The organism is Streptomyces sp. NPDC055025 (assembly GCF_053608565.1).
Window position 1 is genome coordinate 1 of record NZ_JBSGVS010000069.1, and the last position, 47,894, is coordinate 47,894.

Genomic DNA, 47,894 nt, shown 5'->3' on the forward strand with positions numbered 1-47,894 from the left:
CGACAAGCTACCCGCACCACCTGGTAACGTACACCCTCCCCTACCGTAGGAGCGCGCCCCGATCCCAGGCGTAGGGGAGGTCACCCTACGAACTGCCCGGCCCCCGCTATCAAGCGGGGGCCGGGCCGTCGTACTCCATCACCTCAAGCACGTCAGCGCACCGGGGCGCTGCCGGGCGGCCGCTCAGCCGTGCTTGGCCCGCGACGCGGCGCGGCCGCGCTCCTTCTGGTCCAGGACGACCTTGCGGATGCGCACCGTCTCCGGGGTCACCTCGATGCATTCGTCGTCGCGGCAGAACTCCAGCGACTGCTCCAGCGAGAGCTTCCTCGGCGGCACCACATTCTCGGTGGAATCCGCGGAGGCGGCCCGCATATTGGTGAGCTTCTTCTCCTTGGTGATATTCACATCCATGTCGTCGGAGCGTGAGTTCTCACCGATGATCATTCCTTCGTAGACCTCGGTACCGGGCTCGGTGAAGATGACACCGCGCTCCTGGAGATTGATCATCGCGAAGGGGGTCACGGAACCGGAACGGTCCGCGACCAGCGAGCCGTTGTTACGGGTGCGCAGCTCGCCGAACCACGGCTCGTGGCCCTCGAAGATCGAGTGGGCGATACCCGTACCACGGGTCTGGGTGAGGAACTCCGTACGGAAGCCGATCAGACCGCGGGACGGCACGATCCACTCCATCCGGATCCAGCCCGAGCCATGGTTGGTCATGGTCTCCATACGGCCCTTGCGGGTCGCCATGAGCTGGGTGATCGCACCGAGGTGCTCCTCCGGGGAGTCGATCGTCATCCGCTCGATGGGCTCGTACGTCTTGCCGTCGACCTGCTTGGTGACCACCTCGGGCTTGCCGACGGTCAGCTCGAAGCCCTCCCGGCGCATCTGCTCGACCAGAATGGCCAGCGCCAGCTCACCGCGGCCCTGCACCTCCCAGGCGTCGGGGCGCTCGGTGTCCAGGACGCGCAGCGAGACGTTACCGATCAGCTCGCGGTCGAGACGGTCCTTGACCTGGCGGGCGGTGACCTTGTGGCCCTTGCCGCCCTTGCCGACCAGCGGCGAGGTGTTCGTGCCGATGGTCATCGAGATCGCGGGCTCGTCGACCGTGATCAGGGGCAGCGCGATCGGGTTCTCGGGGTCGGCGAGGGTCTCGCCGATCATGATGTCCGGGATACCGGCGATGGCGCAGATGTCACCGGGGCGCGCCCGCTCGGCCGCCTTGCGGGTGAGTGCCTCGGTCATCAGCAGCTCGGTGATACGGACATTGGACATGGAGCCGTCACGCTTGATCCAGGTGACGGTCTGGCCCTTCCTGAGCTCGCCCTGCTCGACCCGGCAGAGCGCGATACGGCCGAGGAAGTTGTCGGCGTCCAGGTTGGTGACATGGGCCTGGAGCGGCGCGGACTCGTCGTACTCGGGAGCCGGGACATGCGACAGGATCGTGTTGAAGAACGGCTCCAGGCTGTCGCTGTCGGCCGGGACGGTGCCGTCCTCGGGCTTGGTCAGCGAGGCGATACCGTCCCGCGCGCAGGCGTAGACGATCGGGAACTCGATCTGCTCCTCGGTCGCGTCCAGATCGAGGAAGAGGTCGTACGTCTCGTCGACGACCTCGGCGATCCGGGAGTCGGGGCGGTCCGTCTTGTTGATACAGAGGATGACCGGCATCTTCGCCTGGAGCGCCTTGCGGAGCACGAAGCGGGTCTGCGGGAGGGGGCCCTCCGAGGCGTCCACGAGCAGGACCACCGCGTCGACCATCGAGAGACCGCGCTCGACCTCGCCGCCGAAGTCGGCGTGGCCGGGGGTGTCGATGATGTTGATGGTGATCGGGTCGCCACCCGTCTTGGGGTGGTACTTCACGGCGGTGTTCTTGGCCAGGATCGTGATGCCCTTCTCACGCTCCAGGTCGTTCGAGTCCATCATCCGGTCGTCGAGCTGCTCGGCGGCGTGCGCGGCGAAGGCGCCGGCCTGCTTCAGCATGGCGTCGACCAGAGTGGTCTTGCCATGGTCGACGTGGGCGACGATGGCGACGTTGCGGATGTCGTGGCGCGTGGGCATGCTGGCTGGCGCTTCTCTCGATCGTGGGATGCGGCGTTCTTTCCTCGTACGCCCGCCGGGCTGACACGCCACGGCTTGTCCCATGGTACGGGGCCGAGGTGTCGGGGGCTTCCCGGCCCGATGGAAGCGGCTGATTCTGGGGTGTTCTGCGGGTGTGGAACTGCCCGGGTCAAGGACAGGAACGAGCTTGCCCGCCGGGCAGGCCGGCGGGCAAACGAATTGATCGGGTGGCGAGCCGCTCACACGGCGTTCATCTGGTGCTTTTCCGCCGCTTCATGCCTCGCTCACCGTTCCTTCGCTACTTCTTCTTCTGCTCCTTGCCACCGGAGCCCGACGTACCGGCGTTCGTGAATCCGATGTCCTGGTATCTGGGGGCCCCGAGACCAAAGGCTCCCGCGTTCACGACCTCCGGCTTGGCCGCGACCAGTTCCGGCCGCTGGAAGAGGGGGATGGAGCCGGCGGCGGCCCAGATCCGGGCGTCGGCCTGCTTCACCAGGGAGCGGCCGGCCTTCTCGTCGATCTCGGCCACGGCCCGGTTGAAGAGCTGGTCGATGTGGTCCGTACCGACGCGGGTGTAGTTCTGCTCCACCAGCAGGGAGCCGTCGCTGGCGGGCACCGGCTTGGCGAAGATCGGTCGGCCGTCGGTCGCCGGGTAGGCGGTGGCCGGCCAGGAGTAGAGGGCCAGGTCGTAGTCGCCGGAGGCGACATGGTCCTTGAAGTAGCCCTCGTCCGGCACCTTGGTGATCTCCGTCTTGACGCCGATGCGGTTCAGCATCCGCGCGATCCGCTGGCCGACCGTGCGCAGCGCCTCCGAGCCCTCGCCCGACGGCAGCACGAAGCGCAGGGTGAGGGCCTTCCCGTCCTTGCCGAGCGGACCGGTCATCGGGGCGGGGGAGCCCGAGACCGACGGGGCCGGGGCGGCCGTGCCGCGCGGGGCGTAGGCGCCCGTCACACCGCCCGGCTTCTTGTCCTGGTCCTGGGTGTCACGCACCACGGCGGCCTGGCGGAGCAGGGTCACGCCCTGGAAGGCGGCGGCGGGAGCGGGGGCGAGGACATGGGTCGCGGACTCGGGGCGGGGGGCCGTCTGGCCGGGCTTGTCGTCCTCGACGGCCGCGTCCTGCCGGTCGGCCCCGTCCTGGCCGGAGGGGTGTTCCTGGCCGGTCCGGTGATCCTCGGCGTCCCGGGCGAGCTTCCGAGGGTGTTCCTGGCCGGTCCGGTTCTCCTGGCCGGTCTGGTGATCCTCGGCGTCCCGGGCGGGCTTCCGCTCCTGGCCCGGCGTCTGCTCCTGGCCCGGCCTGGCCTTCCGACCGGACTTCTCGTCGCCGACGATGACCGAGCCCTCGTCGGAGGGAACGTCCTTGTCGTCCGCCTTCTCCCCCTTCTTCGCCTCCGCTTCCTCCTTCTTCGCCAGCTCCCGCTGCTTGGCGTCGTACTTCTTCTCGGCGGCCGACTTCTCCTTGGGCTTCTCCTCGGCCTCCTCCTCGTTCTCCTCCTCTTCCTCCTCGTCCTCGGGATTCGCGTTCTCGCCCTTGCTGCCCGCCTTGGCCGCGTCCTTCTTCTTGACGGCTCCGCCCGGCACCCAGCCCGCGTCGGCCAGCAGCGCCCGTGCCTCCTGGGTGTCCTGCTTGCCGAGCGCCGCGCTGCTGTCCGCGTACGCCTCCTGGCCGACCAGGGCCAGATGGCTGCCGAGCGGCCTCGCCGGCAGTCCGAGCGGCTTGAGCACGGTGTCGGCCAGTTCCTGGCGGTCGAGCGCGCGGGCGACGGCACGCCGTACCCGCTCATCGGCGAGCGGTCCGGTCTCCCCGTTCAGCGCGAGCTGGGTGTAGGCGGGCTCCAGCGACTTGCGTACGACGAATCCGTGGAGCGTCTTCTGCTCCTTGGCGTACCGGACGATCGCGGCGGCCGTCTGCTCGCGCGCGATCTGCGCGGCCTCGGCCTCCTCCTCGTCCGAGCCGTTGGCCAGCGCCCAGGAGCGGAGCGCGGAGGCGGGGGTGACCGCGACACCGGGGCCATGGGTGAGCTTCTGCTCGCCGGATCCACGGTCCCGGACCGCCAGGGCGATACGGTCCGCCGCGCTCTTGTCGATCTCGGCGAGATCGAGCTTGCCGTCCGCGAGCGCCGACGCGCGTTTGCTCCTGGGCACCGCGCGCAGCACGAGCGAGTCCAGCTTGGCGGGCTCTCCCCACCAGCGGGCACTGCGGACCAGGGTGACCTCCTTGCCCTTGCGGTCGACCTTCTTGACGCTGAAGGGCCCGGCCGTCGTCTTGAGACTGGATCTGGCCCCGTCGTTGAAGGAGTTGGGCGTGCCCGTCACATCCTTCGGATAAAGAGGGGTGAAGAGGGACCGCCAGTCCGCGTAGGGCTTGCCGAAGGTGACCCTGACCTCAAGGTCGTTCGCCCCGCGCTCGATCTTCTCGATCCGTTCGTAACCTGCGTTGCGCGCGGTCCAGTACGCGGAGTTCTTGCCGCTCAGGGCACGCCACTGGGCCACGAAGTCGGGTGCCCCGATCTCGCGGCCGTCGCTCCACACGGCCTGCTGATTGAGTTTGTAGAGCACGACCTGTTTGGGCTCGCGCTCGACGATCTTCGCGGATTCCAGGTAGTCCGGATTGCGCTGCGGGCGGCCTCGTTTGTCGAGCGTGAAGAGAGAGGGAAGTACGGCGGCGGCGATCCGGCCGGTGGAGCCGTCCGCGTCGGCCTGGAAGGCGTTGAGCGTCGAGGGCATGGTGTCGATCGCCCAGCGCAGGGAGCCGCCCGCGGTGACCTGGTCCCGTCCCGCGGCCGCGATGTCCGGGGCGGCGTCCGCGCTCGCGCCGTCGTCGTCCGAGGTGCACGCGGACAGGACGGGCAGGGCGAGCACACCGGTGGTGAGGAGCGCGAGGGAGCGGAGCGTTCGGGAGCATGTCCTCCCGCGTGGGGCGCCGACGTGGGACATGTCTAGTACCTCTTCGTCCTGTTTGTGGAATTTAGAGATCATCACACCTATTGCCCACTCACTGAAGTGGAAAGCCGACGAACCGGCCCGGTGACACGTCGCCTCGTGTCGCAAACGCCACTCGCACGGGCCAACCGCTCCGCCGCACGGGCGACCGGTCGGCGCTCTTGTGGAAGGCGGGTGTGACGCGCGACACTCTCAGGCGCATACAGAGGGCCGTCCGAGGGGCGACTTCCGGGGCCGGACAGGGCCTGGATCCCCGCATGCCACCCGCGACCGCGGAAGTGAGGGCAACTCATGTCCCTTCAGGAGGATTTGGCGGCGGTCAGGCGCTGCCTGGACGATCTGGTCCGTACGGTCGGACGGCTGGAACAGAGCCTGGCGCGAGCACACGAGAACGAGTCCCGATCCCCGTCGGCCGGCCGCGCCGACGACCTGGTGACCATCCCCGACACTCCGTACGACAGCGCGCTGTGGACGGACGCGGACGACGAGGGCCTGGGTGTGCGCGACCGGCGAGCGCCCTGATTCCCGAGGAGACCTCGTTGGCCACCGGTACCCAACCCCCACCAGCCAGTACGGGTGTGCGCGGCGCCTCGCGCGCCGCCATCACACCCCGCCATCTGCGGACGGACCGCTGGTGGCTGGCGCCCGCCGCGACCGCCGCCGGGCTGCTCGCCTTCATCGTGTACTCGACCTGGCGGGCCTTCGCGAACAGCGACTACTACGCCGCGCCCTACGTCTCACCGTTCTACTCGCCCTGTCTGGCGGAGAACTGCGCGCCGATGCGGAACGGCCCCAACTGGGAGATCTTCGGGAGCTGGTGGGGGCTCTCCCCCGCGCTGCTGATCCTGATCTTCCCGCTGGGTTTCCGGCTGACCTGCTACTACTACCGCAAGGCGTATTACCGGGGCTTCTGGGCCTCGCCGCCCGCCTGCGCCGTCGCCGAACCCCACGCGACCTACAGCGGTGAGACCCGCTTCCCGCTGATCCTCCAGAACATCCACCGGTACTTCTTCTACGCCGCCGTGCCGGTCGCGGGCATCCTCACGTACGACACCGTGCTCTCCTTCCGCGACGAGGAGTACGCCTGGGGTCATATGGGGCTCGGCTCGCTGATCTTCCTGGTCAATATCGGGCTGATCTGGGCGTACACGCTCTCGTGCCACTCCTGCCGGCACATCATCGGCGGCCGCCTCCGGCACTTCTCCAAACACCCGGTGCGCTACCGGCTCTGGGGCTGGGTGGGCAGGCTCAACAACCGCCATATGCAGCTCGCCTGGGCCTCGCTGATCAGCGTCGCCGTCTCCGACTTCTATGTCTATCTGCTCGCCACGGGGGCCTTCGACGATCCGCGCTTCTTCTAGGAACTCCGTGCCAAGAACTCCGCGCACGACTCCGCGCACGACTCCACGCCGGAACTCCGCGCACGACTCCGCACCGGAACTCCGCGCTGGAACTCCGCGCTTCTCTAGGAACAGGGAGACCCTTCGGACATGACGCAACTCGAACGCCGTCAGTGGGACGTCGTGGTGGTGGGCGCGGGTGGCGCGGGACTGCGGGCCGCCATCGAGGCGCGCGAGCGGGGCGCCCGTACCGCCGTCATCTGCAAGTCCCTCTTCGGCAAGGCCCATACGGTGATGGCCGAGGGCGGCATCGCCGCCTCCATGGGCAATGTGAACGCGGGCGACAACTGGCGGGTGCACTTCCGCGACACCCTGCGCGGCGGGAAGTTCCTCAACCAGTGGCGGATGGCGGAACTGCACGCGCGGGAGGCACCGGACCGGGTCTGGGAGCTGGAGACCTGGGGCGCGCTCTTCGACCGTACGGCCGACGGCAGGATCTCCCAGCGCAACTTCGGCGGGCACGAGTACCCCCGGCTCGCCCATGTCGGCGACCGGACGGGCCTGGAGCTGATCCGTACCCTCCAGCAGAAGATCGTCTCGCTCCAGCAGGAGGACTTCCGCGAGTACGGCGACTACGAGGCCCGTCTCAAGGTCTATCAGGAGTGCACGGTCACCAGGATCCTGAAGGACGTCGAGGGGGCGGGGGCCGGGGCCGGGGCGGGAGAGGCAGCCGGCGCCGGGGCGAAAAAGGGGGCCGGCGCCGAGGGCGGACAGGGTTCCGGGCCGGGTTCCGGGGCGGGTGAGGACGGCGGGCGGGTCGCGGGCGCGTTCTGCTACGAGCGGGAATCCGGGCGCTTCTTCGTACTGGAGGCCCCTTCGGTCGTTCTCGCCACGGGCGGTATCGGCAAGTCCTTCAAGGTGACCTCGAACTCCTGGGAGTACACCGGTGACGGGCACGCGCTCGCGCTGCTCGCCGGCGCTCCCCTGCTGAACATGGAGTTCGTGCAGTTCCATCCGACCGGAATGGTCTGGCCGCCGTCGGTGAAGGGCATCCTCGTCACCGAATCCGTGCGCGGTGACGGCGGGGTGCTGCGCAACTCCGAGGGCAAGCGGTTCATGTTCGACTACATCCCCGATGTCTTCAAGGAGAAGTACGCGGAGTCGGAGGCGGAGGGCGACCGCTGGTACGAGGATCCGGACCGCAACCGGCGCCCGCCCGAACTGCTCCCCCGCGACGAGGTGGCCCGCGCCATCAACTCCGAGGTCAAGGCGGGCCGCGGCTCACCGCACGGCGGTGTCTATCTCGATGTCTCCACCCGGATGCCCGCCGAGGTCATCCGCCGCCGGCTGCCGTCGATGTACCACCAGTTCAAGGAACTGGCGGATGTCGACATCACGGCGGAGGCGATGGAGGTCGGCCCCACCTGTCACTACGTGATGGGCGGGATCGCCGTCGACTCGGACACCGCCGCGGCCTCGGGCGTACGGGGGCTGTACGCGGCGGGCGAGGTCGCCGGCGGGATGCACGGCTCCAACCGGCTCGGCGGTAACTCCCTCTCCGATCTGCTGGTCTTCGGCCGGCGGGCGGGGCTGCACGCGGCCGAGTACGCCCTGGGGACCGACGCGGACGCGCGTGCGCGACCGGTGCTGGACGAGGGGCAGATCGACGCGGCGGCGGCCGAGGCGCTCCGGCCGTTCAGCGCCGCCGATGAGAACAGCGGTGGTGGGGGCGCGGGCGGGGCGGATGGTGGCGGTGGCGCTGGCGCTGGCGCTGGCGCGGGCGGGGCGGATGGTGACGGGGGCGCCGGGCCTGCGGAGAATCCGTACACGCTCCACCAGGTACTCCAGCAGACGATGAACGACCTGGTCGGCATCATCCGGCGCGAGGGCGAGATGGAACAGGCCCTGGAGAAACTGGCCGAGCTGCGGACACGCGCCGAGCGCGCCGTGGTCGAGGGCCACCGCCAGTTCAACCCCGGCTGGCACCTGGCGCTCGATCTGCGGAACATGCTGCTGGTCAGCGAGTGTGTGGCGCGGGCGGCCCTGGAGCGTACGGAGAGCCGCGGCGGCCACACCCGGGAGGACTGGCCCGGCATGGACCGCGACTGGCGCCGGATCAATCTGTACTGCCGGCTCACCGGAGCGACCGGCCCCGCCGAGGACCGGATCGCGCTCTCGCGCCGGACGACCGAGCCCATACGTCCCGATCTGCTCGCCCTTTTCGACAAGGAAGAGCTGGTCAAGTATCTCGCCGAAGAGGAGCTTCACGAGTGAGCGCGAGTACGGGTACGAGCGAGAGCGCAGGTACGAGCACGGCTGAGAAGGCGGGTACGCGTACGGGTACGAGCGCGGATACGAGCGGGAGCGCGTCGACGGCGTACGAGGCGAGGTTCCGGGTCTGGCGGGGCGACGCCGACGGCGGAGAGCTGACGGACTTCGCGGTCGAGGTGAACGAGGGAGAGGTCGTCCTCGACATCATCCACCGGCTCCAGGCCACCCAGGCGGCGGATCTGGCGGTGCGCTGGAACTGCAAGGCCGGCAAGTGCGGTTCGTGCAGCGCGGAGATCAACGGCCGGCCGCGGCTGATGTGCATGACGCGGATGTCGGTCTTCTCGCGCGAGGAGACGATCACCGTCACCCCGCTCAGGGCCTTCCCGGTGATCCGGGATCTGGTGACGGATGTGTCGTTCAACTACGCCAAAGCGCGGGAAGTGCCGTCGTTCGTACCGCCGCCGGGCGTCGCCGCCGGCGAGTACCGGATGCAGCAGATCGATGTGGACCGCTCACAGGAGTTCCGTAAGTGCATCGAGTGCTTCCTGTGCCAGGACACCTGCCATGTGGTGCGGGACCACGAGGAGAACAAGACCGCCTTCGCCGGACCGCGCTTTCTGATGCGGGTGGCCGAGCTGGACATGCATCCGCTGGACGCGGCCGGTGAGTCCGGGCTCGACCGGAAGAAGACGGCTCAGGACGAGCATGGACTGGGCTACTGCAACATCACCAAATGCTGTACGGAGGTGTGCCCCGAGCACATCAAGATCACGGACAACGCCCTGATCCCGTTGAAGGAGCGGGCGGTGGACCGGAAGTACGACCCGCTGGTGTGGCTGGGCAACAAGATCCGGCGCCGCGGCGAGTAGGACGACGGGTAGGACGGCGAGTGGGGCACGGACACACCGCGCACAGCGAGGCCTGGCGGGGACCCGGATCCGTCGGGACGGGTGCGGGCCCCTGCCAGGCCTCGCAGGGTGCCCGGGTGCGTGCTCGGGCGCGTGCCCGGGTGTGTGCTCGGGTCGGCGGTTCAGCCGTTCAGCTGCTCAGCTGAACGACTGCTCAGCCGCTAACCCGTTCAGCTGGTCACCCGTTCAGCCGAGCAGCTTCACGATGGCGTCGGTGGTGCCGGTCTCGCCGAGCGCCGGGAAGATCTTCTCGACGGAGTTGCGGTGGGCGCCCTCGTCCGTGTCGGTGACCGCGTCGGTGACCACGGTGACGTTGTATCCGCGCTCATGCGCGGCACGGGCCGTGGACTCGACGCCCTTGCTGGTGGCAACGCCCGTCACCACGACCTGAGTGACACCGAGACGGCGCAGCCGCATGTCGAGGTCGGTGCCGTAGAAGGCGCCCCAGGTCTGCTTGGTGACGACGATGTCGCTGTCCTGCTGCCCCAGTCCCGGTACGAGATCAGCCCAGGAGGCGTCGGCCGGGAGGCCACCCGTCGGACCGGCGGTACGGCCGGGCGCGCCGCCGGTGACATTGACGAGCACGACGGGCAGGCCCTTCGCCCGGAAAGCGGCGGCGAGTTCGGCGGAGCGGGCCACGACATCGTCGGTCGGGTGGACGGCGGGCCGGGAGACGATGCCCTTCTGGAGGTCGACGACGACCAGAGCGGTCCTGGGGTCGAGAGTGGTGGCGGTCATGGTGGTACTCCTTCAGATCTCTGTGTTCGGGAGATAGGCGTTCGGGAGATAGGCGTTCGGGAGATAGGCGTTCGGGAGATAGGTGTTCGGCGGATATGAGCTCGGGGGCAGTGGGCTCAGGAGCCGTCTGCTCCGCACGTCCGGAAGCCCCGACCGCGATCGCGCTGCGTGCTCCGTACCGGCTCCGCCCTGCGCTGCCCCCGGTCCGCCGCGGCCCGGCCCGGCCCGCGCGGTCGCTCCACCCGCTGTGACCAGCCGTCTCACTGGCTCCTCTCGACCAGCCGGCGCAGCAGTGCCGCCGCATCGGCCAGGGCGCGGCGCTCGGCGCTGTCGAGTTCCGCCGCGATCGCCTCGGAGAGCCAGCCCTGCTTGGCCGCACGGACCCCGGCGAGCGTGCCGCGGCCCGTGTCCGTGACCGAGACGACGGACTGCCGGCCGTCGTCGGGATCGGGTGTCCGCTCGATCAGGCCCTGTTCCTCCAGGGCGCCGAGCGTCAGCCGCATCGACTGGGGACGTACGTACTCCGCGCGTGCCAGCGCGGCCGTCGTGGACGGCCCCTCGCCGTCCAGCCGGGAGAGCACCGAACGCTGGGAAGGCGTGAGCCCGTTGTCGGGCGACGCCGTCCGCAGGCGCCGCATCAGTCTGCCGACGACGGCGGTGAGATCGGCGGCGACCTGCTCGGCGGTCGGTTCACCGGACCGCCCGGACTCCTCGTGCGTATGCCCACCCATGGGGCCACCCTAGGAGATAGACAGGTAACCTTGCAAGGCTACCTGTCCAGTCGGCGCCGGGGTCCGGCCGCCCGCCCCGGGGCCGCCTTGCTCCCCGGACAGCACGGCACCTAGGGTGAATGCGCTTTCATGGATGGAACGGAACAGACGAGAAGCGGACGGTTGGTCGGGTGAGTGCCCCCACGGTGTACGACGTCGCCGAGCGGTCCGGCGTCTCCATTGCGACGGTGTCACGGGTCTACCGGAACCCCGATTCCGTCCGCGCCCAGACCCGCGACCGGGTGCTCGCGGCGGCCCGTACGCTCGGCTACGTACCCAGCGGAAACGCACGCGGTCTGGCCAGCAGGACCACCGGGGTGCTCGGGCTCTGCTTCCCCGACTACGCGGATCCGGACGCCGAGACCGACGCCGAGGCGGACGACACGTACGACGACTCCGCCGTGATGCTCTACTCCGACCAGATCATCCGGGGCATGGAGCGGGCCGCGCGGCGGCACGGGTACGCGCTGCTGATCGCCGCGTCCCTGAAGGGCGGACCCGAGTCGCTGGTGGCGAAGGTCGCGGGGCGGGTCGACGGCTTCGCCGTACTGGCGCGGACCGTCCCCACCGAGGATCTTGAGGTGATCTCACGACGGCTGCCGGTGGTGATGCTGGCGGGGCCGCGCGAGATCGACCATCTCGACCATATCGAGGTGGCCAACTCCGACGGCGAACGGGAACTGGCCCGCCATCTCATCCGCGACCACGGGCTGCGCGAACTGGTCTTCATCGGCGGCGAGAGGGAGTCGCCGGACGCCGAGGCACGGTTCCGGGGGTTCCGGGAGGCGTGCGCGGAAGCGGGACTGCCGGTTCCCGACGAGCCGGAACTGCGCGCCGGGATGATGACCCAGGCCGAGGGCGAGCGGGCGGCGGAGGCGCTGCTGGAACGGGGCGACCGGCACGGCCGCCGGCCCCGGGCGATGCTCTTCGCCAACGACCAGATGGCGATCGGGGCCCTGCACGCCCTGGAGCGGCGCGGGGTGCGGGTGCCCGAGGACATCGCGGTGACGGGGTTCGACGGGATTCCGCTGAGCCGGATGGTGCGGCCGGCGCTGACGACCGTACGGCAGCCGATACGGCGGCTGGGCGAGGAGGCGGTGGAACTGCTCGTACAGCGGCTCGGCGACCGGGACCGCGAGCCGGTCTCACTGATGCTCCCGGTCTCGGTGGCCCGCCGCACGAGCTGCGGCTGCTAGGGCGGGTCCGTGGTCCGGACCTGAGCGCGGGCCTGGGCCGGGATCCGGGTCTGGGTCTGAAGCGGGGCCGGGGTGGAGGTCCGTGTCCGGGCCGGGGCCGTGTCCGGGCCGGGGCTGGGACCGGGACCGGGACGACGGTGGACGGGGCCCGCGCTACCAAGTGGATCGCCCTCAACGACGCGGGCCGGGCTCTGCTGGACGCCACGCGCCGGGAGGCCCACGAATGCCGAGGCATGGCCGGGGAAGCCGTACTCACAGTTGTCCCGCATGTTGCACGAGTGTGACCAAGGCACCCCTTGCGGTTTCCGGAAAAGCGGCGGCAGAGTGATGTATGCGCTTACAGGCAGCGCATACATCGGAGAGCTCAAGGAGGAGCCGTCCATGCACCGCACCGCCAGAACCGCCTCTGCCGCCACCGCGCTCGCGCTGGCCTTCGGAATCTCCGCGTGCGGCAACTCCGGTGGTGAAGGAGTCGCCGCCGACAAGAAGCAGACGCTCACCGTCTGGGCCATGGGCGCCGAGGGCGAGAAGCTCGCGGAGGTGGCCGAGGTGTACGAGAAGGCGAACCCGCACATCACCGTCAAGGTCACCCCCGTCGGCTGGGACGTCGCCCACCAGAAGCTGGTCTCGGCCGCCGCCGCGGGCAATCTGCCCGATGTGGCCCAGATGGGCAGCACGTATATAGGCGAGTTCGCCGACATCGGCGTGCTGGAGCCGGTGGACACCACCGTCTTCAAGAAGGACGCCTTCTTCCCCGCCGCCTGGAAGCAGGGCGAGGTCGGCGGTGAGGTGTACGGCGTCCCGTGGTACGTCGACACCCGTGTCCTCTACTACCGCACCGATCTGGCGAAGAAGGCGGGTATCGAGAAGGCGCCCGCCACCTGGCCCGAGCTACGGCAGCTCGCCACCGCCTACCAGGACAAGGCCGGCACCGAGTGGGGCATCTCCATCCAGCCCAGCGGCCTGGACACCGTACAGAGCTGGTACCCCTTCCTCTACTCGGCCGGCGGCGAGATCGTCACCGACGACGGCAGGGCCGTCGCCGACAGCCCGGCCGCCGTCCGCGCCCTGGCGGAGTACGGCTCGTACTTCGACGAGGGCCTGGCCAAGAAGAGCGTCGCGCCCGGCTATGACGTGCTGAAGGACTTCAACACCGGTGACGCGCCGATGTTCTTCTCCGGCCCCTGGATCATGACCCTGATCAACGACGGCTACCCCGATCTCAAGGACAAGTGGGGCGTCGCGAAGGTCCCCGCCGACAAGGACTCCGTCTCCATGGCGGGCGGCTCCAGTCTGGTCATCTCCGAGGACAGCGAACACAAGGCCGCCGCCCAGGAGTTCATCACCCATCTCACCGGCACCGAGGGCCAGCGGGACTGGTTCACGCGCTCCAGCGATCTGCCCGCCAACACCAGCGCCTGGGACTCCGGCCGGCTCGCCGAGGACCCCGCGCTCCAGATCTTCCGCGAGCAGATGGAGTCCTCCAAGGTCCCGCCGGTCCAGCCCCGGTGGAGCGAGATCAGCTCGAAGGCCGATGACGCCATCGCCTCGGTGACCCAAGGCAAGTCCTCGCCGCGGGAGGCCGCCGAGAAGGCACAGTCCGAGATCGAAGGGCTCGTGGAGCAACCGCGATGAGCACCTCGACCGAACCCGCCGCGGAAGCGGCCCCGGTGAAGGCCGGGCCGGGGGCCCGTCCTCCGGTCCGCCGGGCGGCCGGCGGCAAGCCCCGCCCGATGGGTGTGCAGAATCTGGCCGGGTGGCTCTTCTCCACCCCCTTCCTGGTGCTGTTCACCGTCTTCATGGCCTTCCCGATCGTCGCCACGCTCGCCATGAGCTTCACCGACTTCGGTCTGCGCGATGTGACCGATCCGTTCTCCGCGGAGTTCATCGGCTTCGAGAACTACACCGAGCTCTTCGGTGACGAGAAGTTCCTCAAGTCCCTCTTCAACACCGCGTACTTCGTAGTCGTCGGCGTGCCGCTCACCATCGGCGCGGGGCTCGCCGCCGCCGTCCTGCTGAACAGCGGTGTCGACCGGGCACGCACCTTCTTCCGGGTCGGCTTCTACGCCCCGGTGGTGACCAGCATCGTCGCCGTCGCCGTCGTCTGGCGCTTCGTCCTCGACCCGTCCGACGGACTGATCGCGGGTCTGGCCTCCGAAGTCGGGCTCACCGGCCCCGACTTCCTCGGCTCCGAGACGCTCGCCATGCCGTCGCTGATCCTCATGGCGGTCTGGCGCAATCTCGGCACGGTCATGGTGCTCTTCATCGCCGGTCTCCAGGCCGTCCCCGCCGATGTACGGGAGGCGGCCCGGCTGGACGGCGCCGGCGCCTGGCAGGAGTTCCGCCGGATCACCGTCCCGCTGCTGCGGCCCACCACGCTCTACGCCACGGTGATCACCACGATCGGCTATCTCAATGTCTTCGAGGAGCCGTTCGTGATGACCCAGGGCGGCCCCTCGGACAGCACGCTCACCGTGTCCCTGAACATGTACCGCCAGGGCTTCAACTTCTTCCATATGGGCTACGCGAGCGCCATGGCGTATGTGCTCTTCGTCGTGATCATGGGCATCACCGTGCTCCAGCTCCGTCTGCTGAAGGACAACACGAAATGAGCGCCGCACACACGCCGGCCCCGGCCCCGACCGCGCCCAGGGCCCCCGCGCCGGCCGGACGCGGCGCGCGCACCGAGAGGCTCAAGAAGCCCGGCGTCTACGCGCTGCTGTCGCTCGGACTGCTGGTCATGGCCGCGCCGTTCCTCTGGATGGCGCTCTCCGCCTTCAAGACCGACCGTGAGCTGCGGGCCAGTCCTCCGGTCTGGCTCCCCACGGAGTGGACCCTCGATCACTTCACACGATTGCTCGACCGTCTGGACCTTCCGCTCCACTTCTTCAACTCCGTGGTTGTCGCCGTGCTGGTGACCGTCTCCAATCTGGTGTTCTGCTCGATGCTGGGGTACGCCCTGGCCAAGCTGCGGTTCGCGGGCCGGAACAAGGTCTTCGCGCTGGTACTCGGCGCGCTCATGGTGCCGGGCAATCTGATGCTGCTGCCGCTCTTCGTCCTGATGAGCAAGCTGCGTCTGATCGATTCGTACGCGGGTCTGGTCCTGCCGTTCGCCGCCGGCGCCTTCGGCGTCTTCCTGATGCGCCAATTCATGCTCTCGATCCCCGACGAACTGCTGGAAGCGGCCCGGATGGACGGCGCGGGTGAGTGGTACATCTTCTGGCGGATCGTGATGCCGCTGGTGAAGCCGGCCCTGGCGACGCTCGCGATCCTCACCTTCCTCAGTTCGTGGAACAACTTCGTCTGGCCGCTGATCGCCACCAACGATCCGGACAAATACACGCTGCCCGTGGCCCTCGCGACCTTCGCCACCGACCCGAACCAGTCCGCGGGGTCCAACGGAATGCTGATGGCCGGCTCCTTCCTGATCGTGCTGCCGGTACTGCTGGTCTTCCTCGTACTCCAGCGGTACTTCACCCAGGGCATCGCCACGGCCGGTCTCAAGTAACCACCGGCCTTCTCCACGCCAGCACCTCCGGCACCTCCAGCAGCTCCGACCCGCCACCGTGCCCGCACGCACCCGCACACCCCCTCTACCAGAAGGTTTGTACTGTCATGACCGAAAAGCCAGCCGCTCGCACCGACTGGGAGTCGCGCATCGGAAAGCCCAGCGATGAGCGGCTCACCGGCATCGGGGAGCTTCCCGCTCCTCGCGGTCTGTCCGCCGAGGACGGCACCGGCCATGTGCTGCTGACCTGGCGGCCGGTGGCAGGAGCGCTCGGCTATCTGGTGCACCGCGCCGACTCCGTCGAGGGCCCCTTCGAGCCGCTCGACCATCTCGGCGGTGATGTGCTCGCCGTGCCGCACCCGCCGTACGCGGACACGCTCGCCGAGCCCGGCCGCGGCTACTTCTACAAGGTGGCAACCTGGTCCGACAGCGGGGCCGGTGAGCTGTCCGAGGCGGTGGCCGGCTCCGCCAGGGCCGCGGGCTCGCGCCCCGCCGAGGTCACCGTGACCGTGGACGCCGCCGCCCAGGCCACCGAGCTGCCCGGCGTCTGGAACCGGATGATCGGCGCCGAGCACTTCTCCCTGCTGACCCGGGAGAAGCCCGGCGCGGGCGGCTCCGATGTCGCGAAGGAGTACGGCGAGGCACTGGCCATCGTCCGCGACGAGATCGGCGTACGGTCCGTGCGCGCGCACGGGACCTTCCTGCCCGAGACCGTGACCGTCCGGGACGACGGCTCCTTCGACTTCTCCGGCCTCGACGCGGTCTACGACCGCTTCCTGGCCACCGGCCTCCGGCCCGTCGTCGAACTCTCCTTCATGCCGCGGGAACTCGCCTCCGATCCCGACTACACCGTCTTCGGCTACAAGGCGCTCGTCTCCACCCCCGCGCGATGGGAGCGCTGGGGCGATCTCTGCCGCGAGCTGACCATCCATCTCCAGGAGCGGTACGGCCGCGACACCGTGGCCAGCTGGGAGTTCGAGGTCTGGAACGAGCCCAATCTGGAGGTGTTCTGGAACGGCACCCAGGACGACTACCACCGGCTCTACGAAGTCGCCGTACGCGCCGTGAAGGGCGTGGACGAGCGGATCCGGGTCGGCGGGCCCTCCTCCGCCGCGGCCGGCTGGGTCGGCGCGCTGCTGGAGTACTGCCAGGAGCACGATGTCCCCGTCGACTTCGTCTCCACCCACACCTATGGCAACGCGCCCCTGGACTTCCGTCCGATGACCCGCGCCTTCGCCGCCGCGACCGGCGGACCCGAGCCGGAGATCCTGTGGACCGAGTGGGGCGTCACGCCCACGCACTTCCACCGTGTCAGCGACTCCGTCTTCGCCGCGCCCTTCGTTCTGCGGGGGATGAAGAGCGCTCTGTCGTCCACCGACTGTCTCTCCTACTGGGTCGCCTCCGACCAGTTCGAGGAACTGGGCTGGCCACCGCGGCTCTTCCACGGCGGCTTCGGACTGCTGACCGTCGGCAATCTGCGCAAGCCGCGCTTCTGGGCGCTGTGTCTCCTCTCCCGGCTGGCCGGCGGCCGGATTCCCGTGGCCGTCACCGGCGACGGCGCGGAAGCGCTCGTCGAGTCCCTCGCCACCCGCGCCGAGGACCGCTCCACCGTGGACGTCCTCCTCTGGAACGGCACCCTCGACCAGTCCAAGCTCGACGGTGCCACCGAGCTCGACCGCGCCGCGGCCGTACGGGTCGGCGGGCTGGCGCCGGGCGCCGTCTACGCCGTCGAGTCGCACCGGGTCGACGAACGGCACGGCAATATCCGGGCCGTCTGGCAGGACCTCGACGGCGGCGACTGGCCCGACGACCGGCAGTGGGCGAAGCTGCGCGCCGCCGACCGGCTGCCCGCCGAGGAGCTCGCGCCCGTCACCGCGGACGCCGACGGCACCGCGGCGCTGACCGTCGGTCTCCCCAACCCGGGCATCCGCTTTCTGCGCTTCGCCCGCGCCTGATCCGCGCCCCGGCCGACCCGGGGGCCGGCGGCACCTGACCGTCGTCGGCCCCCGCACCACCGCAGCGACCATCAGCACAGCCACAGCCACAGCCACAGCCACAGCCACGATTCCACATCTGCCAACGGGAGCTGGACTCTTATGGACCGTCGCACGTTTCTCGCCGCCGCGGGAACCGGGGCCGCCGCCCTGTCCCTCGGAGCCGTATCCGCACCTGCCGTCGCCGCATCGCGTTCTCGTGTCTCTCATACCTCTGATACACCGCTGCTGCGCCGCTGGTTCCACGATACGTATCACTCGATCGAGGCAATGACGACCGACCTCGGTCTCACCGCGGACAAGATCGACGTCAGCGGCCCCGGTACCCCTGTCCCGTCTCGGAACACCTCACCGACCAATATCGGCTGCGGGCTCTGGTCCACCGTCGCCGCGGCCGGCCTCGGCGTGATCGACCAGGACACCATGGAGCGCGGGCTGGCCCGTACCGTCTCGGCCGTCGAACGGCTCGAACGCCACCACGGCTTCTGGCTCAACTGGTACGACGCCTACGACGGTTCCGTCCTGACGAGCTGGCCCGGCACTGGCGACCCGGTCCGCCCCTTCCTCTCCTCCGTCGACAACGCCTGGCTCGTCACCGGCCTGCGCATCGCCGCCGACGCTGATCCGCGGCTGCGCCCCCGGGTCGCCGCGCTCCTCGCCGGCGCGGACTGGTCGTACTACTACACGCCGTACGACCCCGCCGATCCGGTGGCCGGGCCAGGCCAGCTCCGCGGCGGCTTCTGGACCGACACCGGCGAGCCCACCGGTCACCACTACGGAGCCCTCAACACCGAGCCCCGCATGGCCAGTTATCTGGGCATCGCCGACGGCAGCCTGCCCGGCGAGCACTACTGGCACATGCTGCGCACCATGGTCCCCGAGAACGGGCAGGAACAGCCCCCGCGGGGGAGGTACGACACCATCGACGGTGTCCGCATCTGGCAGGGCCACTACACCTATCGCGGCCGCAAGCTCGTTCCCACCTGGGGCGGCTCGATGTTCGAGGCGCTGATGGTGCCCCTCTTCGTGCCCGAGACCGAGTGGTCGCCCGGCTCCTGGGGCACCACCCACAGCCGCTATGTCCGCTCCCAGATCGAACACGGCCTGGCGGAGGCCGGATACGGCTACTGGGGCTTCTCCCCCTCCAATGTGCCCGAGGGCGGCTACCAGGAGTACGGCGTCGACGCGATCGGCATGCAGATCGACGGCTACGCCTCCAACACCGACCGTACCTTCGTCACCCACGGCGAGCCGTTGCCGCCCGCCTCCGCCTACACCAACGGTGTCGTCACCCCGCACGCCTCCTTCCTCGCGCTCCCCCAGGCGCGTGGGGAGGCCATCGCCAATCTGAAGGCGATCGCGCGGGACTTCGGCGCGTACGACGACCGCTACGGCTTCCGCGACTCCGTCAATGTGGGGACGGGCCGGGTCAGTGACTTCGTCCTCGCCCTCGACCAGGGGATGATCGCCGCGGCCCTCGCCCAGGAGCTGCGTCCGGGCCTGCTCCAGCGGCCGTTCCGTACGGGCGGATTCGCCTCGCGGGTACGGCCGCTGCTGGCGAAGGAGCGTTTCAGCATCCAGCCGTGACGCAGCCCCACCCCGCGCGGTACGCCGTCCAGTCGCTCTCGCGCGCGGCGAAGTCGACATAGATGGCGACCCCGAACCGCTCCCGGTCACGGTCCGTGCGCCCCAGCCCCAGCCTGATGCCACGGACCGCGGCCGCGACGGTCTCCGCGTGACCGTGATGGCTCATGTCCTCCTCGTAGTAGAAGGGCAGTCCCATCAGCAGATCCGTGCCGGGCGGTGTGACCTCCAGGGCGAGGGTGGTCTGCTGGGCGACATAACCGCCGTAGAGGCTCTCCAGCGGCATCGCGGTGTCGTAGGACATGACGGCGATCTGGTCGACCCGCCGTGCCACCTCGGCGAAGAACGCCTGCGACCACCACTTGGGGTGTCCGGTGAGGGCTCCGGCGACGGAGTGCAGCGCGGGCACCGGATCGATCTGATGGGCGGCGATGGAGAGCGGTACGTCCCTGGCCCGGGTGAGAACGCGCAGATCGTCGAGGAGCGAGAGATAATCCCGGTCCCCCGAGTGCAGCGGCTCCAGATCGAAATGGACACCGTCGAATCCCGCGTCCAGGATCTGCTCGGCCGAGCGCACCACTGCGGCGCGTGACGCCGCCCGCTCCAGGCGCAGTCCGTCGGGGCCCTCGGTGGCCAGTTCGTCCCCCAGCCAGGCGTGCACCCGTACATCCGGAATCGTGCGGTGCACGGCGTCGATCAGCCACCGGGCCCGGGGGTAGCGGGCGGCGGGCAGGGTTCCGTCGTGCTCCAGCGGTCCGGCGTGGACATACAGGTCGCGGATTCCGGTCCCGCGGATACGCTCCGCGAAGGCGTCGAGATCGGCGTCCTTCTTGCGGCCGTCCACCCAGGCGTGGCCGAGCCAGATGGCGTCCCGGCCACGGGTCTGCGTACCGTCCTCGATGTCGCCCGCGTAGTTGATACGCAGCGCGACGGCGACGGTGACCACCGGCACGACGAGCAGAACGACGAGCACCAGCGCGATCCGTCCGGGCCACCGCGCATGTGGGGCGCGCCACGCCCGTACCAGTGTCCGCCCGAATCCGCGCGATAGTGCCCGCAAAATCGTTCCCCTCCCCAGGAGTCATGACCGTCCGGCCATGAGGGCGTCCAGGCTATGTGCCGAAGCCGGGCGGCAGGCGCGCGATATGCGCTCCAGGTTCGGTCATTTCCGGTCGCGAAGGCTCCAGTGCGGACATAACCTCCAAATTGTGATGCTTCCCGAGAGCTCCACCCGGACGCACATAGCCGGCCGGACCCTTCTGGCCGTACTGGTCATGGCGTGGTGCCTGCTCATACCCGGCGCTCGGGACGCCCAGGCCGATGATCCGATCACCCTGTCGCGGCAGGGACAGATCACCGACAAGGTGGGGGCGCTCGGCGACCGCAGGGTGGCGGTCAGCCATTCCCTCGACCGTCTCTACACCGACAACCGTGTGCAGCTCTTCGTCGCATACGTACGCGACTTCTCGGGACACTCCGCGCAGAGCTGGGCCGATTCCACGGCGGTGCGCAGCGGGCTCGGCCGCGACGACATTCTGCTGGCGGTCGCCACCCACGACCGGCAGTACGCCTACTCCGTCGACACCGGCTCCCCTCTCACCGACAGCCAGCTCGCCGATGTCGCGAGGACCGCCGTCGAGCCGGCGCTGCGGCAGAACGACTGGGCGGGCGCGGCGATCGGAGCCGCGAACGGATACGACGCGGTGCTCGCGGGCAGGCCCGTACCCACGCCCGCCATCACCCCCGGCGAGCCGGACCCGGGCGGGAGGGCGGCCAACGGAGGCGCCGCGACCAATCTGGTGCTGCCCGTCGCCGTCGTACTCGCGGCCTTGGCGCTCGCGGCCTATATCTACGGCAAGCGCAGGCGGCGGGCGGCGGCTCACACATCGGCGCGGGGCGGCGAACAGGGCTGGGGCTCTCCCGGCGGAACTCCGCGGCCACCGCCGACGCCGCTGCCCGAGCTGGACGGCCGGGCGAAACAGCTCCTGGTCGAGACGGACGACGCCCTGCGCACCAGTCAGGAGGAACTGGGATTCGCGACCGCGCAGTTCGGCGAGGAGGCCGCCGCGCCCTTCACGGACGCCGTGCACTTCGCCAAGGGGCAGCTGACCCTGGCGTTCCGGGTGCGGCAGCAACTGGACGACGCCATTCCGGAGGACGACACGACCCGGCGCCGGATGCTGGACGAGATCATCGCCCGCTGCACGGAGGCCGACGACCGGCTGGACGCCGAGTCCGAGGGCTTCGACCGGCTGCGGGCCCTGGAGCGGAACGCGCCGCAGGCGCTCGACTCGGCGCGAACGGCCTTCCACGAGCTGAGCGGACGCGCCACCACGGCGCGTGCCACGCTCACGGCGCTGCGCGAACGGTACGCCGACTCCGCCTCCGCGCCCGTCACGGACAGCGTCGAGCAGGCCGAGGACCGGCTGGAGTTCGCCTCCGCCGGTCTGGACAAGGCGCGCGGATTCATCAACGCGGCGGACAACGGCAAGGCGGCCGTGCATGTGCGGGCCGCGGAGGCGGCCATCGGACAGGCGGCCATCCTCGTCGAGGCGGTCGAGCGGCGCGCGGTGGAACTCACGGAGGCGGTAGGCAAGCTCCCCGGCGCGCTCACCGAGACGGAGACGGACCTCGCCGACGCCCGCGGTCTGCTGCGCGGTACCACGCCGGGGGTGTCGACGGCCGATCTCCAGGGCCGGATCGGCCGCGCCGAGGCGGTGGTCACGGAGGTACGGCGCGAACTGGACGCGGGGCGGTACGACCCGATCGACGCCCTGCGCCGGGTCGAGGAGACGGACGCGGTCCTGGACGAGTCGCTGACCGGGGCCCGCGAGCGTGAGCAGGGCGTTCGCCGGGCCGGCACCCTCCTCGACCAGGCGACGCTCAGCGCTCGCTCGGCCATCGGCGCCGCCGCGGACTACATCACCACCCATCGAGGAGCGGTGGGCAGCCAGGCGCGAACCCGGCTGGTGGAGGCGCAGCGACGACTGGAGCGTGCGCATGCGGCGGCATCGGCCGACGCGCAGGGCGCGCTGGCCGAGACACAGCTCGCGGACGAGCTGGCCCGGGAGGCCCAGTACCTCGCCGAGCAGGATGTGCGCTCGTACGGGAACCGATATGGCGTGGGCGGTGTACAAGGGGCAGGAGGCGGGCTCGGCGGCGCCGTGCTCGGCGGAATCATCCTCGGCGGCCTGTTCGGCGGCGGAGGCGGGCTGGGAGGAGGCGGGGGCTTTGGCGGGGGTTACCGCGGCGGCGGTCCTGGCAGTTTTGGCGGCGGTGGCACGCGCGGCCGGATGGGCGGTGGCGGCCGTTTCTGACGCAATTCCCTTTCCCCACAAGGAGAAGAGCCATGACCAAGCAGACCATCCTCGGACGCGTCACACAGCTGGCGAAGGCCAATATCAACGCGCTGCTGGACCAGGCGGAGGATCCGCAGAAGCTGCTGGACCAGTTGATCCGCGACTACATCAACAACATCAGCGAGGCGGAACAGGCGGTGGCAGGCACCATCGGGAATCTCCGCCTGCTGGAGCAGGACCACCGGGAGGACGTGGAAGCGGCCCGGGAGTGGGGTGTGAAGGCGCTCGCGGCGAGCAGGAAGGCGGACGAGCTGCGCCTGTCCAGCCATGGCGCGGAGGCGGACACCTTCGACAATCTCGCCAAGGTGGCCCTGGAGCGCCAGCTCCAGTCCGAGAAGGAGGCGAAGACGGCCGAGCCGACCATCGCCTCGCAGACGGAGGTCGTGGACAAGCTCAAGACCGGTCTGGAGCGGATGCGGTCCAAGCTGGGTCAGTTGCAGTCGAAGCGCGACGAGCTGGTGGCGCGGGCCAAGACCGCCCAGGCACAGAATCAGATGCTGGACGCGGTCAAGAACATCAATGTGCTCGACCCGACCAGCGAGATCGGCCGGTTCGAGGACAAAGTGCGGCGCGAGGAGGCGAGAGCGACGGGCCAGCAGGAGCTGGCCGCCTCGTCCCTGGACGCGCAGTTCGAGCGGCTGGACAGCGTCGGCGACAGCGCGGAGGTGGAAGCGCGCCTGGCGGCGCTGAAGGCCGCCTGACCGGGTGGAGCGGCGGCCCCCCGCGCACGGGCGGGCCGCACGGCCGTCACGCCCGGATCGTACGGGTCGGTCCGGCTTCGGCTTCGGCTTCGGCTTCGGCTTCGGCTTCGGCTTCGGCTTCGGCTTCGGCTGGGCATGGTGACGGATCGTCAGAACATGCTCAAGAGCTGCTCGACCGTCGGTTCCGCCGTCGAGTCGCCGTCGGGCAGGGCGAGTTCGAACCAGACCGTCTTTCCGCGTGGGGTCCGGCGCGAGCCCCACGCGGCGCTCAGCAGGCCGACCAGTTGCAGCCCCCGGCCGCCCTCGTCGGTGTCGCGGGCGCGTCGCCGCCGGGGCTGGACCAGTCCGGCGTCCCACACCTCGCAGACGAGCGTACGGTCGCGGAGCAGCCGCAGTCTGATCTCGCCCTCGCCGTAGCGCATGGCGTTGGTGACCAGTTCGCTGACGAGCAGTTCGACGGTGTCCACGAGCGGTTCGAGATCCCAGGCCACGAGCTGTGTGCGGGCGAGTTCCCGGGCCCGGCCGACGGAGCGCGGCTCGCGTGGCAGCCGCCAGTCTCCGACCGCGTCGACGGGCAGTCCCTGGATACGGGCCATCAGAAGGGCGATGTCGTCCTCACCGTGCCGGGTGTCGAGCGTGTTGAGGACGTGGTCGCAGACGTCTTCCAGCGGGCGGCCGGGGTTGGTGAGAGCGGCGCGGAAGGCGCTCAGTCCTTCGTCGAGCGGATGGTCCCTGGACTCCACGAGACCGTCGGTGTAGAGGGCCAGCAGCGCGCCCTCCGTGAGGTCGACCTCGACCTGCTCGAAGGGTTCACCGCCCACACCGAGGGGCATTCCGGGCGGCACATCGAGCATCAGTGCCGCTTCGTCCGGTTCCACGAGCATGGGCGGGAGGTGGCCGGCGTTGGCGAAGGTGCAGCGCCGGGTGACCGGGTCGTAGACGGCGTAGACACAAGTGGCGAGATAGACCTCGGAGAGATCGGCGTCGCGCGTCTTGTGCGCGACCCGCGAGGCCTGCTGGGCTCCGCTGGGGGTGCCGAGACCACGGGCGATCTCGTCGAGCGCGGAGAGCACTTCCGCGGGCTCCAGATCGAGCAGCGCCAGGGTGCGTACGGCGGTGCGCAGCTCTCCCATGGCGACGGCGGCCCGCAGACCGCGTCCCATGACGTCACCGACGACCAACGCCGTCCGGTGGCCGGGCAGTTCGATGACGTCGAACCAGTCGCCGCCCACCTCGGTGGCGGTGTTGCCCGGCAGATAGCGACAGGCGATGTCCAGCCCGGCGGCCTCGGGGTCACCCGGCGGGAGCAGACTGCGCTGGAGTATGAGCGCGCGCTCGTGCTCCCTCCGGTAGAGACGGGCGTTGTCGATACAGACCGCGGCGCGGGCGGCGAGTTCGACGGCGAGCGCCCGGTCCCGTTCGCCGAACGGTTCGCTGCCCTTCGTCCTGGAGAACTGGGCGAGTCCGATGACGGTGTCGTGGGCGACCATCGGGACGGCCAGTGTGGACTGGACCAGGCTGCCCGCCTCACCGGGGATGGACTGCACCCGGCCGGTCCGCAGGGCGTTCGCGCTGAGCGAGCTGAACGGGAATCGGTGGACGGCGCCGACCTGCGGTGGGACATATCCCTCGTCGCCCGCGCCGCCAGGACCGGTCAGCGGGGCGTCGGAGACGGCGCTGGCAAAGGCGACACGACGCAGCCGTGCGCTGCCTCCGCCGGAGTCGTTGCCGGAGGAGCCCCACCGTCCCGGCGGTGCCTCCTCGCCGGTGAGCAGGCTCTGGTAGAGATCGACGGCGGCCAGGTCGCAGAAGCCGGGGACGGCGACATCGAGCAGTTCCCGGGCGGTGGTCTCCAGATCGAGGGAGTTGCCTATCCGGGCACTGGCCTCGTTGAGGAGGGCGAGATTACGGCGGGCGCTGGCGGCCTCGCGGGCGGCGATATGACGCCGGGTGACATCGGTGCCGACCCCGGCGACACCGATGGGGCGGCCCGATCCGCTGTGCACGCGGTAGAGATTGACCGACCAGTGCCGGCGCTCCTTGCCGCCGGGCTGGGTGCCGACGATCTGAAGGTCGGTGACGGACTCCCCGGTCTTCAGGACCCGCTGGAGGGCGGCGGTCATCCGCTCGGCCTCGGGACGGGAAAGATAGTCGTGGACGGTACGCCCGCGGTGGTCGCCGACCTCACCGCCGAAGACGGTGGCGAACCGCTGGTTGGCGCGCTGCACCTTGAGATCGGTGCCGAACAGGAGAAAACCGAAAGGAGATTGGCCGAAAATAGCCTGCGAGGAGGCGAGGTCGGTTTCGATACGGCGCAGGGCCCGGACGTCGACGACGATACAGAGAGCACCCCGTTCGCCACTTTCCGTCTCGCTCGGCATCACATAGACCTCGGCGAGCCCGTGCTCCCCGCGGCCTCCGTGTTCGCCGTCGGTCCGGAAGGGGACCAGCCCGGTCCATTCCTTGCCGTCGAGTATTTCCCTGACCCGGCGATGCCCGCGCGGGCGCAGGTCGGCGGGCATGAAGACCTCGACCGGGTCCTTGCCCCTGACCTGGTGCGCACCGATTCCGAACAGCTCGGCGGCACGCTCGCTCCACTGGTCGACCAGCCCGTCCGGGCCGATCGAGAAGGAAGCGATTCTGATGTAGTCATATATTGAGCCGGGCGGACTGCTCTGCCATACGACGTCGCCCGTCGTCCCAGATATCTCGCTCACGCGACCGTCCCCTCCAGCTCACGCACCGGACCGGCCATGCCCGCAGTATTCAGCACTACGGCCCCGGCCGACACGCCGTTCACGATCACAGCACGGTCTCGTTCTTTTTGAGCCGTGCCGACGTGATCGTTCTCCCTTCACACTTCTAACCAGGCAGAGGCAGCTCGAACCACACGGTCTTGCCCGTCTTCCCCCGTCGAGTGCCCCAGCGCTTGGCGGAGCAGGCCACGAGCTGGATTCCGCGGCCTCCCTCGTCGTCGGGACCGGCGGGCCGCTCGGTCGGAAGGTCCGGGAGCGGGTCGGACACCTCCACCAGAAGCGCGGCCCGGTCCGAGGCCGCGGAAGCCCCGGCGCGAAGGGCGAGGTGTACCCCGATCGGCCCCGAGGCATAGCGCAGAGAATTGGTCACCAGCTCGCTGACCAGCAGTACCGCCACATCACGGACGGCAGGAGGCAGCTTCCAGGTGCGGAGCGTGTCACGTACGGCATGGCGGGCGGCATGGACGGAGTCGAGTTCGGCGGGGAAGGTCCACTCGGCCTCTGCGCCGTCCTCCGTGTCGATCAAGCCGATCACTTCCCAAGACCGACGGCAGGCACCGCATCCCATGGAAGGGGTTAATCAGTACATACCCGGCATTCAAGACAGCTATCGCCCCGCCGGACGCACGGTGGGACAAACGGAGTAGACACTCCGGCCCCGGCCCACGGCGGCACGGCCCAGGGAAATGACCGAAGGAAACGACCGGGGAAATGACTCGTGCGGGCTCCAGCGGAACTCTAGGGTCTTTCGTTTGGATCTGGCTGGATGAGGGAGCGGGGGCTGGTGCCGTGGATCGCAAGGCGGAGGAGGGAGCCCACGCGGAGCGTAGGCAACCGACGACAACGCCGCGAGGCGCGGTGCCAGGGCACGCGAGCCCAGCAAGATCCAAACGAGAGGCCCTAGTGGGAGGGAGTCCCGTTCACGGCGTCGGGCGAGGCGGCGCGGAGGCGGCGGGCGGCTTCGGCCACGGCCGGGCGGTCCTGGTCGAGCCAGTCCACGGTATGGATCTCGTCCGGGCCGAGCCAGCGCAGCTCGTCGTGGTCCTCAAGGGGAAGGGGCTCGCCGGAGAGCAGCCGGGCCGTCCACACCTGGAGCACATAGCCGGGCTTCAGCGGCCACTCACCGGGGATTCGCTCCACCGGCTGTGTCTCCACGCCGAGTTCTTCCCGTAGCTCGCGCACGAGTGCCTGCTCGGGCCCCTCTCCCGGCTCCAGCTTGCCGCCGGGCAGCTCCCAGCGTCCGGCCAGCTCGGGAGGCGCACTACGACGGGCGGCCAGCAGCCGGCCCCGGTCATATACGGCACCCGCCACCACGACACGATCACTCATGCGCCGGAGCGTAACCTGAACGCGTTCGCGGTCAGGACGGGTCAGGACCAGGATCTAGTGCGCGGTCTGGCCGACGCGCTCGACCCAGTAGAGCTGCTTGTGTCCGGAATCGGAGAGGCTGTCCACCGTCTTGTTCGCCTCGTCCTCGGTGGCATATCTGCCGACGCGATAGCGGTTGCCGTTGTCGTCCTCCCGTATCACCAACCACGGGAGTGCGACCGCGCCGTCGTTCATCGAGCTCCTCCCGCCACCGGCCTGCATGTCTCTGAAAATTCCCAGGAAACCGCAATCCGCATATGCCCGAGCCTACGCCTGACCTTCACTCAGCGGATACGTGTTTTCACGAAGAGGCACTCATCCGGCCAACAAAACGCCGAAAAGCGGGGGTACGCGCCGGCGTGCGCTGTTACCCCGCTCCGGCGCACACGGCACGGCACTTCGGTACGCGGTGAACACGCGATGGTGCCACCGGAAGCAGCGGAGCGGCAGTTGACACTCCGTCATGACGCCCGGACCACAGGAACGGGGCGACACGGACCGGCAACAGCGCCCGTCGGAAGGCTACTTGACGGAGAGGTGGTAAGCGATGCGGTACCGGTCGGCGGGGACGACCACTTCCGCCGTCTCCACGGCACGCCCCGACGCGTAATAGGTCCGCTCCAGCACCATCACCACATGGCCGGGCACACCGCCGAGCGTCAGCAACTCCTCCGCGAGCCCTGGCCGTGCGCCGACCTGTTCCAGCACGTTGTCCACGACGAGGTCGATGGCCGCCATCCGCTCGACCACCCCGCACCCGCCGAGCGGCCCCTCCTCGGGCAGCATCACCGGCGTACGCCCCGTGAGTGACAGCGGCTCCCACGAGGTGGAGAGCATCATCGGCTCGCCCCCGTCCCGGAAGACATAGCTCGTACGCATCACCGGTTCGCCCGGCTGGATACCGAGGCGGAGCGCGATCTCGGTCCCCGCCTCCTCCTGCTCGCTCCTGGACTCCCACGTGCCCCGCGCCCCGGCCTCCGCCTGCTCCTGGCGGAACGGACTGGAGCCGGACGGCGGCCGGTACCCCGAGCGGGAGATCCGGCGCGGGACGGGCCGCTCCCGTACATACGTGCCCGAACCCGAGCGCCCCTCGACCAGACCTTCCGCCATGAGCACCTTGCGCGCCTCCAGCGCGACGGTGTCCGAGACGCCGTACTCCTCGCGGATACGGGCCTGCGAGGGCAATCGGGTATGCGGCGGCAGCACTCCATTGACAATCTTCTCGCGAAGATCGCTCGCAACGCGCAGATAGGCGGGCTGCTCACCGAAGGCCACGGGCACTCCCATCAGGTTGACAGACAGCAACAGCGTGGCAACCGTCGGTTGTTGGCCGCAAGCATGGGCCAGAGTTTCACCCGAAGTGATGACTTATGGTTTGGCAAAGGTCGGGCACCGGGGCTCACCTGGGCGGCTGTCATGCTGGTCGGCATGACGACGACGTATCCCGCCTACCTCTGCCCGGTCGACGGCACCCGCTCGCCCGTCGATTCGTACGCCTGGTGCTGCCCCGTCTGCCGGGGGCCGTGGGATCTCGTCGTCGACACCGCGCCGGTAGCTCTGCGTTCCCTTCCCCAGCGGGTCAATTCGCTCTGGCGGTACGAGGAGGCGCTGCCGCTCTCCGCGCCCGTCACCAGCCTCGGCGAGGGCCGCACGCCGCTGGTGGCGCTGACCCCGTCCGTCTCCGCCAAGCTCGACTTCCTGATGCCCACGCTCTCCTTCAAGGACCGGGGCGCGGTGATGCTCGCGGAACTGGCGCGGCGGCTCGCGCCGGAGCGCGTCATCGCGGACAGCAGCGGCAACGCGGGCACGGCCGTCGCGGCGTACTGCGCGCGGGCGGGACTGCCCTGCACGGTGTATGTGCCGGAAGCGACCTCGCCGAAGAAGACCGAGCAGATCCGGGCCCACGGCGCGCGTCTCGTGCGCGTCCCCGGCGACCGGGAGGCCACCGCCCGAGCCGCCCAGGCCGCCGCCGACGAACCGGGCACGTTCTACGCGAGCCATGTCCACAACCCGTACTTCCTGCACGGCACGAAGACCTATGTCTACGAGCTGTGGGAGGACCTCGGGGGACGTCTTCCCGAGGCGATCGTCGTACCGGTCGGCAACGGCACCCTGCTTCTCGGCGCCGCGCTCGCCGTCGCGGAGCTGTACGGGCACGGTCTCATCACCGAACGCCCCGCGCTGATCGCCGTACAGGCCGAGGCGGTCTCACCGCTGGCGACCGCCTTCCACGCGGGCGCCGACGACCTGCCCAGCGCTTCCGCCACCGCCACCGCCTCCGCCGGAAACGCCGTCACCGCCACCGCCGGCCCCGGAAACGCCACCGCCGCCGCCACTGCCACTGCCGCCGCCACCCTCGCCGAGGGCATCGCCATCCCCCGTCCGCCGCGCGCCCGCCAGATCCTGCGCGCCGTAAGGGAGTCCGGCGGCACCTTCCTCACCGTGACGGAGGATCAACTCCGCGCCGCCCAGCTCGATCTGGCCGCCCGGGGCCTCTTCGTGGAGTCGACGGGCGTCGCCTGCTGGGCGGCGGTGGGCGGCTGGACCGACCGCTCCGTCGTCGTACCGCTCTGCGGTGCGGGCGCGAAGACCGGGCTCGCGCCCACGGCCTGACCAGCCGCCCCTGACCAGTCGCCCTGACCAGTCGCTCAGTCCATTCACACGTTCACCACGCGCGCCGTGCACGCCCGCGCCGGATGCCCGTTCATACGGTCGTACGGTGAGACTCTCGCGTACGCACGTGCTCGCCCCCCTCCTCGCGGGCGCCCTCGCCGCCGCCGTGCCCCCGCTCTCGTACGCCGAAGGCCGGGGCTCCTCACCGTCCTGCGGGGAGGAGGCGGATCCCGGCTGGTCACCCACTGCCACCCGCGTCGACCGCGTCGACAGCCACCACGCCTACACCGGGAACGGCTATCTGGGAACGCGGGTTCCGCCCGTCGGCGCCGGTTACGCCGAGGACGGCGCGAAGACGGGCTGGCCGCTCTTCACCCCGCGCTACGACGGCGCCTTCGCGGCCGGACTGTACGCCCACGAGCCGAACACCACCGCCGGTCGGCAGGTGCTCGCCGCGCTGCCCACCTGGACAGCCCTGCCCCTGCGGGTGGGTGACGAGACCTTAGGCGAGGACAGCCGGATCTCCCGCTACCGCCAGAGCGTTCTGCTGCGCTGCGGAGTGGTCCGTACCACCCTGCGCTGGACCGCCGCGGACGGCCGGGCCACCGACCTGACGTACGAGGTCCTCACCGACCGGTCCGATCCGCACGTCGGCGCCGTACGACTGCGTCTCACCCCGCGATGGAGCGGGGAGGCCACGGTCGGCGGCGGACTCGACTGGCGCGGGGCGAGGCGCCTCGCCCGCACGGGAGAGCACCGCTCCGGGGACGCCGACGTCGCCACCTTCCGCACCGAAGGTACGGGGACGACGGGCGCCGTCGCCACGGTGCTGCGACCGTCCCTCGGAAGCCCGGCCAAGGGCCCGGACGCAGGCCCGGTCGAGGGCGCGGTCGAGGACCCAGTCGAGGACGCACCCGCAGGCCGGACCTGGAGCCCGGCCCGGAGCCCGGCCCAGTGGCCAGCCCAGAGCCCGCTCGACGGTCCGCTCAGCGGTCCGCTCAGCGGTCCGGCCGGCGGTCCGGCCGGCGGTCCGGGTGGCCGTCCGGCCGGCGGTCCGGGTGGCCGTCCGGGCGGCGGTCCTGTCCCGGTCCGCGCCGACCGTACGTACCAGTTCGCGAAGTATGTCGGCGTCGACACCACCCTCACCTCACATGATCCGCGCGCCACCGCCATGGACGCGGCCCTCCGGGCGGCCGGCCGCGGCTGGCAGGCGCTGTTCGCCGCCAACGAGGCCGCCTGGTCGCCCCTGTGGGCCGCCGATATCGGCGTACCGAGGCAGCCCGATCTCCAGGCGTGGCTGCGCTCGGCCCAGTACGGGCTGCTGACCAGTACCCGGCAGGGGTCCGCCGACAGTCTCGCGCCCACCGGTCTGACCAGCGACAACTACGCGGGGCTGGTCTTCTGGGACGCCGAGACCTGGATGTATCCGGGCCTGCTGGTGACCCGGCCCGAACTGGCCCGTTCCGTCCTCGACTACCGTTTCCGCACCCGGGGCGCGGCGGCGGCGAATGCCGAGAAGCTCGGTTTCAGGGGTCTGTTCTACCCATGGACCAGTGGTGGTGAGGGACACGTCTGGACGGAGTGCCAGTCCTGGTATCCGCCCCACTGCGTCACCCAGAACCATCTCCAGGGCGATGTCGCCCTCGCCGTCTGGCAGTACTACCTGGCCACCGGCGACCGGGGCTGGCTGCGCGAGCGCGGCTGGCCGCTGCTCAGGGGGATCGCCGAGTTCTGGGTTTCGCGGGTCACCGCCAACGACGATGGCAGTTACTCCGTCAAGGAGGTGGCGGGTCCCGACGAGTACAGCAACGGCGTCACCGACGGTGCCTTCACCAACGCGGGCGCCGCCACCGCGCTGCGCAACGCCGCCCGTGCCGCCGCGCTCGTCGGTGAGCGGCCGCCCGGTGAGTGGACCCGGATCGCCGGCAAGATCCGCGTCCCGTACGACGCGCGCCGCAAGATCTACCTCCAGTACGCGGGCTACGACGGCTCCCGGATCAAACAGGCGGACACGGTCCTGCTGACATATCCGCTGGAGTGGCCGATGCCCGCGGGAGCCGCGGCGGCGACCCTTGATCACTACGCCGAGCGCACCGATCCGGACGGGCCCGCGATGACGGACTCGGTCCACGCGATCGGCGCCGCCGCCATCGGGGAGCCGGGGTGTGCGGCGTACACCTATCTCCAGCGGTCGATCCGGCCGTTCGTCCGGGGGCCCTTCGCGCTCTTCTCCGAGGCCCGGGGGGACAAGGCGGGGGCCTCGGATCCTCTCGCCGGAGCTCCGGCACAGGATTTCCTCACCGGAAAGGGTGGTTTCCTCCAGGTCTTCACCCACGGGTTGACAGGGCTCCGGCTGCGGGAGGACGGCGTACGGCTCGACCCCACGCTGCCTCCTCAGCTCGCGAACACCAACACCAACACCAACACCAACACCAACACCAACACCAACACCAACGCGAACGCGAACGGGAGCGGGAGCGGGAGCGGGAACACCAGCGCGAACCGGAACAGGAGCGGGAGCGGGGTGAGTCTGCGAGGACTTCACTGGCGGGGGCGTACGTACGACGTCGCCATCGGTGCCCGCGAGACGACGGTCCGGCTCACCTCCGGCAAACCGTTCACGGTGCACACGCCGGGCGGCCCACGGCGGCTGAGTACAACGCTCACCCTGCCCACACGCCGCCCCGATCTCACCCCGACGCCGAACGCGGCCCGCTGCCGGCCGGCGACGGCCTCCTCCGAGCAGCCCGGTCTGTACGCGGCGGCCGCCGTCGACGGCAGCCGGGCCACCTCCTGGGTCCCGTCGGACGCCACGGCCTCGTTCTCGGTGGACCTGGGCCGTACCGTCCCGATCGGGTCGGTCGCCCCGGAGTGGACAGCGTCGCGCCCCGCTTCGCACTCCGTCGAGACCTCGACGGACGCGACCCGCTGGCAGCCGCTGCGCCCCGGGGCGCGGGCCCGTCATATCCGCGTGACCGTACGCGCGCCCGCCGGCGATCAGCGTTCGGGAATCCGCGAACTGACGGTCAGGACGGCGAAGGCCGATTGACCGAACGGCGGGCCGACCGGCTGACCGGCTGACCGGCTCAACCAGCCTGTCGGCCCAACGAGTCAGCCACGGCAGGCGGCAGGAGACAGCGGGCGGCACCGAGCGCCAGACGCGGCCCGGCGCCCAGACAGTTCCGAACGTAAAAGCGACATCACCGCCGGACCTGGATCAGCGCATGGGTACCGCTGGTGCGCCAACGCTGGTCGTGCGCGGCGACGAGCGCGGACTCCGTCCGCTCGTCGAGTCCGACGATCACATCGGACTTCAATGTGCGCAGAGCCGCCACGGGACCCGGGAAGTACGCCGTGCGCTCGGCGAACGACGTGGTGGCGGGCCAGAGTTGATCGCCCACCAGACGCCGGTAGTTCAAATCGCCCTTCATGATGGTCACCGTGGCCTCCGCGAAATCCTGACGCAGATCGTCGGGCATGTCCGAGTACGGGAGGGGCGCGCAGGAGAAGGGGTGCGCCCGCACGACGAGCCGACCGCGTCCCATCGCCTCCCACAGCCGTTCACCGACCATCCCGGCAACGCCGTCGGCCCGCTTCACATGGCGCAGGCAGTCGATCACATCGGCGGTCGTGGCGTCCGAGACGAAGTACGGATAGGGCTTGACGTGCAGGACGACGTGTTCGGCGCGCTGGTGCCGCAACAGGTGGTCGATCAGGAGCAGATCGGGGACGAGTTCACGTCCGGCGTTGTCCGCGACCAGACATACCGTGTTCGGTCCTCCGGCGGGGAGCAGCGACCAGAGCGTCTCGGAGTCGTCCGCGACAAGAGGAGCGCTGACACCAGTACCAGTACCAACGCCCACACGGGGACCCGCACCAACACCCGCACCGGGACCGTGACCGGCACCAACACCAGCAGTGCCGCCCGTCGCCCCGCCGCCGGAGACCAGGTGGAAACCGAGGTCCGCGCGGTTGCCCCACAGCGAGCCCTGGAGCAGTGCGCGCGCCTGCTCGTCGACGGTCCGCATGGCGAGCCGGTCCAGCGCGACCAGTTCCGCCTCCGCCTCTTCGGTGCGCAGCTCGGCCTGCTTGAAGGGGAGGAACGGATCGATGCCCTGCCACGGCCCCGGCCCGAAGTACCCGACGGCATCGAGAAGTTTGCGGTAGAAGTAGCTCTCCGCCCACAGGAACGGCGCGTCGAACCATGACCCGCCGACATGCCCCCGGTCCCACCCCGCCCACCGGTCCCGGTCACGCGCATCGGACCCAAGGGGCTCGATCACCCCCTCCGTGCACTCCCCGAGCAGAACATCGAGCGCCCGGTGCTGCTCAGGGCCGTACGGGAAGGCATCGCGCACTCTCCTGATCAACGCCGGATGCCGCTCGGTCAGCACACCCCAGGAGAAGGATCCGGGCTTGTTGCTCACAATGACTGGCGCGTCAACGATTTCGGGCATGCTCCGATGATCCCCCGGAAGAGCACGCGATCGGCATCCCTGCCCAGGATGAGGCGGTCGCAGCACAAGAATGTCCAGCACCCATCCAGCACCCGCCCAGCACGGCCATGTCGAAGGGGCCCCCCTCGGGAGCCGCACCTGCCTGGAACGGGCGCCCCCGCCCGACCGGACCGAGCCGGCCGGCATCCGCTGGGCTTGGACGGAGCTCGACGCCCGCACCCCTGTAGTCCGACACCTGGATCGGCCATACCGACCGACCTATACCCGGAGAGGTGACCGATGCCGTTCCAGCACCCCGAGGAGGTCGGCTACGGCTACGTGGTCGAGCGCTACGTGACGAGGAAGGACTCGGACCACCCGCGCTACCGCGATCTGACAGCCGGTCGCGTCCTGCGGCCCGGGTGGCCGCACGCCGAACGCTTCACCCGCCACCTCATCGACGACGCGGCCACGATCACCGAGGCGCTGCGAGACGCGTGAAGCATCGCGCCAGGAGCGCGGCTACGTACTCAGCGCTACCGGTGACGGTGGAAATTCTTCGACCGTATCGATGGAGCGGTCGCACAATTGAGCGAAGACCTCTCCCGCTGTCGCGTTGTCAACGGTTTGTCGCCTTCCCAGACCGCCAGGTCGTGACTCATGGCCGCACTGTGCCGTACGCCAATGACAGCACGCCTTCGGCGTCACGCGGATTGGCAACCAGACCCACTGTCCGAGGGCGCTGTTACCTTCCGCCCATGACCGCATCAGACGCTCTGCTTCGCCGCCTCGAACAGGACTCGTCGCTGGCTGCCGCGCTGGCCTGGCCAGGTGACTTCGACATAGATCGCCGGGATCCCATCGAGGATCTCGCACTCCCGTCCGGCAGGCCTCTGCACCCGGTAGCCGGATGCGGCGCCGGCGGCACGTACTTCCTCTGTGGGGAAGCCGGGGCCGAGGAGCGGCCTGTCCTGTATGCCGATTCCGAGGGCCAGGCCACGTTGATCGGCGCCGACCTCGTCGAGGCCATCACGCTCATCGCCGTACTGCCCTTCTGGCGCGACCTGGCGAAGGGCTTCGCGATCAGCGAGCTCGGCTCGGACCTTCGGGCCGACCACCCGGACTTCGACGCCGAGCGCGACCGCCTTCTGCACGCCCTCGGGCTTGCCTCCATTTCTGAGGAGGAGGCTGCCGCTCGCCTGCTGGCTGTGGCCGCACGCACGACCCCGGACTATGTGCCGCGCGTGCCGGACGACGATTACCTGCCGTACGAGCTTCTGTTTCCGAGCGGCCCTGCATCAGGATCAATGAAGGCTGTGCCGGGGATGTCCCAAACGTCATAACCGCCCAACGCCTCGGGAACCAGTTGCCGCAGCCGGGTCCGCGCCGCCTCGCTCGCAGCCGGCGCATCGCCGAGGGGTGTTGCTCGGGGTTGCTCGGGGCGTGAACCGTCTGCGGTTGTGGCAGGTATCGGCGCCGCTGATGTCGGAGTCGGCTGGAACACTGCGGCCGTGATCAACGAAACAAGCCCAGGCCCTCCTGATGCTCCCTCCGGCTCCCTGCCACCCACAGCACAGGCAGAGCTCGCCGGCACCGCCTGGGAGGATCTGCCGCACTTCTGTACGGGCCGGCACGGTGTGCCCGACACACCGGACATCCTCGGCGCCGTGCTCGCCGTCGACCCGGCCCGCCGGGTGCGGGCGGTGGCGGATCTGTACCGGCTGCTCCTCAATCAGGAGCGGGTGTTTGCGGCGACCGCCCCGGCGGCCTTGGTCCTCGCTCGTCTTCTCGACGATCCGCGCACCCTCGCCGAAGCCCGGTGGGAGCGCAGGGCCGGTCGGCGGCCGCTCCGCGCCGAACTGCTGAACTGGCTGGCTTCGTTCGCCGATATCGCCCGCCGGGACGTCGAGGACGGTGTCGGCACGGCGCAGGATCTGGCCGCCGCCCGTGCGGCACGGCCAATGCTCCACGACCGCATCGCGGATTTCTGCGACAACGACGATCCACTGGTGAGGGAGGCCGCGCTCGCGGCCACCAGCCTGGTCCTGGCCGACTCCTCCCTCGCCCCGTCCGTACCCCGGTACGCGCCCGCCGTTCGCGCGGTCCTTGCCGTGAGCGTGGACTCGTACTACCGGTGGATCGCCCGAGAACGGCTGGCTGCCTGGGGCGAGGACATCACCGATCTCGTCGCTGCGGAGGACGAGCACCGCGCGGCCCTGGACCGGGCACACGCTCTGGCGGATAACCCGTTCGGGGAGGGTCAGGAGCAGGCGATCCGCTGGCTGGAAGAGCAACCCGAGGACACCGCGGCTCCGGAACAACTCGTTCGCCGGCGTGAGGACCGGACCGCGCCGACACAGGCGGCCCCGCACGGGCCGGCACCCGAGCCGCCCGTGGCTGCCCCGGGAAGCGAGGCGGGGTACCGCGGCCCGTGGCGGATCGCCAGGAAGGAGGAGCGCGCCGAGTGGACGTTCACTCCGTATACAGGAGTCGGCCCCTTGCACTTCGGGATGACCTTGGAGGAGATCACCAGTGCCCTCGGCGAACGACCGGCCGTTTCGTCCTACTCCCCTCACGGCGAAGACCAGCGGCTCAACTACGCCGACTTCGCCGGGAGCGGGATCAGGGCCCTCTTCCAGGACGGCCGCCTGGGGTGCGTCGCCGTGAACGCCCTCACCGGCCCCCAGGTGAGACTCGACGCGGCCCCGCTGACCGGCTGCGCGCCGTCCCACGTAGAGGACTGGCTCGTCCACCGCACGGCACTGCGGCCCGGCAGTCTGACGTACAGCCCCGCCGCCGATCCGGTCTTCGCCGACCTCGGCCTGGCGATCCGGTCCCAGCGGGCCGGCGACGTCGTCCTGACCCGACCGCTCTTCCTACTCCACGACTGGCTCGACCTGTGGCACTCGCTGCCCGGCGAAGAGTGGAACTGCTCCTGAAGCGTGGTTCGCCGACCGACCTCACCCAAGTGCGAGACTCCGACACGTGGACCCGCCGCACGCGACCGTCACGGCCAAGCGGACCGCAAAGGCCGCCCAACCCGTTCCACCACAGGTCAGACAGCCTTTCGCCGGACGTATCAGACGTTGAAGCGGAACTCGACCACGTCGCCGTCCTGCATCACGTAGTCCTTGCCCTCCATGCGGGCCTTGCCGGCGGAGCGGGCGTCGGCCACTGAGCCGGTGGTCACCAGGTCGGCGAAGGAGATCACCTCGGCCTTGATGAAGCCCTTCTGGAAGTCGGTGTGGATCACACCGGCCGCTTCGGGGGCCGTGGCGCCCTTCTTGATCGTCCAGGCGCGGGACTCCTTGGGGCCTGCCGTGAGGTAGGTCTGGAGGCCCAGGGTGCGGAAGCCGACATGGGCCAGGGTGGCGAGGCCCGGTTCCTCCTGGCCTACGGACTGAAGGAGTTCGAGGGCCTCCTCGTCGTCCAGTTCCGCGAGGTCGGACTCCAGCTTGGCGTTGAGGAAGATCGCCTCCGCGGGGGCGACCAGGGCGCGCTGTTCGTCCTTGAAGGAGTCGTCCGTCAGCTCCTCCTCGTCGACGTTGAAGACATAGAGGAAGGGCTTGGTGGTGAGCAGATGCAGTTCGCGCAGCGGCTCCGCCTTCTCCGTGCCCTGGACGATGCCCGCGGAGAAGAGGGTCTCACCGGTCTCCAGGATGGCCTGGGCCTCCTCGATCGCCTTGACCTGGCCCAGCACCTCCTTCTTGATCCGCGACTCCCGCTGGAGACGCGGGAGGACCTTCTCGATCGTCTGGAGGTCGGCGAGGATCAGCTCGGTGTTGATCGTCTCGATGTCGTCCTTGGGCGAGACCTTGCCGTCGACATGTACGACGTTCTCGTCCTTGAAGGCCCGGATGACCTGGCAGATGGCGTCCGACTCACGGATGTTCGCCAGGAACTTGTTGCCCAGGCCCTCGCCCTCGGAGGCGCCGCGCACGATACCGGCGATATCGACGAAGTCGACGGTGGCGGGGAGGATCCGCTGGGAGCCGAAGATCTCCGCGAGCTTGTTCAGCCGCGGGTCCGGCACACCGACCACGCCGACATTGGGCTCGATGGTGGCGAACGGGTAGTTGGCCGCCAGCACGTCGTTCTTGGTCAGGGCGTTGAACAGGGTCGACTTGCCGACATTCGGCAGGCCGACGATTCCGATCGTGAGCGACACGTTGGCGACTTCCTGGAGTGAGGACTGGCTGGAGGAGGACCGGCCCAGGGCCGAGGTCCGGTGGATGGCCCGCTTACGGCCCCGGGGGGCCGATCCCCCAGTTTACGGGCGGGCCGCGGCGGTCGATGACGGGTTCGGGACGCCACCCGACGCGCCCCATGATCTCGAACTCAACCTCAAGGTCACCCAAAGGGCGTGTCCATCGCCTGATTCCTCACCGGGTGCCACCTACGTTGTAGCGGTGGAGCAGCACAGGACACGTCAGCCCCGGCGCCGGCAGCGGCCGCAGGACCCGCCCTCCCCGCAGGGTGCCGTAGCGGGATCCGCAGGCGTGTACCGGCTCCCCGGGACGGCCGCCCGGCGGCGGATGCCACCGCCCGGCGCGCTCCATCCGCGAAAATCCGACAAGCCGGTGAAATCCGCGGGGCAGGGCAGGGCCGCCGCGCCGGGCCGGGCCGCCAGGCCACCGAGGGCCGGCACGTCGCGTGGACCCGGCGGCAAGCTGGCGAAGTTCGGCGGGCTGGGCAAGCTGCGGAAACCGCGCAGACTGCCCAATCCCCGGTTCACCGGGCTCGGCGCCGGACTCTTCGCCGCCTCCACGATGCTCTGCGTCGCCTTTCTGGACCGCCTGCTGCTCGACAGCGCGCCCCTGGTGTACGGGGCGCTGTTCCTGCCGGTCAGTGCGGTGACGGCCCTCTGGGTCCGCACCGCCGACCTGGTGACGGCTCCCATCAGCGTGCCGATCGCCTTCGCGGTCGGCAGCTTTCCCATCGCCGGCGGCTCCGGCGGTTTCGCCGGCCACACCATGGCGCTGGTCACGACGCTGGCCGTGCACGCGGGGTGGCTGTACGGCGGCACGCTCGTCGCCGGGCTCATCGCGTCCGTACGGAAGGTGCGGCAGATGGGGCGCCGGCAGCGCGCCCGGGACGCCGCCGCCCTCCGGGCCGGGTCCAAGGTCAGACCGGCCCGGACCACACCGCCCAACGGAGCCACCGCATACCGGGCCGTACGACGCGGTTAGCCGCACCCCGCCCACACCCCCGCGCCTCGCCGACGACCCACAACCCCGCGCGGCCCGCGGAGACCGTGCAGCCCGCGCACCTCCCTGTCGGCCCTGTCCGACCGTCTACCGGCCTGCCGGCCCTGTCCAGCCGCCTGCCGGTCCTGTCCGGCCGCCTACCGTCCCGCCGCCACCATCGCCGCCCCCACGATTCCCGCGTTGTTCTGAAGCTCCGCCGGAATGATCTCGGCCCTGATCCCCTCGATCAGCGGCAGGAACTTCTCGGACTTACGACTCACCCCGCCGCCGATGATGAACAGCTCCGGCGAGAACAGCATCTCCAGATGCTCCAGATACTTCTGCACCCGGTGCGCCCAGTGGTGCCAGCTCAGCTCCGCGTCCTCCTTGGCCTTGGACGACGCGCGCTTCTCCGCCTCGTGGCCGTGCAGCTCCAGATGGCCCAGCTCGGTGTTGGGCACCAGCTTGCCGTCGATGAAGAGCGCGCTGCCGATGCCCGTGCCGAAGGTCAGCAGGAAGACCACGCCCTTACGGCCCCGCCCCGCGCCGAAGGACATCTCCGCGACGCCCGCCGCGTCCGCGTCGTTCAGAACCGTGGTCCGCAGATTCAGCTTGTCGCCGAGGAACTGTCCCGCGTCCATATCGATCCATGCTTTGTCGACATTGGCGGCGGTGCGCACCACGGATCCGGTGACCACCCCGGGAAAGGTGATACCGACCGGGCCCGACCACCCGAAATGGCGCACGACCTCCACCACACCGTCGGCGACGCTCTCCGGCGTCGCCGGGTGCGGGGTGAGTACTTTGTGCCGCGGCTCGACGAGATCGCCGCGCTCCAGGTCCACGGGCGCGCCCTTGATGCCCGAGCCACCGATGTCCACTCCGAAGACGTTCATGGACACAACGTTACGGCCAGACGCTGACAGCGACTTCCGGGGGAACGGCTTGCGAGCGCCTCCTTACGAATCTCCCCCGTGCCCTTGCTTCTTCGCGCCCTTACTTCTTCGCGAGGGCCGCCGCCTCCGCGCGCAGGTCACGGCGGAGTTCCTTGGGGAGCGAGAACGTGATCGACTCCTCCGCCGCCTTGACGACCTCGACATCCTCGAAGCCGCGCTGCGACAGCCACTCCAGAACACCCTCGACCAGGATCTCCGGTACGGACGCGCCCGAGGTGAGGCCGACCGTGGAGACGCCCGCCAGCCAGGCCTCGTCGATCTCGTCGGCACCGTCCACCAGATGGGAGGCGCCCGCGCCCGCGCCGAGGGCGACCTCGACCAGCCGTACCGAGTTGGAGGAGTTCTTGGAGCCGACGACGATCACCAGATCCGCGTCGGCGCCCATCTGCTTGACCGCGATCTGGCGGTTCTGCGTGGCGTAGCAGATGTCGTCGCTCGGCGGCGAGATGAGCTGCGGGAACTTCTGCTTCAGCGCGTCGACCGTCTCCATCGTCTCGTCCACGGAGAGCGTGGTCTGGGAGAGCCAGACGACCTTCGACTCGTCGCGCACCTCGACGCTCGCGACATCGCCGGGACCGTCGACCAGCGTGATGTGATCCGGGGCCTCGCCCGAGGTACCGATGACCTCTTCATGGCCGTCATGGCCGATCAGCAGGATGTCGTAGTCCTCGTTGGCGAACCGGACGGCTTCCTTGTGGACCTTGGTCACCAGGGGACAGGTCGCGTCGATGGTGGCGAGCCGGCGCTCGGCCGCCTCCTCGTGGACCACCGGCGAGACGCCGTGCGCCGAGAACATGACGATCGACCCCTCGGGGACCTCCGCCGTCGCGTCGACGAAGATGGCCCCCTTCTTCTCCAGGGTCTTGACGACGTACTTGTTGTGGACGATCTCGTGACGGACGTAGATCGGCGCCCCGTACTGCTCGATCGCCTTCTCCACGGCGATCACGGCACGGTCGACACCCGCGCAGTAACCACGGGGGGCGGCGAGCAGGACGCGTTTACCGGCGCGGCGCACGGCGTCTGCACTGGAGGCGGTGGCGGGCGACGGGCGGGACGTGGCAGTCATGCGTCCCATCGTAAGGCCGTTCAGAAGAGGCGGAACTTCGCCCGTCCGCCCGACACCGGGCGTACAGGACGGGCTTACGCGACCGGACGCACATGAGTCGAGTACGCGCGGGCGCACGTGAGTCGGAGTACGCGCGGGAGTACGTGACCGCTGACGACGAGGACGACGGCACCGGGCCACAGAGCCTCGGAGCACAGAGCCACAGAGCCGCGACGGCGCGACGGCGGGCCGCTCGGGGAGTGATGTCGTAGGCGGCGGATACGCTCCTTGGTATGGCTCTGCATACGTCCGCGGACGCTCCGCTGCCGGTCGGCGAGGTGTCCCGGCTCATCGGCGGGTGGATCGACCGCCTCGGCGCGGTCTGGGTCGAGGGGCAGATCACCCAGCTCTCGCGCCGGCCCGGTGCGGGGGTCGTCTTTCTGACGCTGCGCGACCCCTCGTACGACATCTCGGTGAGCGTCACGTGTTTCCGGCAGGTGTTCGACGCGATCGCGGATGTGGTCTCCGAGGGCGCGCGGGTCGTGGTCCAGGCCAAGCCGGAGTGGTACGCGCCGCGTGGGCAGCTCTCGCTGCGGGCCACGGAGATACGCCCGGTCGGGATCGGTGAACTGCTCGTGCGGCTGGAGCAGTTGAAGAAATCCCTGGCCGCGGAAGGGCTGTTCGCCGCCGACCGCAAGAAACCGCTGCCTTTTCTCCCGCAGTTGATCGGACTCGTCTGCGGACGGGCGTCGGCGGCCGAGCGGGATGTACTGGAGAACGCGCGGCGGCGCTGGCCCGCGGTCCGTTTCGAGGTGCGCAATACGGCGGTGCAGGGGGTGAACGCGGTGGCCCAGGTCATCCAGGCGGTGAAGGAACTGGACGCGCTGCCGGAGGTGGATGTGATCATCGTGGCGCGCGGCGGCGGCAGCGTGGAGGATCTGCTGCCGTTCTCGGACGAGCAGTTGGTACGGGCGGTGGCCGCGTGCCGTACGCCCGTCGTCTCGGCGATCGGGCACGAGCCGGACGCGCCGCTGCTGGATCTCGTGGCGGATGTCCGGGCCTCGACACCGACGGACGCGGCGAAGAAGACCGTGCCGGATGTCGGGGAGGAGCTGGACCGGGTGCAGGCGCTGCGCGACCGGGCGCTGCGGACGGTACGGGGGCTGCTCGACCGCGAGGAGCGGGGGCTCGCCCATGCCCTGGCCCGTCCCGTGATGGAGCGCCCGCACAGGATGGTGGACGAGCGCGCGGCGGAGGTGGCCGCGCTGGCCGACCGGAGCGCACGGGTGCTGAGACATCTTCTGGACCGCGCGGACTCGGAGCTGTCGCACACGCTGGCGCGCGTGGTCGCGCTGTCACCCGCGGCGACGCTGGAGCGCGGATACACGGTGCTGCAACGGCCCGACGGGACGGTCGTACGGTCTCCGCGCGAGGTCACGGCGGCCGAGGAGCTGAGGGCCCGGGTGGCGGAGGGCGAGTTCACGGTACGGGTCGCGGAGTGAGCGCGTCGGACGCCGGGCGTGAGGACGTCGTGAGCCGGAGCGCCGACCGGCGCGTGGACCAGTACGCAAGCCGGTGCGTGGACCAGTACGCGGATCAGTACCTGGACCGGAGCTTGGACCGGAGCGAGGGCCCCGGAATCGTTGACGGAACCGCTGTCGGAGTCGTTGTCGGAGTCGTTGTCGGATCGCGCGCGGGCGCGCGTACACAGGGTGGATGAGATGGCCAGGACGGATGAAGCCGCCGTGCTCGGATACGAGCAGGCACGGGACGAGCTGATCGAGGTCGTACGCCGGCTGGAGGCGGGTGGTACGTCCCTGGAGGACTCGCTGGCCCTGTGGGAGCGCGGCGAGGAACTGGCGAAGGTCTGCCGCCGCTGGCTGGAGGGCGCGCGGGCCCGGCTGGACGCCTCCCTGGCCGACGAGAAGGCCGGGACGGAGGAGGACCGGGACGAGGAGTAGCCGGGGCCGGACGGCGCCGGCTGTGAAGCAGGTCACTGAGACGTTGATTTAGTTGAAGCTTCACACAACCGCTTGTACCGTGAAGGCGATTACTCGATCCGCCACGCCTTCGGAAGGTTTTCCAGATGTCCCTCCACCTTGACCCCGCAGCTCAGGATCTCCTCTTCCGCGAGGCGCGCACCGCCAACACGTTCACCGACGAGCCGGTGACCGACGAGCAGGTGCGGGCGATCTACGAGCTGGTCAAGTTCGGCCCCACCGCATTCAACCAGTCGCCGCTGCGTATCGTCCTGGTGCGTTCCGACGAGGCCCGTGCGCGCCTGGCGCCGCTGATGTCCGACGGCAACCGGGACAAGACCGTCACCGCGCCCCTGGTCGCGATCCTCGCCGCCGACAACGAGTTCCACGAGGAGCTCCCCCGGCTCCTTCCGCACTTCCCGCAGGCCAAGGACGCCTTCTTCAGCGAGCGGTCGGTCCGTGAGCAGAACGCCTCGATGAACGCCGCCCTCCAGGCCGGCTACTTCATCACGGGCGTCCGCGCCGCCGGTCTCGCCGCGGGCCCCATGACCGGCTTCGACTTCGCCGGAGTCCAGAAGGAGTTCCTGGACGACGACCACACGCCGCTAATGATCATCAACATCGGCAAGCCGGGCGAGAACGCGTGGTTCCCGCGCAACCCGCGCCTCGACTTCGACGACGTCGTCACAACCGTCTGAGCCCCCCGGGAGGGGTAGCGGAGGTCCGGACGCCCGGGACCCCCGCTCCCCGGACTCCCGGGCCGCCAGTCGGCGAAAGGCCGCCGTCCCGCGAGGACGGCGGCCTTCGTCGTTCAGAGCGTACGAATGCGTACGAACGAGTACGAACAGGTGCGAACACGTACGGACAGGGCGGGCGTCAGGGCTGGGGCGTCCCGGATCCGGGCTTCAGAGCGGCGGCCATCTCCGCCAGCCGTTCGTACGAGGCCGTGCCCGTCACCACCGTCGTCGCGTTCCCGTCCGTACGGACCAGGGCGTCGTACTTGGGCCCTTCCCACCGCCGCCAGGGCTCGCCCGCCACCTGCTGGGTCCTGCCGGTGTCGGCCGCCTCCTGGCTCACCTCGGGAACGTACGTCCGCGCGGGTGCCGTGGACTGCTCGACGGCGACGTACTCGCCGTCCGGGGCCAGATAGCCCAGGTGCCACGCGTCGGCGTCCTCGGTCCGGTACGAGACCGAGGTCGGCTTCCACTCCTCCGTCAGGCCCGTCGGCGCCAGGACCGGATAGGGCGCGGCGCGGCGCGCGGTCAGCAGCTCGACCCGGTAGTCGACCGCCTTGACCGGAACCGCGGTGTCGTCGTGCGGAATGAACACATAGATCCCCGCGACGACGACCCCGATGGCCGCCATCGACAGGAACATGTCCCGCACCGTCTGTCTGCCTCGCATACCTGCCACCCCACCATCGTCGCATCAGGGCTTCGCGCTCATCCGTGGGCCCCTCTGCTCAAACTGTCGAGCTGCGGATAGAGTCGTATCACCCTCTTATCCGGCCGTCGCCGTACAGAAAGGTGCGTTCCGATGACCGAGCATCACCTGCCGCCCCCACTTGAGGTGGCTCCCGAGGCACCCGACCGCAACCTCGCCCTGGAGCTGGTCCGGGTCACGGAGGCCGCCGCCATGGCGGCGGGCCGCTGGGTCGGGCGCGGCGACAAGAACGGCGCGGACGGCGCCGCCGTGAACGCCATGCGCACGCTCGTCTCCACGGTGTCGATGAACGGTGTGGTCGTCATCGGCGAGGGCGAGAAGGACGAAGCCCCGATGCTCTACAACGGCGAGCACGTCGGCGACGGCACCGGCGCCGAGGTCGACATCGCGGTGGACCCCATCGACGGCACCACCCTGAACGCCAAGGGCATGCCCAACGCCATCGCCGTACTGGCCGCCGCCGACCGCGGCGCCATGTTCGACCCGTCCGCGGTCTTCTACATGGACAAGCTGGTGACCGGGCCCGAGGCCGCCGACTTCGTGGACATCAACGCGCCCGTCGCCGTCAATATCCGCCGGGTCGCCAAGGCCAAGCGCTCCTCGCCGGAGGACGTCACGGTGGTCGTCCTCGACCGTCCCCGACATGACGGGATCGTCAAGGAGATCCGGGAGACGGGCGCCCGGATCAAGTTCATCTCGGACGGCGATGTCGCTGGTTCGATCATGGCCGCGCGCGACGGCACCGGCGTCGATCTGCTGATGGGCGTGGGCGGTACACCCGAGGGCATCATCTCGGCGTGCGCCATAAAGTGCCTCGGCGGTGTCATCCAGGGCAAGCTCTGGCCCAAGGACGAGGCGGAGCGGCAGCGCGCGATCGACGCGGGGCACGATCTGGACCGCGTCCTGTCCACCGACGATCTGGTCAGCGGCGACAATGTGTTCTTCGTCGCCACCGGCATCACCGACGGCGAACTGCTGCGCGGGGTGCGCTACCGCTCGGAGACGGCGACGACCCAGTCGCTGGTCATGCGCTCCAAATCCGGCACGATCCGGCAGATCGACTCCACCCACCGGCTGTCGAAGCTCCGGGCCTACAGCACGATCGACTTCGACCGCGCCCGATAGCCGGACAGACCGGCCGGTGAGAGCGTCGGCCTGTGTATGGACCCCTCGTGGACCGCGTGGACCCGCGTGGTTCGCGCGGGGACACGGGCGACGCGGACAGGGAGAGGGCGCCCCGTTGTGCGGCGGGGCGCCCCTTCCGTATCCGTGATCCGCCCGTATCCGTGAACCGCGTCCGAACCCCGGGCCGACTACTGACGGCCGGTGGTGGACGGCCGGCCGGCGACGGCCGGCGGGTCAGCCCGCCGCGGCGATCCGCTCGCCCGCCGCCGCGGCCTTTCTCAGCTCCACCTCGCGCCGCCTGCGGCGCGCGAGCACCACCCGGCGCTCGGCCGCCGTCAACCCGCCCCATACTCCGTACGGTTCGGGCTGGAGCAGCGCGTGCTCCCGGCAGTCCACCATGACCGGACAGCGGGCACAGACCCGCTTCGCGGCCTCCTCCCGCGCCAGCCTCGCGGCTGTCGGTTCCTTCGAGGGGGCGAAGAACAACGCGGCTTCGTCCCGGCGGCACACCGCCTCCGAATGCCAGGGGCCGGCCTGATCCTCCCGAGCGGGACTCCGCTGGGAGGGCACGGCGGCGACCTGCAGGGGCTGATGCGGCAGTTGCAGCACGGTCTACTCCTGACGACGGCTTCGCGAGCGAGAGACGATGCAGCTTTCCCTACCCGCTGTGCGCGCTCCTAAGCACTGAGTGGCACCGAGTTCGGAGCTCGGAACGCCGTGCGGAATTGTGGACGCTCAATCACGACTGGGCGGCTTTGGCCGGAAAGAACCGGAAAGGAACAGGCACCGGGACCGCTGCTCCCGCTCAGTGACCGAGGTGCTTACGGAGCCTGTCGCGGAGGTCCGCGACCAGCTTGCCGCGCTTCGGCTTGGCCTCGACATTGCCGAACACCGAGTAACCGTTCACGACGACGGCCGGTGCGTCCGGGTCGGCGGCCTCCAGCGTGCGGACTTCGAAATTGCCGAAGACGCCCGTGCCGTTGCCGCGCAGCGAGATGTTCTCGGGAACGCGGACCTCGACATTGCCGAAAATGGACGTCGCGTTGATCACGGTGGTGCGCTGCCCGAAGAGCGCCTCGGTCAGATCGATCTCGATATTGCCGAAGAGCGCGAAGGCATTGGTCCTGCGGCCGATGCGCCAGCGGCCCTTGCGGGTCGAACTGCTGAAGACCGCGATCAGATTCTCGGCCGGGGCCGAGGGGTCCTCGGGGCCGTATCCGTATCCGGCGGACGAGGATGTGGCCGCGGTGGCAGGCCTGCCGTCCGCGCCGACCGCGGGCAAGTCCCGGATCAGCGGCGCCAGTTCGCCCACGGTCTTGGCGCGGTAGACGGAGTCGATCCGCTCGGCATGCTCCTCGGCGTCCAGACGGCCCTCCGCCAGGGCCTCCCGGAGGATGTCCGCGATCCGGTCCCGGTCGGCGTCGGAGGCCCGGATACCGGCGGGCTCCACCGGCGCGACCGGCTTCTGGGGTTGCTTTTCGAGGTCCACCACCACAGGGTAGCGAAACGCGATAGATCGCGACTAGGGTCTTTCGTTTGGATCTGGCTGGATGAGGGAGCGGGGTCTGGTGCCGTGGATCGCAAGGCGGAGGAGGGAGCCCACGCGGAGCGTAGGC

The 47,894-nt window shown here is 69.8% G+C and carries 39 protein-coding genes; 22 read left to right on the top strand and 17 right to left on the bottom strand.

Annotated elements, in window-relative coordinates; all coding sequences use genetic code 11:
• Window positions 1–183: 183 nt before the first annotated feature.
• Both typA and ACWGDX_RS32340 read right to left on the bottom strand, forming a co-directional pair.
• On the bottom strand, window positions 184–2,058 hold the full coding sequence (gene typA / locus ACWGDX_RS32335; protein WP_453631356.1) for a translational GTPase TypA: 1,875 nt from the start codon (window positions 2,056–2,058) through the stop codon (window positions 184–186).
• A gap of 298 nt (window positions 2,059–2,356) precedes the next feature.
• Complete coding sequence (locus ACWGDX_RS32340) at window positions 2,357–4,993, bottom strand: ABC transporter substrate-binding protein (RefSeq protein WP_453631358.1); 2,637 nt, start codon at window positions 4,991–4,993, stop codon at window positions 2,357–2,359.
• A gap of 297 nt (window positions 4,994–5,290) precedes the next feature.
• Between ACWGDX_RS32340 and ACWGDX_RS32345 the strand changes: the two genes are divergently transcribed.
• From ACWGDX_RS32345 to ACWGDX_RS32360, 4 genes are all read left to right on the top strand, one after another.
• Window positions 5,291–5,521, top strand: coding sequence for a hypothetical protein (locus ACWGDX_RS32345; RefSeq protein WP_453631360.1), 231 nt, complete (start codon window positions 5,291–5,293; stop codon window positions 5,519–5,521).
• Window positions 5,522–5,538: 17 nt separating this feature from the next.
• Window positions 5,539–6,360 (top strand): hypothetical protein, encoded by an 822-nt coding sequence (locus ACWGDX_RS32350; RefSeq protein ID WP_453631361.1) that lies wholly within the window; start codon window positions 5,539–5,541, stop codon window positions 6,358–6,360.
• A gap of 129 nt (window positions 6,361–6,489) precedes the next feature.
• On the top strand, window positions 6,490–8,613 hold the full coding sequence (locus ACWGDX_RS32355) for a fumarate reductase/succinate dehydrogenase flavoprotein subunit (protein WP_453631363.1): 2,124 nt from the start codon (window positions 6,490–6,492) through the stop codon (window positions 8,611–8,613).
• Window positions 8,610–9,479, top strand: coding sequence for a succinate dehydrogenase/fumarate reductase iron-sulfur subunit (locus tag ACWGDX_RS32360; protein WP_453631365.1), 870 nt, complete (start codon window positions 8,610–8,612; stop codon window positions 9,477–9,479). Before ACWGDX_RS32355 ends, ACWGDX_RS32360 begins: the two co-directional genes overlap by 4 nt.
• Window positions 9,480–9,704: 225 nt before the next feature.
• Here ACWGDX_RS32360 and ACWGDX_RS32365 read toward each other — a convergent pair whose 3' ends face one another.
• Together ACWGDX_RS32365 and ACWGDX_RS32370 are read right to left on the bottom strand one after the other, a co-directional pair.
• Entirely contained in the window at window positions 9,705–10,256 is a 552-nt protein-coding gene (locus tag ACWGDX_RS32365) for an isochorismatase family protein (protein WP_453631367.1), read from the bottom strand.
• 260 nt (window positions 10,257–10,516) lie between these two features.
• Window positions 10,517–10,987 carry a MarR family winged helix-turn-helix transcriptional regulator gene (locus tag ACWGDX_RS32370; RefSeq protein WP_453631369.1) on the bottom strand — a complete coding sequence of 157 codons (471 nt, stop codon included), beginning with the start codon at window positions 10,985–10,987 and terminating at the stop codon, window positions 10,517–10,519.
• Window positions 10,988–11,157: 170 nt separating this feature from the next.
• On the opposite strand from ACWGDX_RS32370, the gene ACWGDX_RS32375 reads away from it, so the two are divergent.
• From ACWGDX_RS32375 to ACWGDX_RS32400, 6 genes are all read left to right on the top strand, one after another.
• Complete coding sequence (locus ACWGDX_RS32375) at window positions 11,158–12,222, top strand: LacI family DNA-binding transcriptional regulator (RefSeq protein ID WP_453631371.1); 1,065 nt, start codon at window positions 11,158–11,160, stop codon at window positions 12,220–12,222.
• 381 nt (window positions 12,223–12,603) lie between these two features.
• Window positions 12,604–13,857, top strand: coding sequence for a sugar ABC transporter substrate-binding protein (locus ACWGDX_RS32380; protein ID WP_453631373.1), 1,254 nt, complete (start codon window positions 12,604–12,606; stop codon window positions 13,855–13,857).
• Window positions 13,854–14,834 carry a carbohydrate ABC transporter permease gene (locus ACWGDX_RS32385; RefSeq protein ID WP_453631374.1) on the top strand — a complete coding sequence of 327 codons (981 nt, stop codon included), beginning with the start codon at window positions 13,854–13,856 and terminating at the stop codon, window positions 14,832–14,834. The genes ACWGDX_RS32380 and ACWGDX_RS32385 overlap by 4 nt, the downstream gene beginning before the upstream one ends.
• The gene (locus ACWGDX_RS32390) at window positions 14,831–15,730 is read left to right on the top strand and encodes a carbohydrate ABC transporter permease (RefSeq protein ID WP_453631376.1); all 900 of its coding nucleotides are present in this window, start codon (window positions 14,831–14,833) and stop codon (window positions 15,728–15,730) included. Before ACWGDX_RS32385 ends, ACWGDX_RS32390 begins: the two co-directional genes overlap by 4 nt.
• Window positions 15,731–15,837: 107 nt before the next feature.
• Window positions 15,838–17,685 (top strand): GH39 family glycosyl hydrolase, encoded by a 1,848-nt coding sequence (locus ACWGDX_RS32395; protein ID WP_453631378.1) that lies wholly within the window; start codon window positions 15,838–15,840, stop codon window positions 17,683–17,685.
• Window positions 17,686–17,826: 141 nt separating this feature from the next.
• Window positions 17,827–19,311 carry a glucoamylase family protein gene (locus tag ACWGDX_RS32400; RefSeq protein ID WP_453631380.1) on the top strand — a complete coding sequence of 495 codons (1,485 nt, stop codon included), beginning with the start codon at window positions 17,827–17,829 and terminating at the stop codon, window positions 19,309–19,311.
• Here the strand turns inward: ACWGDX_RS32400 and ACWGDX_RS32405 are convergent.
• Window positions 19,295–20,290 carry a glycoside hydrolase family 18 protein gene (locus ACWGDX_RS32405; protein ID WP_453631411.1) on the bottom strand — a complete coding sequence of 332 codons (996 nt, stop codon included), beginning with the start codon at window positions 20,288–20,290 and terminating at the stop codon, window positions 19,295–19,297. The two genes, ACWGDX_RS32400 and ACWGDX_RS32405, sit on opposite strands and share 17 nt — an antisense overlap.
• A 229-nt stretch (window positions 20,291–20,519) precedes the next feature.
• Between ACWGDX_RS32405 and ACWGDX_RS32410 the strand changes: the two genes are divergently transcribed.
• A complete protein-coding gene (locus ACWGDX_RS32410; RefSeq protein ID WP_453631413.1) occupies window positions 20,520–22,625 on the top strand; it encodes a TPM domain-containing protein in 2,106 nt (701 codons plus the stop codon).
• Window positions 22,626–22,657: 32 nt separating this feature from the next.
• Window positions 22,658–23,368, top strand: coding sequence for a PspA/IM30 family protein (locus ACWGDX_RS32415; protein WP_453631381.1), 711 nt, complete (start codon window positions 22,658–22,660; stop codon window positions 23,366–23,368).
• 149 nt (window positions 23,369–23,517) lie between these two features.
• On the opposite strand, the gene ACWGDX_RS32420 is transcribed toward ACWGDX_RS32415, so the two are convergent.
• From ACWGDX_RS32420 to ACWGDX_RS32440, 5 genes are all read right to left on the bottom strand, one after another.
• Window positions 23,518–26,085 (bottom strand): SpoIIE family protein phosphatase, encoded by a 2,568-nt coding sequence (locus tag ACWGDX_RS32420; RefSeq protein ID WP_453631383.1) that lies wholly within the window; start codon window positions 26,083–26,085, stop codon window positions 23,518–23,520.
• 145 nt (window positions 26,086–26,230) lie between these two features.
• Window positions 26,231–26,659: an ATP-binding protein gene (locus ACWGDX_RS32425; RefSeq protein WP_453631385.1), complete on the bottom strand. Its 429-nt coding sequence runs from the start codon at window positions 26,657–26,659 to the stop codon at window positions 26,231–26,233.
• A 365-nt stretch (window positions 26,660–27,024) separates the two neighbouring features.
• Entirely contained in the window at window positions 27,025–27,453 is a 429-nt protein-coding gene (locus ACWGDX_RS32430; RefSeq protein WP_453631387.1) for a (deoxy)nucleoside triphosphate pyrophosphohydrolase, read from the bottom strand.
• 54 nt (window positions 27,454–27,507) lie between these two features.
• Window positions 27,508–27,687: an SPOR domain-containing protein gene (locus tag ACWGDX_RS32435; protein WP_363082117.1), complete on the bottom strand. Its 180-nt coding sequence runs from the start codon at window positions 27,685–27,687 to the stop codon at window positions 27,508–27,510.
• 327 nt (window positions 27,688–28,014) lie between these two features.
• Window positions 28,015–28,767, bottom strand: a complete 753-nt coding sequence (locus ACWGDX_RS32440) for a GntR family transcriptional regulator (RefSeq protein WP_453631415.1) — start codon at window positions 28,765–28,767, stop codon at window positions 28,015–28,017.
• 153 nt (window positions 28,768–28,920) lie between these two features.
• On the opposite strand from ACWGDX_RS32440, the gene ACWGDX_RS32445 reads away from it, so the two are divergent.
• A complete protein-coding gene (locus tag ACWGDX_RS32445) occupies window positions 28,921–30,105 on the top strand; it encodes a pyridoxal-phosphate dependent enzyme (RefSeq protein WP_453631389.1) in 1,185 nt (394 codons plus the stop codon).
• Between the two features lie 106 nt (window positions 30,106–30,211).
• Window positions 30,212–33,154 (top strand): discoidin domain-containing protein, encoded by a 2,943-nt coding sequence (locus ACWGDX_RS32450; RefSeq protein ID WP_453631390.1) that lies wholly within the window; start codon window positions 30,212–30,214, stop codon window positions 33,152–33,154.
• 151 nt (window positions 33,155–33,305) lie between these two features.
• Here the strand turns inward: ACWGDX_RS32450 and ACWGDX_RS32455 are convergent, their stop codons facing one another.
• Window positions 33,306–34,562, bottom strand: a complete 1,257-nt coding sequence (locus tag ACWGDX_RS32455; RefSeq protein WP_453631392.1) for a damage-control phosphatase ARMT1 family protein — start codon at window positions 34,560–34,562, stop codon at window positions 33,306–33,308.
• Window positions 34,563–34,841: 279 nt separating this feature from the next.
• Here ACWGDX_RS32455 and ACWGDX_RS32460 point away from each other — a divergent pair, with 279 nt between their 5' ends.
• The 3 genes from ACWGDX_RS32460 (at window position 34,842) to ACWGDX_RS32470 (ending at window position 37,480) form a co-directional block, all read left to right on the top strand.
• Window positions 34,842–35,042: a DUF6000 family protein gene (locus ACWGDX_RS32460; protein WP_453631394.1), complete on the top strand. Its 201-nt coding sequence runs from the start codon at window positions 34,842–34,844 to the stop codon at window positions 35,040–35,042.
• Between the two features lie 257 nt (window positions 35,043–35,299).
• Window positions 35,300–35,884, top strand: a complete 585-nt coding sequence (locus ACWGDX_RS32465) for a hypothetical protein (RefSeq protein WP_453631396.1) — start codon at window positions 35,300–35,302, stop codon at window positions 35,882–35,884.
• 168 nt (window positions 35,885–36,052) lie between these two features.
• Window positions 36,053–37,480: a hypothetical protein gene (locus tag ACWGDX_RS32470; protein ID WP_453631398.1), complete on the top strand. Its 1,428-nt coding sequence runs from the start codon at window positions 36,053–36,055 to the stop codon at window positions 37,478–37,480.
• 140 nt (window positions 37,481–37,620) lie between these two features.
• On the opposite strand, the gene ychF is transcribed toward ACWGDX_RS32470, so the two are convergent.
• Window positions 37,621–38,709, bottom strand: coding sequence for a redox-regulated ATPase YchF (gene ychF / locus ACWGDX_RS32475; protein ID WP_363080036.1), 1,089 nt, complete (start codon window positions 38,707–38,709; stop codon window positions 37,621–37,623).
• 412 nt (window positions 38,710–39,121) lie between these two features.
• Here ychF and ACWGDX_RS32480 point away from each other — a divergent pair, with 412 nt between their 5' ends.
• Window positions 39,122–39,730 carry a DUF6542 domain-containing protein gene (locus tag ACWGDX_RS32480; protein ID WP_453631400.1) on the top strand — a complete coding sequence of 203 codons (609 nt, stop codon included), beginning with the start codon at window positions 39,122–39,124 and terminating at the stop codon, window positions 39,728–39,730.
• A 155-nt stretch (window positions 39,731–39,885) separates the two neighbouring features.
• Here ACWGDX_RS32480 and ppgK read toward each other — a convergent pair whose 3' ends face one another.
• Together ppgK and ACWGDX_RS32490 are read right to left on the bottom strand one after the other, a co-directional pair.
• On the bottom strand, window positions 39,886–40,623 hold the full coding sequence (ppgK, locus tag ACWGDX_RS32485; protein WP_363080034.1) for a polyphosphate--glucose phosphotransferase: 738 nt from the start codon (window positions 40,621–40,623) through the stop codon (window positions 39,886–39,888).
• A 100-nt stretch (window positions 40,624–40,723) separates the two neighbouring features.
• Window positions 40,724–41,752 carry a 4-hydroxy-3-methylbut-2-enyl diphosphate reductase gene (locus tag ACWGDX_RS32490; protein WP_453631403.1) on the bottom strand — a complete coding sequence of 343 codons (1,029 nt, stop codon included), beginning with the start codon at window positions 41,750–41,752 and terminating at the stop codon, window positions 40,724–40,726.
• Window positions 41,753–42,024: 272 nt separating this feature from the next.
• On the opposite strand from ACWGDX_RS32490, the gene xseA reads away from it, so the two are divergent.
• The 3 genes from xseA (at window position 42,025) to ACWGDX_RS32505 (ending at window position 44,408) form a co-directional block, all read left to right on the top strand.
• Window positions 42,025–43,233 (top strand): exodeoxyribonuclease VII large subunit, encoded by a 1,209-nt coding sequence (xseA, locus tag ACWGDX_RS32495; RefSeq protein ID WP_453631405.1) that lies wholly within the window; start codon window positions 42,025–42,027, stop codon window positions 43,231–43,233.
• 219 nt (window positions 43,234–43,452) lie between these two features.
• Entirely contained in the window at window positions 43,453–43,692 is a 240-nt protein-coding gene (locus tag ACWGDX_RS32500) for an exodeoxyribonuclease VII small subunit (RefSeq protein ID WP_363080030.1), read from the top strand.
• A gap of 125 nt (window positions 43,693–43,817) precedes the next feature.
• A complete protein-coding gene (locus tag ACWGDX_RS32505) occupies window positions 43,818–44,408 on the top strand; it encodes a malonic semialdehyde reductase (RefSeq protein ID WP_453631407.1) in 591 nt (196 codons plus the stop codon).
• 178 nt (window positions 44,409–44,586) lie between these two features.
• On the opposite strand, the gene ACWGDX_RS32510 is transcribed toward ACWGDX_RS32505, so the two are convergent.
• The gene (locus ACWGDX_RS32510) at window positions 44,587–45,114 is read right to left on the bottom strand and encodes a DUF4245 domain-containing protein (protein WP_453631417.1); all 528 of its coding nucleotides are present in this window, start codon (window positions 45,112–45,114) and stop codon (window positions 44,587–44,589) included.
• A 132-nt stretch (window positions 45,115–45,246) separates the two neighbouring features.
• On the opposite strand from ACWGDX_RS32510, the gene glpX reads away from it, so the two are divergent.
• On the top strand, window positions 45,247–46,278 hold the full coding sequence (glpX, locus tag ACWGDX_RS32515) for a class II fructose-bisphosphatase (protein WP_363080027.1): 1,032 nt from the start codon (window positions 45,247–45,249) through the stop codon (window positions 46,276–46,278).
• 234 nt (window positions 46,279–46,512) lie between these two features.
• Here the strand turns inward: glpX and ACWGDX_RS32520 are convergent, their stop codons facing one another.
• The gene (locus ACWGDX_RS32520) at window positions 46,513–46,887 is read right to left on the bottom strand and encodes a WhiB family transcriptional regulator (RefSeq protein ID WP_066942704.1); all 375 of its coding nucleotides are present in this window, start codon (window positions 46,885–46,887) and stop codon (window positions 46,513–46,515) included.
• 196 nt (window positions 46,888–47,083) lie between these two features.
• The gene (locus ACWGDX_RS32525) at window positions 47,084–47,767 is read right to left on the bottom strand and encodes a DUF1707 SHOCT-like domain-containing protein (RefSeq protein ID WP_453631409.1); all 684 of its coding nucleotides are present in this window, start codon (window positions 47,765–47,767) and stop codon (window positions 47,084–47,086) included.
• Window positions 47,768–47,894: the final 127 nt, after the last annotated feature.

Excerpts from the sequence above, each read along its gene's own strand:
- typA (WP_453631356.1), bottom strand. The coding sequence starts at position 2,058 with ATGCCCACGCGCCACGACATCCGCAACGTCGCCATCGTCGCCCACGTC.
- ACWGDX_RS32340 (WP_453631358.1), bottom strand. The coding sequence starts at position 4,993 with ATGTCCCACGTCGGCGCCCCACGCGGGAGGACATGCTCCCGAACGCTC.
- ACWGDX_RS32345 (WP_453631360.1), top strand. The coding sequence starts at position 5,291 with ATGTCCCTTCAGGAGGATTTGGCGGCGGTCAGGCGCTGCCTGGACGAT.
- ACWGDX_RS32355 (WP_453631363.1), top strand. The coding sequence starts at position 6,490 with ATGACGCAACTCGAACGCCGTCAGTGGGACGTCGTGGTGGTGGGCGCG.
- ACWGDX_RS32365 (WP_453631367.1), bottom strand. The coding sequence starts at position 10,256 with ATGACCGCCACCACTCTCGACCCCAGGACCGCTCTGGTCGTCGTCGAC.
- ACWGDX_RS32370 (WP_453631369.1), bottom strand. The coding sequence starts at position 10,987 with ATGGGTGGGCATACGCACGAGGAGTCCGGGCGGTCCGGTGAACCGACC.
- ACWGDX_RS32380 (WP_453631373.1), top strand. The coding sequence starts at position 12,604 with ATGCACCGCACCGCCAGAACCGCCTCTGCCGCCACCGCGCTCGCGCTG.
- ACWGDX_RS32385 (WP_453631374.1), top strand. The coding sequence starts at position 13,854 with ATGAGCACCTCGACCGAACCCGCCGCGGAAGCGGCCCCGGTGAAGGCC.
- ACWGDX_RS32390 (WP_453631376.1), top strand. The coding sequence starts at position 14,831 with ATGAGCGCCGCACACACGCCGGCCCCGGCCCCGACCGCGCCCAGGGCC.
- ACWGDX_RS32395 (WP_453631378.1), top strand. The coding sequence starts at position 15,838 with ATGACCGAAAAGCCAGCCGCTCGCACCGACTGGGAGTCGCGCATCGGA.
- ACWGDX_RS32400 (WP_453631380.1), top strand. The coding sequence starts at position 17,827 with ATGGACCGTCGCACGTTTCTCGCCGCCGCGGGAACCGGGGCCGCCGCC.
- ACWGDX_RS32410 (WP_453631413.1), top strand. The coding sequence starts at position 20,520 with ATGCTTCCCGAGAGCTCCACCCGGACGCACATAGCCGGCCGGACCCTT.
- ACWGDX_RS32415 (WP_453631381.1), top strand. The coding sequence starts at position 22,658 with ATGACCAAGCAGACCATCCTCGGACGCGTCACACAGCTGGCGAAGGCC.
- ACWGDX_RS32430 (WP_453631387.1), bottom strand. The coding sequence starts at position 27,453 with ATGAGTGATCGTGTCGTGGTGGCGGGTGCCGTATATGACCGGGGCCGG.
- ACWGDX_RS32435 (WP_363082117.1), bottom strand. The coding sequence starts at position 27,687 with ATGAACGACGGCGCGGTCGCACTCCCGTGGTTGGTGATACGGGAGGAC.
- ACWGDX_RS32445 (WP_453631389.1), top strand. The coding sequence starts at position 28,921 with ATGACGACGACGTATCCCGCCTACCTCTGCCCGGTCGACGGCACCCGC.
- ACWGDX_RS32455 (WP_453631392.1), bottom strand. The coding sequence starts at position 34,562 with ATGCCCGAAATCGTTGACGCGCCAGTCATTGTGAGCAACAAGCCCGGA.
- ACWGDX_RS32460 (WP_453631394.1), top strand. The coding sequence starts at position 34,842 with ATGCCGTTCCAGCACCCCGAGGAGGTCGGCTACGGCTACGTGGTCGAG.
- ACWGDX_RS32465 (WP_453631396.1), top strand. The coding sequence starts at position 35,300 with ATGACCGCATCAGACGCTCTGCTTCGCCGCCTCGAACAGGACTCGTCG.
- ppgK (WP_363080034.1), bottom strand. The coding sequence starts at position 40,623 with ATGAACGTCTTCGGAGTGGACATCGGTGGCTCGGGCATCAAGGGCGCG.
- ACWGDX_RS32490 (WP_453631403.1), bottom strand. The coding sequence starts at position 41,752 with ATGACTGCCACGTCCCGCCCGTCGCCCGCCACCGCCTCCAGTGCAGAC.
- xseA (WP_453631405.1), top strand. The coding sequence starts at position 42,025 with ATGGCTCTGCATACGTCCGCGGACGCTCCGCTGCCGGTCGGCGAGGTG.
- ACWGDX_RS32500 (WP_363080030.1), top strand. The coding sequence starts at position 43,453 with ATGGCCAGGACGGATGAAGCCGCCGTGCTCGGATACGAGCAGGCACGG.
- ACWGDX_RS32505 (WP_453631407.1), top strand. The coding sequence starts at position 43,818 with ATGTCCCTCCACCTTGACCCCGCAGCTCAGGATCTCCTCTTCCGCGAG.
- ACWGDX_RS32510 (WP_453631417.1), bottom strand. The coding sequence starts at position 45,114 with ATGCGAGGCAGACAGACGGTGCGGGACATGTTCCTGTCGATGGCGGCC.
- glpX (WP_363080027.1), top strand. The coding sequence starts at position 45,247 with ATGACCGAGCATCACCTGCCGCCCCCACTTGAGGTGGCTCCCGAGGCA.